Source organism: Pseudomonas sp. PAMC 29040 (assembly GCF_003994535.1).
GTDB classification, from domain to species: domain Bacteria; phylum Pseudomonadota; class Gammaproteobacteria; order Pseudomonadales; family Pseudomonadaceae; genus Aquipseudomonas; species Aquipseudomonas paraversuta.
In genome coordinates this window covers 113,384-171,054 of sequence record NZ_RZAA01000012.1, presented here as the reverse complement: position 1 = coordinate 171,054, position 57,671 = coordinate 113,384, and the positions used below count along the sequence as shown (strand labels likewise).

The 57,671-nt window shown below is 58.6% G+C and carries 55 protein-coding genes and 1 other RNA gene (2 of these 56 running past the window's edge); 17 read left to right on the top strand and 39 right to left on the bottom strand.

All coding sequences use genetic code 11. The features are described from left to right. The 6 genes from cyoD to hmpA all read right to left on the bottom strand — a co-directional run. Positions 1-205 carry the 5' portion of a cytochrome o ubiquinol oxidase subunit IV gene (gene cyoD / locus WG29040_RS20625; RefSeq protein WP_003443534.1) on the bottom strand. Its footprint begins 122 nt before the window's first position, so the window shows 205 of its 327 coding nt (coding positions 1-205); it begins with the start codon at positions 203-205; its stop codon lies beyond the left edge, outside the window. Continuing rightward, entirely contained in the window at positions 205-828 is a 624-nt protein-coding gene (locus WG29040_RS20620; protein ID WP_003443536.1) for a cytochrome o ubiquinol oxidase subunit III, read from the bottom strand. The genes cyoD and WG29040_RS20620 overlap by 1 nt, the downstream gene beginning before the upstream one ends. A gap of 3 nt (positions 829-831) precedes the next feature. After that, positions 832-2,856 carry a cytochrome o ubiquinol oxidase subunit I gene (cyoB, locus tag WG29040_RS20615; protein ID WP_003443538.1) on the bottom strand — a complete coding sequence of 675 codons (2,025 nt, stop codon included), beginning with the start codon at positions 2,854-2,856 and terminating at the stop codon, positions 832-834. A 3-nt stretch (positions 2,857-2,859) separates the two neighbouring features. Continuing rightward, entirely contained in the window at positions 2,860-3,798 is a 939-nt protein-coding gene (gene cyoA / locus WG29040_RS20610; protein ID WP_003443541.1) for a ubiquinol oxidase subunit II, read from the bottom strand. Between the two features lie 799 nt (positions 3,799-4,597). After that, a complete protein-coding gene (locus WG29040_RS20600; protein ID WP_003443547.1) occupies positions 4,598-5,107 on the bottom strand; it encodes a disulfide bond formation protein B in 510 nt (169 codons plus the stop codon). A gap of 197 nt (positions 5,108-5,304) precedes the next feature. After that, the gene (gene hmpA, locus WG29040_RS20595) at positions 5,305-6,477 is read right to left on the bottom strand and encodes an NO-inducible flavohemoprotein (RefSeq protein ID WP_003443551.1); all 1,173 of its coding nucleotides are present in this window, start codon (positions 6,475-6,477) and stop codon (positions 5,305-5,307) included. A gap of 152 nt (positions 6,478-6,629) precedes the next feature. Here hmpA and norR point away from each other — a divergent pair, with 152 nt between their 5' ends. The 3 genes from norR (at position 6,630) to WG29040_RS20580 (ending at position 9,646) form a co-directional block, all read left to right on the top strand. After that, positions 6,630-8,174, top strand: coding sequence for a nitric oxide reductase transcriptional regulator NorR (norR, locus tag WG29040_RS20590; protein WP_010655586.1), 1,545 nt, complete (start codon positions 6,630-6,632; stop codon positions 8,172-8,174). 93 nt (positions 8,175-8,267) lie between these two features. Continuing rightward, the gene (locus WG29040_RS20585; RefSeq protein ID WP_003443555.1) at positions 8,268-9,167 is read left to right on the top strand and encodes a chemotaxis protein CheV; all 900 of its coding nucleotides are present in this window, start codon (positions 8,268-8,270) and stop codon (positions 9,165-9,167) included. Positions 9,168-9,172: 5 nt separating this feature from the next. Then, positions 9,173-9,646 carry a GNAT family N-acetyltransferase gene (locus WG29040_RS20580; protein WP_010655585.1) on the top strand — a complete coding sequence of 158 codons (474 nt, stop codon included), beginning with the start codon at positions 9,173-9,175 and terminating at the stop codon, positions 9,644-9,646. Positions 9,647-9,655: 9 nt separating this feature from the next. On the opposite strand, the gene WG29040_RS20575 is transcribed toward WG29040_RS20580, so the two are convergent. Then, positions 9,656-9,901: a hypothetical protein gene (locus WG29040_RS20575; RefSeq protein ID WP_029612219.1), complete on the bottom strand. Its 246-nt coding sequence runs from the start codon at positions 9,899-9,901 to the stop codon at positions 9,656-9,658. An 85-nt stretch (positions 9,902-9,986) separates the two neighbouring features. Then, positions 9,987-10,328, bottom strand: a complete 342-nt coding sequence (locus WG29040_RS20570) for a hypothetical protein (protein ID WP_127196803.1) — start codon at positions 10,326-10,328, stop codon at positions 9,987-9,989. A gap of 195 nt (positions 10,329-10,523) precedes the next feature. Here WG29040_RS20570 and WG29040_RS20565 point away from each other — a divergent pair, with 195 nt between their 5' ends. From WG29040_RS20565 to WG29040_RS20535, 7 genes are all read left to right on the top strand, one after another. Then, entirely contained in the window at positions 10,524-11,678 is a 1,155-nt protein-coding gene (locus tag WG29040_RS20565; RefSeq protein ID WP_127196802.1) for an efflux RND transporter periplasmic adaptor subunit, read from the top strand. Beyond that, entirely contained in the window at positions 11,675-14,770 is a 3,096-nt protein-coding gene (locus WG29040_RS20560; RefSeq protein ID WP_010655583.1) for a multidrug efflux RND transporter permease subunit, read from the top strand. Before WG29040_RS20565 ends, WG29040_RS20560 begins: the two co-directional genes overlap by 4 nt. Before the next feature lie 8 nt (positions 14,771-14,778). Further along, positions 14,779-15,453 carry a heavy metal response regulator transcription factor gene (locus tag WG29040_RS20555; RefSeq protein WP_127196801.1) on the top strand — a complete coding sequence of 225 codons (675 nt, stop codon included), beginning with the start codon at positions 14,779-14,781 and terminating at the stop codon, positions 15,451-15,453. After that, positions 15,446-16,825, top strand: coding sequence for a heavy metal sensor histidine kinase (locus WG29040_RS20550; RefSeq protein ID WP_127196800.1), 1,380 nt, complete (start codon positions 15,446-15,448; stop codon positions 16,823-16,825). The genes WG29040_RS20555 and WG29040_RS20550 overlap by 8 nt, the downstream gene beginning before the upstream one ends. A 528-nt stretch (positions 16,826-17,353) precedes the next feature. Beyond that, complete coding sequence (locus WG29040_RS20545; RefSeq protein ID WP_083912791.1) at positions 17,354-17,578, top strand: hypothetical protein; 225 nt, start codon at positions 17,354-17,356, stop codon at positions 17,576-17,578. 192 nt (positions 17,579-17,770) lie between these two features. Then, positions 17,771-19,090, top strand: a complete 1,320-nt coding sequence (locus WG29040_RS20540) for an OprD family porin (protein WP_003443567.1) — start codon at positions 17,771-17,773, stop codon at positions 19,088-19,090. A gap of 3 nt (positions 19,091-19,093) precedes the next feature. Then, positions 19,094-20,698: a sensor domain-containing diguanylate cyclase gene (locus tag WG29040_RS20535; protein WP_127196799.1), complete on the top strand. Its 1,605-nt coding sequence runs from the start codon at positions 19,094-19,096 to the stop codon at positions 20,696-20,698. Positions 20,699-20,863: 165 nt separating this feature from the next. Here the strand turns inward: WG29040_RS20535 and lpxC are convergent, their stop codons facing one another. The 18 genes from lpxC to rsmI all read right to left on the bottom strand — a co-directional run bounded on the left by lpxC (position 20,864) and on the right by rsmI (position 40,387). Further along, entirely contained in the window at positions 20,864-21,775 is a 912-nt protein-coding gene (lpxC, locus tag WG29040_RS20530) for a UDP-3-O-acyl-N-acetylglucosamine deacetylase (RefSeq protein ID WP_003443572.1), read from the bottom strand. 112 nt (positions 21,776-21,887) lie between these two features. Further along, the gene (ftsZ, locus tag WG29040_RS20525; RefSeq protein WP_003443576.1) at positions 21,888-23,102 is read right to left on the bottom strand and encodes a cell division protein FtsZ; all 1,215 of its coding nucleotides are present in this window, start codon (positions 23,100-23,102) and stop codon (positions 21,888-21,890) included. A 71-nt stretch (positions 23,103-23,173) separates the two neighbouring features. Further along, complete coding sequence (gene ftsA / locus WG29040_RS20520; protein ID WP_003443600.1) at positions 23,174-24,433, bottom strand: cell division protein FtsA; 1,260 nt, start codon at positions 24,431-24,433, stop codon at positions 23,174-23,176. A gap of 15 nt (positions 24,434-24,448) precedes the next feature. Next, a complete protein-coding gene (locus WG29040_RS20515; protein ID WP_037001571.1) occupies positions 24,449-25,315 on the bottom strand; it encodes a cell division protein FtsQ/DivIB in 867 nt (288 codons plus the stop codon). Positions 25,316-25,319: 4 nt separating this feature from the next. After that, on the bottom strand, positions 25,320-26,276 hold the full coding sequence (locus tag WG29040_RS20510; protein WP_010655578.1) for a D-alanine--D-alanine ligase: 957 nt from the start codon (positions 26,274-26,276) through the stop codon (positions 25,320-25,322). Next, positions 26,273-27,733: a UDP-N-acetylmuramate--L-alanine ligase gene (gene murC, locus WG29040_RS20505; RefSeq protein ID WP_003443610.1), complete on the bottom strand. Its 1,461-nt coding sequence runs from the start codon at positions 27,731-27,733 to the stop codon at positions 26,273-26,275. The genes WG29040_RS20510 and murC overlap by 4 nt, the downstream gene beginning before the upstream one ends. Next, the gene (gene murG / locus WG29040_RS20500) at positions 27,726-28,796 is read right to left on the bottom strand and encodes an undecaprenyldiphospho-muramoylpentapeptide beta-N-acetylglucosaminyltransferase (protein ID WP_127196798.1); all 1,071 of its coding nucleotides are present in this window, start codon (positions 28,794-28,796) and stop codon (positions 27,726-27,728) included. Before murG ends, murC begins: the two co-directional genes overlap by 8 nt. After that, positions 28,786-30,000, bottom strand: a complete 1,215-nt coding sequence (gene ftsW, locus WG29040_RS20495) for a putative lipid II flippase FtsW (RefSeq protein ID WP_003443615.1) — start codon at positions 29,998-30,000, stop codon at positions 28,786-28,788. The genes murG and ftsW overlap by 11 nt, the downstream gene beginning before the upstream one ends. Then, positions 29,997-31,343, bottom strand: coding sequence for a UDP-N-acetylmuramoyl-L-alanine--D-glutamate ligase (gene murD, locus WG29040_RS20490; RefSeq protein ID WP_003443619.1), 1,347 nt, complete (start codon positions 31,341-31,343; stop codon positions 29,997-29,999). Before murD ends, ftsW begins: the two co-directional genes overlap by 4 nt. 5 nt (positions 31,344-31,348) lie before the next feature. After that, positions 31,349-32,431, bottom strand: a complete 1,083-nt coding sequence (gene mraY, locus WG29040_RS20485; RefSeq protein ID WP_003443623.1) for a phospho-N-acetylmuramoyl-pentapeptide-transferase — start codon at positions 32,429-32,431, stop codon at positions 31,349-31,351. Beyond that, a complete protein-coding gene (murF, locus tag WG29040_RS20480) occupies positions 32,431-33,798 on the bottom strand; it encodes a UDP-N-acetylmuramoyl-tripeptide--D-alanyl-D-alanine ligase (protein WP_127196797.1) in 1,368 nt (455 codons plus the stop codon). The genes mraY and murF overlap by 1 nt, the downstream gene beginning before the upstream one ends. Next, positions 33,791-35,254 (bottom strand): UDP-N-acetylmuramoyl-L-alanyl-D-glutamate--2,6-diaminopimelate ligase, encoded by a 1,464-nt coding sequence (locus WG29040_RS20475; protein WP_003443629.1) that lies wholly within the window; start codon positions 35,252-35,254, stop codon positions 33,791-33,793. Before WG29040_RS20475 ends, murF begins: the two co-directional genes overlap by 8 nt. Then, complete coding sequence (locus tag WG29040_RS20470) at positions 35,254-36,996, bottom strand: penicillin-binding protein 2 (protein WP_003443632.1); 1,743 nt, start codon at positions 36,994-36,996, stop codon at positions 35,254-35,256. Before WG29040_RS20470 ends, WG29040_RS20475 begins: the two co-directional genes overlap by 1 nt. Further along, positions 36,993-37,286, bottom strand: a complete 294-nt coding sequence (gene ftsL / locus WG29040_RS20465) for a cell division protein FtsL (protein ID WP_003443637.1) — start codon at positions 37,284-37,286, stop codon at positions 36,993-36,995. The genes WG29040_RS20470 and ftsL overlap by 4 nt, the downstream gene beginning before the upstream one ends. Next, complete coding sequence (rsmH, locus tag WG29040_RS20460) at positions 37,283-38,230, bottom strand: 16S rRNA (cytosine(1402)-N(4))-methyltransferase RsmH (RefSeq protein WP_003443642.1); 948 nt, start codon at positions 38,228-38,230, stop codon at positions 37,283-37,285. Before rsmH ends, ftsL begins: the two co-directional genes overlap by 4 nt. Continuing rightward, positions 38,227-38,682: a division/cell wall cluster transcriptional repressor MraZ gene (mraZ, locus tag WG29040_RS20455; protein WP_003443645.1), complete on the bottom strand. Its 456-nt coding sequence runs from the start codon at positions 38,680-38,682 to the stop codon at positions 38,227-38,229. The genes rsmH and mraZ overlap by 4 nt, the downstream gene beginning before the upstream one ends. A 355-nt stretch (positions 38,683-39,037) precedes the next feature. Next, positions 39,038-39,391, bottom strand: an RNA gene (gene rnpB / locus WG29040_RS20450) — RNase P RNA component class A. Positions 39,392-39,532: 141 nt separating this feature from the next. Then, complete coding sequence (gene rsmI / locus WG29040_RS20445) at positions 39,533-40,387, bottom strand: 16S rRNA (cytidine(1402)-2'-O)-methyltransferase (RefSeq protein ID WP_003443648.1); 855 nt, start codon at positions 40,385-40,387, stop codon at positions 39,533-39,535. A 234-nt stretch (positions 40,388-40,621) separates the two neighbouring features. Here rsmI and WG29040_RS20440 point away from each other — a divergent pair, with 234 nt between their 5' ends. The 4 genes from WG29040_RS20440 (at position 40,622) to WG29040_RS20425 (ending at position 44,045) form a co-directional block, all read left to right on the top strand. After that, the gene (locus WG29040_RS20440) at positions 40,622-42,373 is read left to right on the top strand and encodes a penicillin-binding protein activator (RefSeq protein WP_127196796.1); all 1,752 of its coding nucleotides are present in this window, start codon (positions 40,622-40,624) and stop codon (positions 42,371-42,373) included. Next, entirely contained in the window at positions 42,373-42,735 is a 363-nt protein-coding gene (locus WG29040_RS20435; protein WP_127196795.1) for a YraN family protein, read from the top strand. Before WG29040_RS20440 ends, WG29040_RS20435 begins: the two co-directional genes overlap by 1 nt. A gap of 138 nt (positions 42,736-42,873) precedes the next feature. Continuing rightward, on the top strand, positions 42,874-43,467 hold the full coding sequence (locus WG29040_RS20430; protein ID WP_029612203.1) for a phosphoheptose isomerase: 594 nt from the start codon (positions 42,874-42,876) through the stop codon (positions 43,465-43,467). Beyond that, complete coding sequence (locus tag WG29040_RS20425) at positions 43,464-44,045, top strand: BON domain-containing protein (protein WP_003443659.1); 582 nt, start codon at positions 43,464-43,466, stop codon at positions 44,043-44,045. The genes WG29040_RS20430 and WG29040_RS20425 overlap by 4 nt, the downstream gene beginning before the upstream one ends. A gap of 60 nt (positions 44,046-44,105) precedes the next feature. On the opposite strand, the gene WG29040_RS20420 is transcribed toward WG29040_RS20425, so the two are convergent. The 7 genes from WG29040_RS20420 to rplM form a co-directional block, all read right to left on the bottom strand. Beyond that, complete coding sequence (locus WG29040_RS20420) at positions 44,106-44,519, bottom strand: ClpXP protease specificity-enhancing factor (protein WP_003443662.1); 414 nt, start codon at positions 44,517-44,519, stop codon at positions 44,106-44,108. 18 nt (positions 44,520-44,537) lie between these two features. Next, positions 44,538-45,155, bottom strand: a complete 618-nt coding sequence (locus WG29040_RS20415) for a glutathione S-transferase N-terminal domain-containing protein (RefSeq protein WP_010655575.1) — start codon at positions 45,153-45,155, stop codon at positions 44,538-44,540. 186 nt (positions 45,156-45,341) lie between these two features. Beyond that, complete coding sequence (locus WG29040_RS20410; protein ID WP_003443669.1) at positions 45,342-46,121, bottom strand: cytochrome c1; 780 nt, start codon at positions 46,119-46,121, stop codon at positions 45,342-45,344. Next, positions 46,121-47,332 carry a cytochrome bc complex cytochrome b subunit gene (locus tag WG29040_RS20405; protein ID WP_003443672.1) on the bottom strand — a complete coding sequence of 404 codons (1,212 nt, stop codon included), beginning with the start codon at positions 47,330-47,332 and terminating at the stop codon, positions 46,121-46,123. The genes WG29040_RS20410 and WG29040_RS20405 overlap by 1 nt, the downstream gene beginning before the upstream one ends. Next, on the bottom strand, positions 47,332-47,931 hold the full coding sequence (gene petA / locus WG29040_RS20400; RefSeq protein ID WP_003443673.1) for a ubiquinol-cytochrome c reductase iron-sulfur subunit: 600 nt from the start codon (positions 47,929-47,931) through the stop codon (positions 47,332-47,334). The genes WG29040_RS20405 and petA overlap by 1 nt, the downstream gene beginning before the upstream one ends. 253 nt (positions 47,932-48,184) lie before the next feature. After that, on the bottom strand, positions 48,185-48,577 hold the full coding sequence (rpsI, locus tag WG29040_RS20395) for a 30S ribosomal protein S9 (RefSeq protein WP_003216038.1): 393 nt from the start codon (positions 48,575-48,577) through the stop codon (positions 48,185-48,187). Positions 48,578-48,591: 14 nt separating this feature from the next. Continuing rightward, positions 48,592-49,020, bottom strand: coding sequence for a 50S ribosomal protein L13 (gene rplM / locus WG29040_RS20390; protein ID WP_003443674.1), 429 nt, complete (start codon positions 49,018-49,020; stop codon positions 48,592-48,594). A 246-nt stretch (positions 49,021-49,266) separates the two neighbouring features. Between rplM and WG29040_RS20385 the strand changes: the two genes are divergently transcribed. Both WG29040_RS20385 and WG29040_RS20380 read left to right on the top strand, forming a co-directional pair. Further along, on the top strand, positions 49,267-50,307 hold the full coding sequence (locus WG29040_RS20385) for an NADP(H)-dependent aldo-keto reductase (protein WP_003443685.1): 1,041 nt from the start codon (positions 49,267-49,269) through the stop codon (positions 50,305-50,307). 207 nt (positions 50,308-50,514) lie between these two features. Continuing rightward, positions 50,515-51,435, top strand: a complete 921-nt coding sequence (locus WG29040_RS20380; RefSeq protein WP_177412996.1) for a GlxA family transcriptional regulator — start codon at positions 50,515-50,517, stop codon at positions 51,433-51,435. A gap of 100 nt (positions 51,436-51,535) precedes the next feature. On the opposite strand, the gene zapE is transcribed toward WG29040_RS20380, so the two are convergent. From zapE to WG29040_RS20365, 3 genes are all read right to left on the bottom strand, one after another. Then, complete coding sequence (zapE, locus tag WG29040_RS20375; RefSeq protein WP_003443696.1) at positions 51,536-52,630, bottom strand: cell division protein ZapE; 1,095 nt, start codon at positions 52,628-52,630, stop codon at positions 51,536-51,538. A gap of 90 nt (positions 52,631-52,720) precedes the next feature. After that, positions 52,721-54,076 (bottom strand): tryptophan--tRNA ligase, encoded by a 1,356-nt coding sequence (locus WG29040_RS20370; RefSeq protein ID WP_127196794.1) that lies wholly within the window; start codon positions 54,074-54,076, stop codon positions 52,721-52,723. Positions 54,077-54,100: 24 nt separating this feature from the next. Further along, positions 54,101-54,736 (bottom strand): alpha/beta hydrolase, encoded by a 636-nt coding sequence (locus WG29040_RS20365; RefSeq protein WP_003443703.1) that lies wholly within the window; start codon positions 54,734-54,736, stop codon positions 54,101-54,103. Positions 54,737-54,875: 139 nt separating this feature from the next. Between WG29040_RS20365 and WG29040_RS20360 the strand changes: the two genes are divergently transcribed. Then, entirely contained in the window at positions 54,876-55,310 is a 435-nt protein-coding gene (locus WG29040_RS20360; protein WP_003443705.1) for a YhcB family protein, read from the top strand. A 104-nt stretch (positions 55,311-55,414) separates the two neighbouring features. Here WG29040_RS20360 and WG29040_RS20355 read toward each other — a convergent pair whose 3' ends face one another. The 3 genes from WG29040_RS20355 to WG29040_RS20345 form a co-directional block, all read right to left on the bottom strand. Beyond that, complete coding sequence (locus WG29040_RS20355) at positions 55,415-56,131, bottom strand: OmpA family protein (protein WP_003443708.1); 717 nt, start codon at positions 56,129-56,131, stop codon at positions 55,415-55,417. A gap of 179 nt (positions 56,132-56,310) precedes the next feature. Continuing rightward, positions 56,311-57,219, bottom strand: coding sequence for a MurR/RpiR family transcriptional regulator (locus WG29040_RS20350; protein WP_003443711.1), 909 nt, complete (start codon positions 57,217-57,219; stop codon positions 56,311-56,313). 113 nt (positions 57,220-57,332) lie between these two features. Next, on the bottom strand, positions 57,333-57,671 hold the 3' end of the coding sequence (locus tag WG29040_RS20345; RefSeq protein WP_003443714.1) for an ABC transporter ATP-binding protein. 426 nt of this gene lie beyond the right edge of the window; 339 of the gene's 765 nt are visible here — the last part of the coding sequence; its start codon lies off the right edge, out of view — the gene reads right to left on this strand; it ends in the stop codon at positions 57,333-57,335.

Genomic DNA, 57,671 nt, shown 5'->3' with positions numbered 1-57,671 from the left:
GGTCCAGGTGCAGGAAGTACACCAGGTGAACAACTACTTGCACCACGGCGAACAACAGCACGATCGCCAGGGTGGTCATTTTCGGCAGGCTTGGGTACATCACCAGGCCGAACGGAATGACAGTCAGGATTACAGACAGGATGAAGCCAATTGCGTAGGACTTCACGCTGCCGTGGTTGGCGCCGTCGGAATGTGCGTTAGCCATTACAAAGTCCCCATCAGGTAAACAACGGTGAATACGCAGATCCAGACCACGTCCAGGAAGTGCCAGAACAGGCTCAGGCAGCTCAGACGGGTCTTGTTGGTCGACGTCAGGCCATTTTTCTGCACCTGATACATCATGATCGCCATCCAGATCAGACCGCTGGTCACGTGCAGACCGTGGGTACCGACCAGGGTGAAGAACCCGGACAGGAAGCCTGAACGGCTAGGGCCGTAGCCTTCGGAGATCAACAGATGGAATTCGTTGATTTCCATGGCGATAAAGCCGGCGCCCAGCAGGAACGTCATGGCCAGCCAGAACAATACCTGCTGTTTCTTGCCCTTGAACAACGCCAGCATGGCGAAGCCGTAGGTGATCGAGCTGAACAGCAACAGGGCGGTTTCACCCAGTACGTAAGGCAGCTCGAAGATGTCGTGGCCCGACGGGCCACCCGCTACGTTGTTAACCAGAACTGCATATACCGCGAAGATCGACGCGAACAAAATGCAGTCGGTCATCAGGTAGAGCCAGAAACCGAATACGGTAGTCTCGCCCGCGTCGTGGTGTTCCTCGTGCTCATGGTCGTGACCATGAGCGTGTCCAGCAGTGGTCGCTAAGTTCGACATGGTTTAAGCCTGTTCCAACTTGGTTTCAACACGGGTAGCCGGGATTGCTTTGGCGGCTACCAGACGCTTGTGCTGCTCGGCCTCGATACGCTCGATGGTCTCAACCGGCACCATATAGCCCTGGTCGTCACGGGCAGCGTGGGCAACGAAGACCACGACAGTGCCAACCAGACCAACGATGGCCAGCCACCAGATGTGCCAGATCATTGCGAAACCGAACACGGTCAGCAAAGCACCCATGTACACACCGGTAGCGGTGTTGTTAGGCATGTGGATCGGCGAGTACTTGGCCGGAGCCTGGTAAGCAGTGCCGTTTTCCTTGGCTTCGGTGAACGCATCGATAGTGTCAACGCGTGGCACGACAGCAAAGTTGTAGAAAGGAGGTGGCGACGAAGTCGACCATTCCAGGGTGTGGCCATTCCATGGATCGCCGTGTTCGCAGGCGTTCTGTGGCAGCTTGCGGTCACGCACGCTGACGTACAGCTGGATCAGCTGGCAAGCGATACCGATAGCGATCAGTACAGCGCCGAACAGAGCCACGTACAGGTAAGGCACCCACTCAGGGTTGGTGCTGGCGTTCAGACGACGGGTCATGCCCATGAAGCCCAGTGCATAGAGCGGCATGAACGCGACGAAGAAGCCCGAGATCCAGAACCAGAATGCTGCCTTGCCCCAGGATTCGTTCAACTTGAAGCCGAACGCTTTAGGGAAGTAGAAGCTGAAGCCTGCGATGTAGCCGAATACTGCGCCGCCGATGATCACGTTATGGAAGTGAGCAATTACGAACAGGCTGTTGTGCAGTACGAAGTCAGCACCCGGAATGGCCAGCAGTACGCCGGTCATGCCGCCGATGGCGAAGGTCACCATGAAGCCCAGGGTCCACAGAACCTGGCTGGTGAAACGCAGACGACCTTGATAGATGGTGAACAGCCAGTTGAATAGCTTCACCCCCGTCGGGATCGAAATCAGCATCGTCGCCAGGCCGAAGAAGGCGTTGACGCTGGCCCCCGAACCCATGGTGAAGAAGTGGTGCAGCCAGACCATGAAGCCCAGGATCGAGATCGCGCCGCTGGCGTAGACCATCGAGTGGTGACCGAACAGACGCTTGCCGGTGAAGGTCGAGATGACTTCAGAGAAGATCCCGAATGCCGGCAGAATGAGGATGTATACCTCAGGGTGACCCCACGCCCAGAACAGGTTGACGTACATCATCGGATTGCCACCAAGTTCACTGGTGAAAATGTGGAAATCCATGTAACGGTCAAGTGTCAGCAGTGCCAGGGTAGCGGTCAGGATCGGGAACGAAGCCACGATCAGGACGTTGGCCCAGGTGCAGGTCCAGGTGAAGATCGGCATGTCCATCAGCTTCATGCCAGGAGCACGCATTTTCAGCACGGTCGCCAGGAAGTTAACCCCGGTTAACGTCGTACCTAGCCCCGATAGCTGTAGCGCCCAGATGTAGTAGTCCATCCCCACGCCAGGGCTGTACTGCAGGCCCGACAGTGGCGGATAGGCAACCCAACCGGTTTTGGCGAACTCGCCGACGCCCAGCGACAGGTTGACCAGCACAACGCCGGACACCAGCAGCCAGAAGCTCAGGGAGTTAAGGAACGGATAGGCCACGTCACGCGCGCCGATCTGCAGCGGCACTGCAAGGTTCATCAGGCCGGTGAAGAATGGCATCGCCATGAAGATGATCATGATCACACCGTGAGCGGTGAAGATCTGGTCATAGTGTTCAGGCGGCAGGTAGCCAGGCGAACCCTCGGTGGCCATGGCCAGCTGGGTACGCATCATGATGGCGTCGGCAAAGCCGCGCAGAAGCATGATCATGGCGACGATGATGTACATCACGCCGATTTTCTTGTGGTCGACTGACGTTAGCCATTCGGTCCACAGGTAGGTCCACTTCTTGAAATAGGTGATTGCTGCAAACAGTGCCAGACCACCGAGCGCGATCATGGCAATAGTGACCATGACAATCGGCTCGTGGAACGGGACCGCTTCCCAACTTAATTTACCAAACATCGTTTACTCCTCTGCCCCGGCAGCTGAATTCGAACTCGTGTCCAACCCATCGGTCCCGGCCACTTCTTTCTTCTCGTGTTTCACCGGCTTGCCTGGATTCATACCTTCGTACTTGTCGACGATTTTCTGAAACAGGTTCGGGGTGAACGAGGAGTAGAGCTCAACGGGGTTGTTCTGACTTGGCTTGGACAGAGCTTCGTATTCAGCTTGTTCAAGCTGTTTAGGTGATGCTTTGACTTCACTTACCCAGGCATCAAAGTCAGCCTGAGAAGTCGCGATCGCTTTGAATTTCATGCCCGTGAAACCAGCGCCGCTGTAGTTGGCAGAAATGCCCTCCAGCTCAGCGTTGTGGTTGGCAATCAAGTGCAGCTTGGTGGTCATACCGGCCATGGCGTAGATCTGACCGCCCAGGCCTGGAATGAAGAACGAGTTCATGACCGTGTCGGAAGTGACGCGGAAGTTAACCGGAGTGTTAGCCGGGAACACGATCTTGTTGACAGTGGCGATACCCTGTTCCGGGTAGATGAACAGCCACTTCCAGTCCATTGCCACCACTTCGATGGTAATCGGCTTGACGTCAGATTCGAGCGGACGATATGGATCCAGCGCGTGGGTCGACTTGTAGGTCAGGATGCCCAGGGCGATGATGATCAGGATAGGTACAGTCCAGATCACGACTTCGATCTTGGTGGAGTGAGACCATTTTGGTGCGTAGGTCGCCTTGGTGTTCGACGCACGGTATTTCCAGGCGAAGATAAAAGTCATCGCAATGACCGGAACCACGACCAGAAGCATCAGCAGTGTTGCGGTGATGATCAGATTTTTCTCTTCGATCCCGACCTGCCCCACCGGATTGAGCAATGTCCAATTGCAACCTCCCAGCAGCAACGTGCCGAAAAGTGGCAATAAGCCAAGGAGTCTGGGGTACCTTTTTTTAGTCATCTCACGACCTCTAAAACAGCTTGCACAATGCAGTTGGTTTTTTTCGCCAACACTTCGCCCTGCCAAGGGTTGGCTCTTTTCCGGAATTGCATGTCGCCCTGCTCTATCACCATCAGGCAGATAGGCAAATTCCGGGTTAGCAGTGGTTTCTTATTCGATACGTGGTCAATGGCCTTGTTACAGACCAATTCCATTTGGTGCGGAACTTAGAAGGGTTGCCAGTACCTGGGAGTCGCATGGGACGCCTGTCATGAACTGCCCAGTCGCCCTTCAACTTCCCGCTTGGGCTCAGGGACGAGCAGGCTGGACGTTCAGTGCGGGCGATTGTAGTTAGGTAGCTCCCTATAAACCATGTCTCATCCAGAAATAATTCTTCTCGGCTACGGTAACAATCCCTACTTATTGTTACGCTGCGAGCCGGAAAACCTCCTTTGCGGCGGCATGTAGCACGTCATTGCCACAGTCGATACGCGCCCCTTTTTAGCGCATGCCCCCATGACTGCCAACCCGCCTGAACGCCCAAATAAAAAGGGCTACAGGCGATTTTCATGGAGCCACCAAGGGACCTTTTCAAGCCCCCCCGCGCTCAGAAAATCGACGGTTGCCAGTTGTACCCGGCGCAGGGTTTTTTCAGCGCTGAATCAGTTCCGGCCACAGGCTGCGACCACTTATCCGTGACAATATGTCGCAGTGTCGCACCCCCTGTTTGCGGGGCTTCATCACAGGCTGTTGACATTTGAGCGGCGACAAAAAACGCCCCGCACTTCAAGACCGAAGTACGGGGCGGCGCAGGTTTAATTCAAACGGCCTTGTTGCGATTGCGATAAATCCCCAGGGGTACCAGAACCGCGGTCAGCACAAAGGCCACCAGCGCCCATTGCGCCAGGGACAGGCCCAGCACCGGCGGGTATGGCGTGGAGCAGAACCCGTCGACCTGAAAGCCCAGCGGGAAAATGCTCGCCAGGGGCAGGCCATCGACGATCGGTTGCAGCACATCAAGCCCGCAGCTCACCGCCGGGTTGGCCAGAATAAAGACGTGGCGTGCAGCAGCGACGATTCCGCCAATGGCACTGAGCACCACCAGCACTTCAAACACCGTCATGCTGCGCCGGGTCGGCATCGCCGCGCCAATAAAGGCAAAGATCGCGATCAGCAGCAACGCATAGCGTTGCAAGATGCACAGTGGGCAAGGGGCCTCACCGAGCACGATTTGCATGTACAGCGCGCCGCCGATCAGTGCCAGGCAGATCAGCCCCAACAAGACCAGAAAGCGCTTTTCCGGGCCCAATCGCATCATGTCTTCCGTCATCCCGCTTCCCTTAGCCTGAGTGTGTAAAACCCGCAGTTTACACCCAGACCTGCGGCCTGGAGGTATCTGAACGGAGCGGCGACGGTGGCGCAGGCAGATTAATCCAGTGTTAAGCCCCCGCCCCGCCCTGACACCCTGCAGGAGTGAGCTGTTTCAAGAGCAAATGCTCGCTCCCGCAGATTTTCGCGTTTCCAGGGTTATTGCAGGTCAGCTGCCGGGCCAAAGAACTCGTAGCGGCTTTGGCTCTGGGGCACGCCCAGGGCCTTGAGCTGACGCTTGACCGCGCCCATGAAACCTTTAGGCCCCAGGAAGTAGGCATCCACGTCGCGATCGGCAGGCAACCACTGCGCCAGCACGTCTTCGGTCAACAGGCCGACATGATCCGCCGCTGCATGCTGCTCGGCGTAACAGTAGAAGCGCTGCAGCTGCGGGTGCTGCGCTGCCAGCTCGTCGACCCAGGTACGGAATGCATGCACATCGGCATTGCGCGCGCAGTGGATAAAGTGGATCGGGCGCCGGGTGGCCAGCGCGGCTTCCAGCATCGGCAGGGTCGGGGTAATACCCACGCCGCCACTGATCAATACCAGCGGTTTTTCGCTGTGGGTCAGGGTGAACTCGCCTGCCGGCGGGAACAGTTCCAGGGTGTCGCCGACTTGCAGCCGGTCATGCAGGAAGTTCGAGACCACACCACCGGCCTCGCGTTTGACGCTGATGCGATAGCGTCCGACCCGGGCCAGGGCCGACAGTGAGTAGTTGCGACGCACTTCCTCACCATCGATGATCAGCTTGAGGCCTATGTACTGGCCGGGGGCGCAATCCAGAATCGCCTGTTGATCCACCGGACGGAAGTAGAACGAGGTGATTTCCGAACTCTCTTCAACCCGGGACACCAGCTTGAACTCACGCCCGCCTCTCCAGCCGCCGGGCGCAGCAGCCTTTTCGTCGTAAATTGCAGCCTCGGCACCGATCAGGATATCGGCCAGCTGGTTGTAGGCTGCACCCCAGGCCGCCAGAACCTGGGCAGTAGCAATGTCGCTGCCCAGCACTTCTTCGATGGCCCGCAGCAGGCAGCTGCCGACGATCGGGTAATGCTCGGGGAGGATTTGCAGAGCAACATGCTTGTTGATGATGCGGGCCACCAGATCGCCCAGCTGGTCTAGCTGATCGATGTGCCGTGCATACATCAAAACCCCGGTGGCCAGCGCCCGCGGCTGGTCACCACTGGCCTGGTTGGCCTGATTGAACATCGAGCGGACTTCGGGATGTTCCGCGAGCATCATGCGGTAGAAGTGGGTGATCAAGGCCTCACCGCCGCTTTCGAGCAATGGCACGGTGGATTTGACGATGGCACGGTCCTGGGCAGTAAGCATAGGGTGACTCCTGAGTACATAGACTTGACTATTACCCTTTACTTATCAGTATTCGTGCCAAGTATAAAAACCTTTAAAATCAATAAGATAAAAACATTAGTGTCATTTTGACTCACCCTGATTTAGAGTCATATCGACTAGATGAGGTCAAAATGACTGCAAAACCCTTACTCACTGCCCTGCTGCCGCTGGTGGCCGACCTGTCCCGGGATCTGCCAGACAGCGAACGCTTTCGCCGCCTGCTGCAAGCGCTGCGCGCCGTGTTGCCCTGCGACGCTGCGGCCCTGTTGCGGCTGGACGGCGAATGGCTGGTGCCGCTGGCCGTTGACGGCTTGAGTCTCGACACCCTGGGCCGACGTTTCCGAATCAGTGAGCACCCGCGCTTTGAAGCGCTGCTCAGCAGTCCGGGGCCAACGCGCTTTCCCGGCAACTGCGAGCTGCCCGACCCCTATGACGGCCTGGTCGACGGACTGGCCGAGCACCTCGAAGTGCACGACTGCATGGGCTGCCCGCTGTTTGTCGAAGAGCGGCCGTGGGGGTTGCTGACCCTCGATGCACTTGATCCCAAGCGCTTCGAACCCATCGATCTGGACGACCTGCAAGCCTTTGCCAGCCTGGCCGCCGCCACGGTCAACGTGGCCCGGCGTATCGAGCGTCTGGCGTTACGGGTTGAAGACGAGCAGCAAAAAGCCGAGCTCTATCGACAGGCCCACGGCACCCCGAATAAAGAACTGATAGGGCAAAGCAAAGCCCACAAACACCTGCTCGAAGAAATCGCTCTGGTGGGCGGCAGCGATCTGACCGTGCTGATCACCGGTGAAACCGGGGTCGGCAAGGAGCTGGTGGCCCAGGCGATTCATGCCGCTTCGCCCCGGGCTGAAAAACCGCTGATCAGCCTCAATTGCGCCGCCCTGCCCGACACCCTGGTGGAGAGCGAGCTGTTCGGCCATGTGCGTGGTGCCTTTACCGGCGCAACCCATGATCGACGGGGCAAGTTCGAGCTGGCCAATGGTGGCACCCTGTTTCTGGATGAGGTGGGCGAGCTGTCCCTGACGGTGCAGGCCAAGCTGCTGCGGGTACTGCAAAGCGGACAGTTGCAGCGCCTGGGCTCGGATCAGGAGCATCAGGTTGATGTGCGGCTGATCGCAGCCACCAACCGTGATCTTGCAGAAGAAGTGCGTGCCGGCCGTTACCGCGCCGACTTTTATCATCGCCTGAGCGTTTACCCGCTCAAGGTTCCCGCCCTGCGTGAGCGCGGCCGTGATGTGCTGCTGTTAAGCGGTTTTTTTCTGGAGCAGAACCGTTCACGTATGGGTCTTGGCAGCTTGCGTCTGAGCGCGGACGCCCAGGCCGCCCTGCTGCATTACGACTGGCCGGGCAACGTGCGCGAACTGGAGCACCTGATTGGTCGCAGCGCGCTCAAGGCCCTGGGCCGCTGCCATCCGCGGCCACGGATCCTGACATTGACCGCGGCCGATCTGCAGTTGCCCACAACCACTGTTGCCCCGGCAATGGCCAAGCCTGAGGCCGTACCGGACGCCGTGGGTGACTTGCGCCTGGCCACCGAAAATTATCAGCGCCAGCTCATCAGTGCCTGCCTTGAACGCCATCAACATAACTGGGCCAGTGCGGCCCGGGAGCTGGGGCTGGACCGGGCCAACCTCGGGCGGATGGCCAGGCGGCTGGGGTTGAAATAAACGTAGTCGCTGACGAGGAACGGGGCTGCGGCGATTACAGAATTCCGGTTCCAGGTCGATAACCCTGTATCACTGCCCCTCCAGAAGGTTTTTATGTCATCGAACAACGCTCGCGCAGATTCACTTTCGCTTCTGCTGTTCACTTTGCGCAGCGGCAAGCTGATGGCAATCAATCTGCTGAAGGTCAGTGAAATCATTCCCTGCCCGGCGCTGACCAAAATGCCCGAGTCGCACCCCCACGTGAAAGGGGTGGCGGTATTGCGCGGCGCATCCCTGGCGGTGATCGACCTCAGTCGCGCCATCGGCGAACAACCGCTGCTTGATCCTGACGGCGGCTGCCTGATCGTCACCGACGTCAGTCGCTCCAAACAGGGGCTTCACGTACAGGCGGTAAGCAAGATCGTGCACTGCCTGAGCACCGACATTCGCCCGCCACCCTACGGTTCGGGCAAGCGCTCTTATATCACCGGGGTGACCCAGGTCGACGGGGCGCTGGTGCAGGTGCTGGATATCGAAAAAGTGATTCATGGCATCGCCCCCGCCCGGATCGAAGACCTCCCCGAGGCCCTCAGCCGCGAAGACAGCAAACTGCTGGCCGGGGCCCGGATTCTGGTGGTGGATGACAGTCAGGTCGCGCTGCAACAGTCGGTGATTACTTTGCGCAACCTGGGGCTGCATTGCCACACGGCCCGCAGCGCCAAGGAGGCCATCGAGCGACTTCTGGAGCTGCAGGGAACGCCGGAGCAAATCAATGTGCTGGTGTCAGACATCGAAATGTCCGAGATGGATGGCTATGCCTTCACCCGCACCGTGCGCGAAACCCCGGACTTTGCTCATCTTTATGTGCTGCTGCACACCTCGCTGAACAGTGCCATGAACAGCGAAAAAGCACGCCTGGCCGGAGCCAACGCAGTGCTGACCAAGTTCTCGTCGCCGGAGCTGACCCAGTGCCTGATCAAGGCCGCGCGCACGGTTGCCGAGCAGGGTTACTGAATTCAATGAGCGAGTATTGCCTGCTGTTGCGCAAAGACCTGAACCAGCCGCCGGAGCCTGTACAGTGGCCCCGGGGAGTAACTCTGGTGACGCTCAACGAAGCGCTGCTGCAACCCGTCCATGACTTGCTGGTTCAGGGCTACGGACAGGGCGAGGGCAGTGTCCCGTCGCTGCAAGAGTGGCAAGACTGCCTGCAGCATGACGCCGAATACGATGCGCAACTGTGCTTTGTGGTGCTGCTCGAAGGCGAGGTGGTGGCGGTTGCCCAGGCCTGGACCAGCGCCTACCTCAAGGATTTGGTGGTGCATCCCCGGCAGCAGGGCCGAGGATTGGGCGGCACGCTATTGCGCCATGTGTTTGCAGTGTTCCGGCAACGCAATGAAGCCTGGGTTGACCTTAAAGTCATGGAGCACAATCAGCGGGCCTTGCGCCTGTACCACAAACACGGCATGCGCCAGGTTCAACGGCTGGCACTGTAGAACCTGAAATCAGCGCTTGCCCATGGTGCGACGGGTACCGTGGGGCGGAGCGCCCGGGGTTTTATCGTGACCGCCCAGACCGCTTTTCTGGTAGTAGGCCTGACCTTCGGCCTTGGCCTTGGCAAACTCCGAAGGCTTGAACGGAAAGGTGAAGGCTGGAATGACCGGTTTTTTCGGGGTGTCGAGGCCGGTTTCGCTGTCAACCTGCTCAGTGCCCACGGCATCAGGAGCGGTCGTTGGTGTAGGAGTAGTCATGAAAGCTCCGTAATACGGGGGAAATGATCAGGCCGGGTGGCGCAAGACCGCGCAGTATACCTGCCTGACCTTCCCCGCGGAGCAATCAGCGGTAGGAAATAGTCACCACGCCTTTTTTCCCCGACGACAGGCTTGCGCCGGGGTTTGGCGGATTTTTCAGCTCGGTGAAAGACATGGAATACAGAGGCTCGCTGCCACGGCCTTTGCGCAAGGCCATATTCATGGCGATGACCACACCCGGCGCGACTTCAATCAGTTGGCCGGACTCGCCGTAGTCCACATTACTGGCCAGCCCCAGCTCGTAGGCCGGCTCGACAATAGCGCCATGGAACTGAATCTGGCCACTGCCGATCAGGGTCTGAGCCTGAGTCGGCTGACAAAGGAGGAAAATCGAGCAAGCTGCAAAACCCAACGCCAGGTTTTTCATAATGACCGCCCCTTGAATGGGAACGCGTAAGTGCTCCCTTTAAAGAACTATCGACGCCGGGGCGGTTTACTTGACCACCAGAACACTATTTTTATCTGCCTGTCGGTAATGTCAGTTTGCGGTCACTTTATTGACCCGGTTGACCGGCTATAACCTTAGCGTCCCCTAATTCCACGTACACGGCGTTTACCCGGCATGCGCACTCAAACAAAAAAAATCCTGCTGGGCATGCTTATGGTAGCCCTGATTGGTTGCGGCGCCTGGTGGGCGACTCGCCCGACCCCCGTTAAATCGACCGCCGGTGTGGCGGTTCCGGTCCGGGTGGTTCAGGTGGCCCGGCAAGATGTGCCGCACTATGTCAGCGGCATAGGCGCTGTGCTGTCGCTGCACAGTGTGATGATTCGTCCGCAAATCGACGGCATCCTCACCCAACTGCTGGTCAAGGAAGGCCAGACCGTCAAGGCCGGTGACCTGCTGGCAACCCTGGATGACCGCTCGATCCAGGCCAGCCTCGATCAGGCCAAGGCCCAATTGGGGCAAAACCAGGCCCAGCTGCAAGTCGCCCTGATCGACCTCAAACGCTATCAGTTGCTGAGTGTCGACAACGGCGTGTCCAAACAAACCCTCGACCAGCAACAGGCCCTGGTCAATCAGCTCAAAGCCACCGCACAAGGTAATCAGGCTTCGATTGCAGCGGCGCAGGTGCAATTGTCGTACACCCGGATTCACTCGCCGGTAAGCGGCAGAGTAGGGATTCGCACTGTCGACCCGGGCAATTTCCTGCGGGTCAGTGATACCCAGGGGCTGTTTTCCGTCACCCAGATCGATCCGATTGCCGTGGAGTTCTCACTCCCCCAGCAGCTCCTGCCCACTTTGCATAAGTTGCTCGGCGCCAAAGACCCGGCCCTGGTCAAAGCCTTCCTTGGCGACTCCAGCCACAGCGGCACGGCACTGGGCGAAGGCCGGCTGAGCCTGATCGACAATCAGGTGTCGGCCAGCACCGGTACGATCAAGGTCAAAGCCCGGTTCGACAACCCCGAGCACAACCTGTGGCCCGGCCAGTTGGTGAATGTCGAGATTCAGACCGGTGTTTCGCAAAATGCACTGGTGGTACCGCCCCAGGTGGTGCAGCGCGGCCTGGATAATTATTTTGTGTATCGCATCGTGGGCGACAAGGTCGAAACCGTGCCGGTACAGATGCTGTATCAGGACAGCGGACTCAACATCATCAGCGGCGTCAACCCGGGGGACACCCTGGTCAGCGATGGCCAGTCGCGTCTCAAACCGGGATCACGGGTTGAAGTCTTGAGCGAGCCAGCGCTGACCAGCGCCCAACCGGTGCAACCATGAATAACGGTCGTTCACTGTCAGCCTGGTGTGTCGATCACCCGATCGCCACGGTGTTGCTGACCTTTGCCCTGGTGCTGCTGGGGCTGATCGCCTTCCCGCGGCTGCCCGTCGCCCCCTTGCCCGAAGCGGAGTTCCCGACCATTCAAGTGTCGGCGCAACTGCCCGGCGCCAGCCCCGACACCATGGCATCGTCGGTGGCCACACCGCTGGAGGTGCAATTCAGCGCCATCCCCGGCATGACCCAAATGACCTCCAGCAGCGCGTTGGGCTCCACTACCCTGACCCTGCAGTTCACCCTCGATAAAAGCATCGATACCGCCGCCCAGGAAGTACAGGCGGCAATCAATACCGCGTCCGGCAAATTGCCCAAAGACATGCCCACCCTGCCGACCTGGAGGAAGGTCAACCCGGCGGACAGCCCGGTATTGATTCTGAGCATCAGCTCGATGCAGATGCCCGGCACCGAACTCAGCGATTACGTCGAAACCCTGCTGGCACGCCAGATCAGCCAGATCGACGGTGTAGGCCTGATCAACATCACCGGCCAGCAACGTCCGGCGATCCGGGTCCAGGCCTCAGCCGACAAGCTGGCGGCCATCGGCCTGACCCTGGCCGATATCCGCCTGGCGATTCAGCAAACCAGCCTCAACCTGGCCAAAGGTGCACTGTACGGCCCCTCGAGCATTTCCACCCTGTCGACCAACGACCAGTTGTTCGATGCCGACGAGTACGGCCAGCTGATCGTCTCGTACAAGGACGGCGCCCCGGTGCAGTTGCGCGACGTGGCGCGGGTGATCAACGGCTCCGAGAACGACTACGTGCAGGCATGGTCCGGGCATCAGCCGGGGCTGAACCTGGTGATCTCGCGCCAGCCGGGGGCCAACATTGTTGAAACGGTGGACCGCATCCAGGCCGCCCTCCCCGCCCTGCAGGCCATGCTCCCGGCTTCGGTGCAAGTCACGGTCCTCAGCGACCGGACCAAAACCATTCGGGCCTCGCTGCACGAAGTGGAAATTACCCTGCTGATTGCGGTGCTGCTGGTGATCGCAGTGATGGCGCTGTTTTTGCGCCAGTGGTCGGCAACCCTGATCGTTTCGGCGGTACTGGGGGTGTCGCTGATTGCCAGTTTTGCCCTGATGTATGTGCTCGGCTTCAGCCTCAACAACCTGACGCTGGTGGCGATTGTGGTGGCCGTGGGGTTTGTGGTCGACGATGCGATTGTGGTGGTGGAGAACATCCACCGTCATCTCGAAGCGGGCCAGAGCATGCGCGATGCGGCGATCAAGGGCTCCAGCGAGATTGGCTTCACCGTGGTCTCGATCAGCCTGTCGCTGGTGGCCGCCTTTATTCCGCTGCTGTTCATGGGCGGAGTGGTGGGCCGGCTGTTCAAGGAGTTCGCCCTGACCGCGACCTCGACCATTTTGATTTCGGTGCTGGTATCCCTGACCCTGGCGCCCACCCTGGCGGCGCTGTTCATGCGCTCGCCAGTGCACCACGCCGATGCCCGCCCCGGTTTTGGTGAACGCCTGCTGGCGCTGTATGACAAGGGCCTGAAGCGGGCACTGGCCCACCAACGGCTGATGCTGGGGGTTTTCGCGGTGACGCTGGCGATGGCCATTGCCGGCTACGTACTGATCCCCAAGGGCTTCTTCCCGGTGCAAGACACAGGTTTCGTGCTGGGTACCAGCGAAGCGGCGTCGGATATTTCATTTGCCGACATGCGCAAAAAACATCTGCAACTGGCCAACATCATCAGTGCCGACCCGGCGGTGCAGGCGTTCTCCCATTCGGTGGGGGTGACCGGCAGCAACCAGACTATCGCCAACGGTCGCTTCTGGATTGCCCTCAAGGACCGCAGCGACCGCGATGTGTCGGCCAGTGAATTTATCGACCGGATTCGCCCGCAGCTGGCCAAAGTCCCGGGCATCGTCCTGTACCTGCGCGCCGGCCAGGACATCAACCTCAGCTCGGGCCCCAGCCGCAGCCAGTATCAGTACGTGCTCAAGAGCAATGACGGGCCAACGCTCAATACCTGGACCCAGCGTCTGACCGAAAAACTGCGCACCAATCCGGCATTCCGCGACCTGTCCAACGATCTGCAACTGGGCGGCAGCATCACCCCTATCAGCATCGACCGGAACGCCGCCGCCCGCTTCGGCCTGACTGCCACCGATGTCGACGAAGCCCTGTATGACGCCTTTGGTCAGCGTCAGGTCAATGAGTTCCAGACCGAGACCAACCAGTACAACGTGATTCTGGAGGTCGACGCGCAGCAGCGTGGCAAGGCCGAAAGCCTTAATTATTTCTACCTGCGCTCGCCGCTGACGGGCGAGATGGTGCCGCTGTCGGCCGTGGCCAAAGTCGATGCGCCAGTCAGTGGTCCGCTGTCGATCAGCCATGACGGCATGTTCCCGGCGGCCAACCTGTCATTCAACCTTGCCCCCGGCGTAGCCCTGGGCGATGCCGTACTGATGCTCAATCAGGCGAAAAATGAAATCGGCATGCCAAGCACCATCAGCGGCAACTTCCAGGGCGCGGCGCAAGCCTTCCAGAGCTCGCTGGCCAGCCAGCCGTGGCTGATTCTGGCGGCGCTGGTGGCGGTCTACATCATTCTCGGGGTGCTGTACGAAAGCTTCGTGCATCCGCTGACGATCATTTCCACCCTGCCCTCCGCAGGCCTGGGGGCGCTGGTGATGCTATGGATCTGCGGCCAGGACTTTTCGATCATGGCGCTGATCGGGCTGGTACTGCTGATCGGCATCGTCAAGAAAAACGGCATCCTGATGATCGACTTCGCCCTCGACGCACAACGCACTCGCGGGCTAAGCCCGGAAGAAGCGATCTATGAAGCCTGCCTGACGCGGTTCCGGCCGATCATCATGACCACCCTCGCCGCCTTGCTCGGCGCCCTGCCGCTGATGCTCGGCTATGGCACCGGTGCCGAACTGCGCCAGCCGCTGGGGATCGCCGTGGTCGGCGGGTTGCTGGTGAGCCAGGCGCTGACGCTGTTCACCACGCCGGTCATATACTTGTGGCTGGAACGACTGTTCCAGCGTTCCAAACCCGTCAGCTTGCTGGCGACGAATCACTGAGGCGGGTTATGCGAGTCCTGATAATTGAAGATGAAGAAAAAACCGCCGATTACCTGCATCGCGGCCTGACCGAGCAAGGCTACACGGTGGATGTTGCGCGGGAGGGGATCGAGGGTTTGCACCTGGCGCTGGAGAGCGATTACGCCGTGATCGTGCTCGATGTGATGCTGCCCGGCCTGGATGGCTTCGGCGTGCTGCGGGCACTGCGCGCGCGCAAGCAGACGCCGGTGATCATGCTGACGGCCCGCGAGCGGGTCGAAGACCGGATTCGCGGCTTGCGCGAAGGCGCCGACGATTATCTGGGCAAGCCGTTTTCATTTCTGGAACTGGTAGCCCGTCTGCAGGCCCTGACCCGGCGCAGCGGCGGCCACGAACCGGTGCAGGTAACGGTCGATGACCTGTGGATAGATTTGATCAGCCGCAAGGCTACCCGCGCCGGCACCCGCCTGGACCTGACGGCCAAGGAGTTCTCGCTGCTCAGCGTACTGGCGCGGCGTCAGGGGGAGATTCTGTCCAAAACCTCCATCGCCGAAATGGTCTGGGACATTAACTTCGACAGCGACGCCAACGTGGTCGAAGTCGCGATCAAACGCCTGCGCGCCAAGCTCGACGGCCCCTTTGAGCACAAGCTGCTGCACACCATTCGCGGCATGGGATACGTACTGGAGCGGCGCAGTGTTTAAGCGGCCCGGTCGCCTGAACTCCATCGCCCTGCGCTTGAGCGCGATGTTCACCCTGGTGGCGCTGCTGGTGTTCGTGCTGATCGGCTGGGCGCTGTACCAGCAGGTCGACAAGGGTATCGGCCGTCTGCCCGAGGCCGAGCTGGATGCGCGCTTCAGCGTGCTTGAGTCCTCGATCAATCGCTATGGAACCCCCGAGCACTGGGCCAAGATCAGCGCCAAACTCAAGCTGCTCAGTGAAGAAGACAAGCGCCTGCGGTTTTGGGCCATCAGTGGCGACCCGGAGTATGAGTACGGCAATCCCGAGGCGCCGGTACGCGAGTTTGCCAAGGGCCCGACCGGGATCCGCGACCTGTATCTGCCCGGCCAGACCTACCCGCTCAAGGTGTTGATCAGCCAGATCCCGGCCAAGGAACAACGACCGGCCCTGCGCTTCCTGACCGCCATCGATACCGAAACCTTCCGCCAGACCCAGCACCACTTGCTGGTGGCGTTGATCAGCCTGGCATCTATTGGTGTGGTCCTGGCCTCACTGCTGGGTTACTGGGTGGCCAGAATCGGCCTTAAACCCTTGATCAAGCTCTCTGAAGAAGCGCTGAAACTGGCCCCGCCACGCCTGTCCGGGCGCTTGCACTTGTCGCCACTGCCGCCGGAACTGGATCAACTGGTGAGCGCTTTCAATTCAACCCTGGAGCGGGTCGAGCAGGCTTATACGCGACTGGAGTCGTTCAATGCCGACGTGGCCCATGAACTGCGTTCGCCGCTGACCAATCTGATTGGCCAGACTCAGGTGGCGCTGACCCGGGGGCGCTCTGCCGAACACTACTTTGAGGTGCTGCAGTCCAACCTGGAGGAGCTGGAGCGCTTGCGCAGCATCATCAACGACATGCTGTTCCTGGCCAGCGCCGATCAAGGCAGCAAGGCCAGCAAACTGACCCGTGCCTCACTGGCGGATGAAGTGGCGACGACCCTGGAGTATCTGGAGTTCATTCTTGAAGACGCGCGGGTCGAGGTGCAGGTCAACGGCGATGCCCAGGTCAATATCGAAAAGCCCCACCTGCGCCGGGCGTTGATCAACTTGCTGAGCAATGCCGTACAGCACACCGAAGCCGGGCAACGGATTGAGGTACAGATCGATCAAAGCGCCGGAGGCGTGACCATCGGCATCAGCAACCCGGGCGAGCCAATTGCCGACGAGCACCTGCCGCGGCTGTTCGAGCGTTTTTATCGCGTGGATGCCTCGCGTCACAACAGCGGAGCCAATCATGGTCTGGGGCTGGCCATCGTCAAAGCCATTGCGCAGATGCATGGCGGGGATGTCTTTGTGCGCAGCGCCGAAGGGCGCAATACCTTTGGCCTGTTTTTACCGGCTTGAGGCCCGGGCCTGTTGTGGGAGCCAGTCTGCTGGGGATACAGGCACATGGGTGTCACTGAGGTGATGCTATCGCTAGGCCAGCTCCCACAATAGTGTATGTGTCAGGTCCAGGCCCTATGGGAGCCAGCTTGCTGGCGATACAGGCACATTGGTTTCACTGACTTGATCCCATCGCTGGCAAGCCAGCTCCTACAAGACTCAGGCACATTGGTTTCACTGACTTGATGCCATCGCTGGCAAGCCAGCTCCTACAAGACTCAGGCACATCGGTTTCACTGACTTGATGCCATCGCTGGCAAGCCAGCTCCTACAAGACTCAGCAGCCCCTTAGCTCTCACAAGACTCAGCAGCCCCTTGCTCCCACAAGACTCAGCAGTGCCTGAGTACTCAATGTGCCTACCCGGCACCTCCCCGGGTTTGTTACCCCAAACGCAAAAGTCCTTGTATGAAACAGGGCTTTTTCACTGGTCAGGATCGCTATAAATTGCTGACACCACACAGAACTTGCTCAGCAAGAAGGTCTTTGAAATGTCCAGCAGTATGGGTATGGCCAGCGTTTTCGTTTTGTCGTCTTTGTTGTTGTCGCCTATGGCCATGGCGGAAGAGTCACCCGCGTTTGTCGCACAAAATGCAGCCCGCGCAGCTTCTTTTGATCAGGCTCGAACAGAGTTGGCAACACGTCCCGACAACGACGCCAAGCCCCAGCAAACACAGGCAAAACACAGCATTTCTGATGAGTCTGAAGACAGCTGAACAGACACCTGAAAACTTCCCGACCCAGTTGGTCACTCGTTACAGATGTGACTAACTGTTTCAAAAGCCGCTATCATAGCGGCTTTTTTTTGGTCTTTAATTAAGGCGCCTGCTCCTTTGGCGCCCTATGCCGGGCACCGGATTCATCGAGAATTACAACAATTTTCAGCACTAAAAAGGAGCTCCAAACCGGTGAAGCATTCACTCAAACTCAGTCCTTTATTCATTGCCCTGGCTGCAACGATCCCCGCTTTCGCCCACGCAGACGACGAAGCGTCCAAAGACGGTTTTATTGAAGGCTCGAGCCTCAAGATTCATACCCGCAACTATTACATGAACCACGATATCCGTAGCCCCCATGCCGATGACAGCAAGGAATGGGGCCAGGGCTTTGTGGGGAAATTTGAGTCGGGCTTCACCCAGGGTGTAGTCGGCTTTGGCCTGGATGCCTACGGCATGCTCGGCCTGAAACTGGACGGCGGTGGCGGCACCGATGGCAGCAGCATCCTGCCGGTCAGTGATGGCAATGGCAAAGCGCCTACTGCCTTTTCATCAGCCGGTGCGGCGCTGAAAATGCGCGCCTTTGATACCGAGCTCAAAGCCGGTGATCTGTTCTTGACCAACCCGGTCATCGCCGGCGGCGAAACCCGCATGCTGCCGCAGACCTTCCGTGGCGTCAGCCTGACCAACCACAGTTTCGACGGCTGGATGTTCGAGGGCGGCCAGGCCAGCTTCAACAAACCCTACAACCAGAGCGGTATGCGTCGCCTGACGACCACCTACGGCAACCTTGACGACCAGACCAGCAAACACCTGACCTGGGCCGGCGCGTCGTGGAGCGCCATTCCCGAGATCACCAGCAACCTGTATGCCGCCCAGCTCAAGGATGTGTGGGATCAGTACTACTACGATCTGGATTACACCTACGCCCTGTCTGACAGCATCAGCCTGAACCCGGGGCTGCATTACTATCACACCCGCGACAGCGGTAAAGCACTGCTGGGGGATATCAACAACAACACCTTCAGCCTGCACCTTGCGCTTGCCATGGCCGGCCACAAGTTCACCACCGTGCTGCAAAAGGTCAATGGCAACACGCCGTTTGACTACATCAATCAGGGCGACAGCGTTTACCTCGACAACTCGCAGCAATATTCGGACTTCAACGGGCCCAACGAGCGCTCCTGGAAGCTGCAATATGAATACGACTTTGCCGGTCTGGGTATCGCCGGTCTGACTTCCAGCATCTCGTATTCGCGCGGCGAACTGGACCTGACCAAGGCGAGCACCAACAGTATCGGTTACGGTAACTGGTACAACCCCCAGGGCAAGAATGCCCATCACTGGGAGCGCGACATGGCTCTGAAGTATGTGGTTCAGGATGGCAAGGCCAAGGATCTGGCAGTTAGCCTGCGCTGGGCAACCAACCGCGGCAACGATGCCTACCGGACGGTGGACAACGATGTAGACGAATACCGCGTGATCATCGACTATCCTATCGATGTGTTCTAAACAATGACCATAAGGCCAGCATCCCAGCTGGCCTTATGCCAATATGGCGTAACCTTAGGTCTGGGCACCAAACGCATCAGTGAGGTCAAGGCCATTCCACATTCCCGCCGCACATCCTTCATTACCCGGCGCATGCTGATCAGGGCAACAACGCTGTCAGTGGTTGCCATCCTCGGCATCGTTGGCTATTTGCTGGTCAGGGAGTATCGCAATACCGAGCAGGATGCCACGCGTTCAGCCCTGAACCTGGTGCAACTGATCAATCGCGACATTCGTAACACCTTTTCGATTTATGACTCCGCGCTCACCAGCCTGATCGATTTTCTGCAAAGCCGGGAGCTCTCCACCCTTCCCTCTGCAACCCGACAGTCGCTGCTCTTTGCCAGGGCCAATGAGGCCCCGTCCAATGCCGGATTCTTCGTTCTGGATGCCGCGGGCCAACTGATTGCCAGCTCTGCACCGGGCATGCCCGTGCCGGGTCAGGCCAGCCAGCAGCCGTGGTTCAAGGCCCACCTCGGTGCGGCAGACGACAAAATCTTCATCAGCCGCCCATTTCTCGCCGGCCAGGGCGCCAATGACTGGAATATTATTCTTAGCCGCAGAGTCTCAGGCCCGGAAGGCGATTTCCGGGGGGTTGCGGTGGGCCAGATCAAATTGAGCTACTTCCAGAGCATGTTCCGCGGTCTGGACATAGGGCCTACCGGCAACATCAGTCTGGTCAGCGCTGACGGAATTCTGTTGACCCAATATCCCGGGACAAACCGCGTCAGTATCGGCCAGGACCTTAGCCGGACCCCTAACTTCATTCGCTTCCTGGAAGAACGACATGGCAGCTTTACTGCCATGTCCGGGGTCTATCATCAGGAGCGTCTGTACAACTTCGCTCAGGTGGGCGAGTTGCCGCTGGTGGTGGTGGTCGCCATCTCCACCTCGAGTATTTTCGACAACTGGTGGCATACCGCCCTGTTGATCGGCAGTGCCACCCTCCTGCTCTGCCTGGGCTTGCTGTGGCTCACCTGGCTGCTGACGCGGGAGCTGCGCTTGCGGCACAAGGCCGAGCGGGTGCTGGCCGAGCTCGCTGCAACCGACCCCCTGACCGGACTGGCCAATCGCCGTACCCTGGACACAACCCTGGATCTGGAATGGCGCCGGGCGCAGCGCTCGGGCAATCCTGTATCCCTGGTCATGATTGATATAGATAATTTCAAGGCTTTCAATGACTGCTACGGCCATCAAGCCGGGGATGAAGCCATACGGCGGGTTGCCCAGGTGATCAAGTCCCACACCCGTCGCCCCGCCGATCTGGCCGCCCGCTATGGCGGTGAAGAGTTCGCCGTGATACTGACCGAGACCGAGGCAACAGGTACACGCCTGCTGGCCGAGAAGATTCGCTGCGCAGTGGAGCAGCTGGAGCCTGTTGCCGAGCACAGGAAACTGACCATCAGCCTGGGCGCCTGCAGCCGCTACGCAAAACCCGGGGATGACCAGCAAGCCCTGATCAGCACGGCCGACAAAGCGCTTTACCAGGCCAAAAAAGGCGGGCGCAACCGGGTGGTTTGCATCAATGAAACGGGACTGAACGCGCTGCAGCCGAAGCCGGAGGCCTGAAGACTTCCCCAGCGGCAGCAGATTTTGCAGGAACTGGCTTGATCGCGATCTTTTCAACCAGGCCCAAGAGCTCGCTCCGACAGAACTCGTACAGCCCCCACCAATTTCAGGGCAAAAAAAAGCCACCCGGGGGTGGCCTTCAAAAACTAGAGAAAGAAGTTTTACTTAAACTGCTGCAACCGGACGCATGTACGAGATCGGTGCTGTGCTGGCGTCTTCAAAGGTCACGACTTCCCACGCATCTTTCTGTTCAATCAGCTTGCGAAGCAGCTGGTTGTTCAGTGCATGGCCAGACTTGAAGCCCTTGAACTCACCAATCAGGCTATTGCCCAGCAGGTAGAGGTCACCAATAGCGTCGAGAATCTTGTGCTTCACGAATTCGTCTTCGTAGCGAAGGCCGTCTTCGTTCAGTACACCATTGGCGTCGACCACGATCGCGTTTTCAACGCTACCGCCGAGTGCGAGGTTGTGCTTGCGCAGGTACTCGATGTCACTCATGAAACCGAAAGTACGCGCGCGGCTGACTTCTTTTACAAACGAAGTGCTGGAAAAATCCACGGTTGCGCTTTGGGTACGGTTACGGAAAACCGGGTGATCGAAATCGATCTCAAAGCTCACTTTGAAGCCTTCGAAAGGGACGAAAGTGGCGCGCTTGTCGCCATCTTCCACTGTCACTTCACGCAGGATACGGATGAACTTCTTCGGCGCGTCCTGTTCTTCCAGGCCGGCAGATTGAATCAGAAACACGAAAGGTCCGGCGCTACCGTCCATAATCGGGACTTCAGACGCGGAGAGTTCGACGTAGGCGTTATCGATCCCCAGGCCAGCCATGGCCGAGAGCAAGTGCTCTACCGTGTCTACTTTGGTATCGCCGTTGACCAACGTGGTCGACATCGTTGTCTCGCCGACGTTTTCCGCGCGGGCAGGAATCTGCACAACAGGGTCAAGGTCTGCACGACAAAACACGATGCCGGTATCCACAGGCGCAGGCTTGAGGGTCAGGTAGACCTTCTCACCGGAGTGCAGGCCGACACCTGTGGCACGGATAATATTTTTCAGGGTGCGTTGTTTAATCATGGCATTGGCCGCTTCAGCGCAAATTGCGAACTGGTATCAACAAAGGCTGGCGATAATAGCAGACCGAACCTTTGCTGAATACCAATCACCTTAATCCCCCTGATTGATTTCATTAATCAGCCTGTCGACGCAGGAAAGCCGGGATATCCAGATAATCCAAATCGTCTTGCGGGTTGAGCTTGGCAGCGGTAGTCGCGCCTTGCTGGGCCTGATTACGCATCACGGTCGGGCGGTCCAGATCACGGTAGTTAACCACTGGCTGTTCCTGACGCTCGGTACGTGCTTCCTGACGAGTAGAAGCTGCGTGTGCCGAAGAGGCTGCGTAAGAGGCTTGAACGCTGTTGTCGATAACCTTGACCGGCTTCTCGATTTTCGCGCCCAGACCGGTCGCAACCACGGTCACATGCAGTTCGTCGCGCATGTCCGGATCGATAACGGTACCGACCTTGACCATGGCGTGCTCGGAAGCGAAGGCTTCGATGATGCTACCCACGTCGGAGTACTCACCCAGGGACAGGTCAGGACCGGCGGTGATGTTCACCAGGATGCCGCGTGCACCTTCCAGGTTCACGTCTTCGAGCAACGGGTTGCGGATCGCCGCTTCGGTTGCTTCACGTGCACGGTTCGGACCGCTGGCGCAGCCAGTGCCCATCATCGCCATGCCCATTTCGCTCATCACGGTACGTACGTCGGCAAAGTCGACGTTGATCATGCCCGGACGCTTGATGATGTCGGAGATACCGCGAACGGCACCGGCCAGTACGTCATCGGCCTTGGCGAAAGCCGACAGCAAGCTGGCGTCCTTGCCCAGGATGGTGAGCAGTTTTTCGTTCGGAATCGTAATCAACGAGTCAACGCTTTCGGACAGCAGACGAATACCTTCGTCAGCGATCTGCATGCGCTTGCGGCCTTCAAACGGGAACGGACGGGTCACCACCGCAACGGTGAGGATCCCCATTTCCTTGGCCACTTCGGCAATGATCGGCGCTGCACCGGTACCGGTACCTCCGCCCATGCCCGTGGTGATGAACACCATATTGGTGCCCTGCAGCACTTCAGCGATGCGCTCTCGGTCTTCCAGAGCGGCCTGACGACCGACCTCAGGATTTGCACCCGCACCCAGGCCTTTGGTCACACCGGTGCCCAATTGCAGGATGGTTCGGGCGCCGATGCTTTTCAGCGCTTGCGCGTCAGTGTTGGCGCAGATGAATTCCACGCCTTCGATGTTGCTCTTAACCATATGATTAACAGCATTGCCACCGCCACCACCAACACCGATAACCTTGATTACCGGGCTTTGCGGGATGTTGTCTACGAGTTCGAACATTTTCCCTCTCCTTTCATTTCTCTAGTTTTTTCGCCTACTTCTACTGCTTTGAATCTTTTACTGCTCAAGCTTTAAAAGTTGCCCTGGACCCAGCGCTTCAGGCGCTCAAGCACAGGGGCTTTCTGTTCATCACTGCTGTAGTTGTCGCGGTTGCTGATACCCGACATGGAGATGCCGTCTGACTGCTTTTGCAGCCCGTACAGCAACAAGCCCACAGCGGTGGAGTAAATCGGATTGCGCACAACATCGGACAAGCCCTTGAAGCTGTGCGGCACGCCCAGACGAACCGGCATATGGAAGATTTCTTCGGCCAGTTCGACCGCACCTTCCATTTTCGAAGTACCGCCGGTCAGCACGATGCCGGCCGGGATCAGGTCTTCGTAGCCGCTGCGACGCAACTCGGCCTGAATCAGGGTGAACAGCTCGTCGTAACGCGGCTCGACCACTTCGGCCAGGGCCTGACGGGACAGTTCGCGCGGTGGACGGTCGCCTACGCTCGGGACTTTGATGGTTTCACCGGCGCCGGCCAGTTTGGCCAGGGCGCAGGCGTAACGGATCTTGATTTCTTCGGCGTACTGGGTCGGTGTACGCAACGCCATCGCGATGTCGTTGGTCACCTGGTCACCGGCAATCGGGATCACCGCCGTGTGGCGAATGGCGCCTTCGGTGAAGATCGCGATATCGGTGGTACCGCCGCCGATGTCGACCAGGCACACACCCAGTTCTTTCTCGTCATCGGTCAACACCGAGTAAGCCGACGCCAGTTGCTCGAGGATGATGTCGTCCACCTCAAGGCCACAGCGGCGCACACATTTCTCGATGTTCTGTGCTGCATTCACTGCGCACGTTACTACGTGCACCTTGGCTTCCAGACGTACGCCCGACATCCCCAGTGGCTCACGAACGCCTTCCTGGTTATCGATCACGTAGTCCTGGGGCAAAGTGTGCAGCACGCGCTGGTCTGCCGGAATCGCGACGGCCTGAGCAGCGTCAAGCACGCGCTCAAGGTCGGCGGAGCTGACCTCACGGTCCCGAATTGCCACGATGCCGTGGGAGTTCAGGCTGCGGATGTGGTTGCCGGCAACACCGACAAACGCCGAGTGAATCCGGCAACCGGCCATCAGCTGCGCTTCTTCGATGGCGCGCTGGATCGATTGCACGGTGGACTCGATATTCACCACCACGCCTTTCTTCAGGCCACGGGACGGATGCGTGCCAATACCGACGATTTCGATGGTGCCGTCTTCCCCGACCTCGCCCACCAGCGCCACCACCTTGGAGGTGCCGATATCGAGACCGACGATCATTTTTCCGCTTTGCACGTTTGCCATGGGTCCTGCCTCTTCTTAATTCTTCGCGACAGCGGGTTGGGCTATCGTCGGTGCCACAGGTTCCCGCCAGCCGACGGCCAATCCGTTGGCATAACGCAAATCGATGCGCGCTATGTTTGTAATCTGTTCTTTCAGCGTTTTTTCATAGATGGCTATGAAGCGACGCATTTTTTCTACCAGGTGATCGCGCCCCAACAGCAACTCGATCCCGGGCCCTGCACTGCCGGCTCCGGTGGTCAGGAACCAGCTACCGCGTTCACGCAATTCCAGCCGGGCAATGGAGAAGCCCATCGGACGCAGCATCTGGCTCAACACCTGATACTGCTGCATCACTTGCTGCTGAGCCCGTTGTGGGCCGAACAGCTGCGGCAAGTGTTCGTAATTGGCCAGCTCACGCGGGGTGAATGCCTGGCCCTGGTTGTTCAACAGCGCTTCATCACCCCAGCGGGCTACCGGCAACTGTTCTTCGAGACGGATCACCACCTGGTCAGGCCATACGCGCCGGACTTCGGCGTGGGCAATCCAGGGCATCTGTTCCAGCTCGGTACGCATGCCTTCCAGGTCGACGGTGAAGAAGCTCGCCGCCATGTAAGGGGCAATGCGCTGCTGCACGGCCTGCTGGCTGATGTAGGTCAAATCACCCTGCACGTTGATGTTGGTGATCGGCCGGTCGGCGTACGGCATCAGGCGCTGCGCACCTTCGTACGTGCCGTACCCCAGCACCACCAGCAACACGGGCCAGAACAACACTTTCAGGAAGCCAAAATTGGCTTTCGGCAGACGCACTGACATCGGCTCTTTAGCCACCATCCGGCTTGCGCCCCGAGGCACCGGCTTGCGGCCGGGAACGGGTTGCTGATGACGAAGCGATGCGCCTTGCATGTTTTTAACCTCGAGCCTCGACGCTGGCTGCCAGAATCGACAGCACCAGCTGTTGAAAATCCAGACCGGCAGCACGGGCCGCCATCGGCACCAGGCTGTGATCGGTCATGCCCGGAGCGGTGTTGACTTCGAGCAGCCAGAACTGGCCATCGGTGTCCTGCATCACGTCCAGACGGCCCCAACCGGCGATACCTATCGCCTCACAGGCTTTAGCCGTGAGGTCCATGAGTTCTTGCTCCTTGGTGCTATCGAGCCCGCACGGGATCCGATACTGAGTATCCGAGGACAGGTACTTGGCGTCGTAGTCGTAGAACGAATGCGGGGTGCCCAGTGCAATAGGTGGCAGCACTTGGTCACGCAGGGTGGCGACGGTGAACTCGGGACCGGTGATCCATTGCTCAACCAACACTTGCGAGTCGTACTTACTGGCCTCTGCCCACGCAACGATCAACTCGTCAGCGCTGTTCACTTTGGCCATACCGATACTTGAACCTTCATGTGCCGGTTTGACGATCAAAGGGAAGCTCAGTTCCTTCGCCGCAGAAATACAATCGGCTTCGCTGGTCAGCACGGCATGACGCGGGGTTGGAATACCCAGGCTGTGCCACACCTGCTTGGTGCGCAATTTGTCCATTGCCAGCGCCGAGGCAAGGATGCCGCTGCCGGTGTAAGGGATGCCCATGTATTCGAGCAGGCCCTGGATGCTGCCGTCTTCACCGCCACGACCGTGGAGAATGATGAAGGCTCGGTCGATTTTTTCGTGCGTGATGCGGGCGATGAAATCGTCGCCGACATCGATCCCGAAGGCATTCACGCCGGCACTTTGCAGTGCTTCAAGCACGGCATTGCCCGACTTCAGGGACACTGCGCGCTCAGCGCTTTTGCCGCCGAACAACACGGCAACGCGACCGAAGTCGGCAGGGGCAATGGTGGAGAACAGATTGGCGTAGGCAGCGGTCATTTCAACTTCCCCCCGCTGGCTGCGACAACGGCACCGGCGAATAGTGGACTGTTAATAAGTTGCGGTGCCAGACGGCCGATATCGCCCGCCCCTTGGCACAACAGGATGTCGCCGGCACGCAGCAGCGGCTTGACGATCGGCGCCAGCTCAACGCCACGCTCGATGTAGATCGGGTCCAGCTGGCCACGCTGGCGGATGCTGTGGCACAGCTGACGGCTGTCGGCGCCCGGAATCGGCTCTTCGCCGGCCGGGTAGACTTCCATCAACAGCAGTACGTTGGCGTCGGCCAGCACCTGCACGAAATCGTCGTACAGATCGCGGGTACGGCTGAAGCGATGGGGCTGGTAAACCATGACCAGACGACGGTCCGGCCAGCCACCGCGCACCGCTTTAATCACGGCCGCGACTTCGGTCGGGTGGTGACCGTAATCGTCAACCAGCATCACGTGACCGCCTTCAACCGGCAGCTCGCCGTAGACCTGGAAGCGTCGGCCTACACCCTCGAAGCCGGACAGGCCCTGAACAATGGCCTCATCGCTGATGCCTTCATCAGATGCGATGCAGATGGTCGCCAGAGCGTTCAGCACGTTGTGGTTACCCGGCATGTTCACCGACACATCCAGCGGCTCGCGATCGGGGCGCAGCACCGTGAAGAAGGTCTGCATGCCTTGCTGGCGAACATTGATCGCACGCACATCGGCGGCTTCGCTGAAGCCGTAGGTGACGGTGGGACGCTTGACCAGGGGCAGGATTTCACGCACCACCGGATCATCCAGGCACAGCACGGCCAGGCCGTAGAACGGCAGGTTGTGCAGAAACTCGACGAAGGTTTTCTTCAGCTTGTTGAAGTCACCCTCATAGGTCGCCATGTGGTCGGCGTCGATGTTGGTCACCACCGCAACCATCGGCTGCAGGTGCAGGAAGCTGGCATCGCTTTCGTCAGCTTCGGCAATCAGGTAACGGCTGGTGCCCAGTTGTGCATTGGTGCCCGCTGCATTCAGTCGGCCACCGATCACGAACGTCGGATCGAGGCCACCGGCTGCGAACACCGAGGCCAGCAGGCTGGTGGTGGTGGTCTTGCCGTGGGTACCGGCTACGGCGATGCCGTGGCGATAACGCATCAGCTCGGCCAGCATTTCAGCCCGCGGCACCACCGGAATACGGCGTTCCAGGGCAGTCGCGACTTCAGGGTTGGAGGTGTTGACCGCACTCGACACGACCAATACATCGGCAGTGGCAGCGTTCTCGGCGCGGTGACCGATAAAGATGTGCGCACCGAACGACTCAAGACGCTCGGTAACTGGCGATGCGTTCAGGTCGGAACCCGACACTTCATAACCCAGGTTCAGCAGCACCTCGGCAATACCGCACATGCCCACGCCGCCGATGCCGACGAAGTGGATGCGACGGATACGGCGCATTTCCGGTTGCGGCATGGCTTTCTGATTCTCAACCATTGGCCACCTCCAGGCAGATATCTACAACGTTGCGGGTTGCATCAGGTTTGGCCAGGCGGCGAGCATTGGTCGCCATGCTGTTCAGTCGTTCCGGTTGCATCAAAACCTCTGTCAGGCGTGCGGCCAGTTCGGCTGCGCCAGTTGTCGCTTGCGGCATCAGGAAGGCAGCACCTTCGCGAGCCAGAAAGTCGGCATTACGGCTCTGATGGTCATCAATCGCGTGGGGCAATGGCACCAGCAGCGATGGCAGACCGGCCGCAGCCAGTTCACTGACGGTCAGCGCGCCTGCGCGACAAACCACCAGGTCGGCCCAGCCATATGCTTGGGCCATGTCTTTGATAAAAGGCTGCACTTGAGCCTCGACGCCGACCGCGCCATAGCGCTCGGCGGTAATTTGGTCGTGCTGTTTGCCGGCCTGGTGAAACACTTCAGGACGCACCTCAACCGGTACTCTGGCCAGTGCTTCCGGCAACAACTTGTTCAACGGCTCGGCACCCAGACTGCCACCCAGCACCAGCAGGCGCGCCTTGCGGCCTTCGAGTGCGGCCCGTGGCGCCAGGCTGAACAATTCAGGGCGGACCGGGTTACCGGTACTGCGCAGCTTGTCCGATACCGCGAAGGTTCCGGGGAAGGCTTCGCACACACGGCTCGACATCGGCACCAGCAAGCGGTTGGCAGTACCGGCCACGGCGTTTTGCTCGTGAATGATCACCGGCACACCGCAGGTTTTGGCTGCCAGACCACCAGGCCCGGTCAAATAGCCACCAAACCCGAGCACGCAGACCGGCTTGAGCTGGCGAATGATTTTGCGCGCCTGAAACATGGCCTTGAGCAATACAAACGGCGCCTTGAACAACGACAGCTTGCTCTTGCCACGCAGGCCGGTGACGTTGATCCGGTGCAGGGTAAAACCGGCAGGTTCAACCAGTTCGTTCTCGATCCCGCGCGGGGTTCCAAGCCAGTGCACGCTGTAGCCGCGTGCTTCAAACTCACGGGCGCAGGCCAGCGCAGGGAACACGTGTCCGCCGGTACCGCCCGCCATGATCAGCACATTAGCGCCCATTGTTCGGCTCCTCTGCGAAATCACTTTCTTTGAAATCAGTCTCTTCGCTGCCCAGGTGGGTTCGACTCTCCCACTCGATTCGCAACAGCAGACCCATACATACGCAGCAAATCACCAGGGAACTGCCGCCATAACTGAGGAATGGCAAGGTCAGACCCTTGGTTGGCAACAGGCCGACGTTCACCCCGATATTGATCAGGAACTGGCCGATCCACAGGAACGACAAGCCGTACGCCATGTAGGCGGCGAAATACTGTTTGGCCCGCTCGGCCCACATGCCGATGTACATGCCGCGCACGCAGACGAACACGAACAGGGCCACGGTCAGCAAGGAGCCGACCACACCCAGCTCTTCAGCCAGTACCGAGAATACGAAGTCGGTGTGCGCTTCCGGCAGGTAGAACTGCTTCTGTACGCTGTTGCCCAGACCGACCCCGAACCACTCGCCACGACCGAATGCGATCAGGGCCTGGGTCAGCTGATAACCGGAGCCGAACTGGTCGGACCACGGGTCGGTAAAGGTGATCAAGCGGGCCATACGATAAGGTTGCGCCTGCACCAGCACGAAGACCGCACCGACTGCCAGCGCCACCATCAGGGCGAAACGGAACAGGCCGACACCGCCCAGGAACAACATCGCTGCCGCTGCCCCCATCATTACGACGGTGGCACCGAAGTCAGGCTCCATCAGCAACAGACCGGCCATCGGCAGCAACACGATGAAAGGCTTGAAGAAGCCCATCCAGCTTTCGCGGACTTCCTTCTGCTGACGGACCAGATAACCGGCGAGGTAGATCACCACGAAAACCTTGGCGATTTCCGAGGGCTGTACGTTAAAGAAACTGAAGCCGATCCAGCGCATCGAACCGTTCACTTCACGGCCAATGCCCGGCAGCAGCACCATCACCAGCAAGCCGAACGCACCGATCAGCAATAACCAGCCCAGGCGCTGCCAGGTAGCAATCGGCACCATCATGGTCAGCACGCATGCAACAAGGCCAAGCACGATATAAAACAGGTGGCGGATCATGTGATAAAGGGTGTTGCCCGACTGCAGGGCGGCCACTTCAGACGATGCCGAGGTGATCATCACCAGGCCCAGGCCGAGCAAGGCCATGCAACCGGCCAGAAACGGGAAGTCGAGGTCAATGCCACGGCCCGTGATCAACGGCGAAGGGTAAGGTTTGAGAATGCCGAAAATCATGCCTGGGCCTCCACTGCACGCGCAAACAGATGGCCACGCTCTTCGTAATTTTTGAACATGTCGAAACTGGCGCAGGCCGGCGACAGCAATACCGCGTCACCCGGGCGGGCCAGCGAACGGCTTTGGGCAATGGCTTCGTCCAGGGAGCTGACGCGCACCTGGGGCACGCTATCGCCCAAGGCGTCGGCGATCAGGCCGGCATCGCGGCCCATCAGGACCACTGCGCGGCAGTACCTGGCCACGGAGTCGTGCAGGCCACTGAAGTCTGCACCCTTGCCGTCACCGCCGGCGATCAGTACCAGCTTGCCGTCCATGTCCGCTCCCAGGCCTTCGATGGCGGCCAGTGCGGCCCCCACGTTGGTCGCCTTGGAGTCGTTGTAGTAGCTCACCCCCTCAAACTCGCGTACCCACTGGCAGCGATGTTCAAGACCGGTGAAGCTGCGCAGGCCGCTCAGCATGGCGTCGAACGGCAGGCCCACGGCATGCCCCAGCGCCAGTGCCGCCAGGGCATTGGCCTGATTGTGGGCGCCGCGCACTTTCAGCTCGCGGACCGGCATCAGGTTTTCAAATTCGAAGGCGAGATATTTTTCGCCGTTTTCTTCACGCAGGCCGAAAGCCTTGAAGTCGGGTGCGCTCAAACCGAAGGTCCAGCACGGCAGCCCTTCGCTCATCAGCGGCCGGGTCAAGGCGTCCTGACGGTTGACCACCACCTGCCTGGCACCGCGGAAAATCCGGTGCTTGGCCAGGTGGTAGGCCGGCAGACCGCTGTAACGGTCCATGTGGTCTTCGCTGACATTGAGCACGGTGGCCACTTCTGCGCCCAGCTGGTTGGTGGTTTCCAGCTGGAAGCTCGACAGCTCCATGACGTACAGCTCGATGTCATCACTGAGCAGATCCAGCGCCGGCGTGCCCAGGTTGCCGCCGACGGCAACACGCTTGCCGGCAGCCAGGGCCATTTCACCCACCAGGGTGGTCACGGTGCTCTTGGCGTTGGAACCGCTGATTGCCACGATCGGTGCCTTTGCGTTACGCGCGAACAGATCGATATCACCGGACAACTTCACGCCACGGGCAGCCGCTGCCTGCAGTGCCGGAGTCGCCAATGCCAGGCCGGGGCTCACGTAGAGCTCATCGGCGCGGCACAGGAACTCGACATCCAGTTCGCCACAACGCACCTCCACCTGGGGGTAGTCACGGCGCAGCGTGGCCAGCTCCGGCGGATTTTCCCGCGTATCCGCCACAGCAAAGGACACGCCCTGCTGCGCCAGAAAGCGCACCAGGGACATGCCGCTCTTGCCGAGGCCGACAACGATGCGGAAGTGGTCAGAAGCGATCAGAGACACAGGTTCTACCTCAGCTTCAGCGTGGCAAGGCCGACCAGTACCAGAATCACGGTGATGATCCAGAAACGGACAATCACGCGTGGCTCAGGCCAGCCCTTGAGTTCAAAGTGGTGATGGATCGGCGCCATGCGGAACACCCGCTTGCCGGTCAACTTGAAAGACGCTACCTGGATCACCACAGACAGGGTTTCCATCACGAACACACCGCCCATGATGAACAGCACGATTTCCTGACGCACGATCACGGCAATGGTGCCCAGGGCTGCGCCCAGCGCCAGTGCGCCAACGTCGCCCATGAAGACTTGTGCGGGGTAGGTGTTGAACCACAGGAATCCGAGACCGGCACCGATCAGTGCGCCGCAGAACACAATCAGTTCGCCTGCGCCCGGGACATACGGGATCAACAGATAGTCGGCAAATTTCACGTTACCCGACAGGTAGCAGAAGATACCCAGGGCACCGCCAACCATAACGGTCGGCATGATCGCCAGACCGTCCAGGCCATCAGTAAGGTTGACTGCGTTGCTCGAGCCTACGATCACGAAGTAGGTCAGCACCACAAAGCCGATACCCAGCGGAATGCTGGCGTCTTTGAGTATGGGCAGAATCAGCGTGGTTTCGACTGCGCTGGGTGCCGTCATATATAGAAAGATCGCCGCGCCCAGACCGAACACCGACTGCCAGAAATACTTCCAGCGGCTAGGAAGGCCGCGAGAGTTTTTTTCGATCACCTTGCGGTAGTCATCGACCCAGCCAATTGCACCGAACAGCAAGGTCACAATCATCACGACCCACACATAGCGGTTGCTCAGGTCAGCCCAAAGCAGGGTGCTGATGGTGATCGCCGACAGGATCAGCGCGCCGCCCATGGTTGGCGTACCGGACTTGGACAAATGCGATTGCGGACCATCGTTACGCACCGACTGGCCGATCTGACGGTTTTGCAGGGTGCGGATCATCCACGGCCCCAGGCACAGGGACAAGGTCAACGCGGTGAGCACCCCAAGAATCCCGCGCAGGGACAGGTACTGGAAGACTGCGAAGCCCTTGTAGAACTGTTGTAGATACTCCGCTAGAAGCAGCAGCATTAATGTTTCTCCCCGCTGGAACCGCACAAAGCCGCAACGACGTTTTCCATCGCTGCGCTGCGCGAGCCCTTGATCAAAATAGTGGTGTTTGTTTCGTGCTCAGCACGAAGCGCCTGGATCAGGTCAGCCTGATTGGCGAAGTGACGAGCATGGTGTCCAAATGCAGTGACGGCATGAGCCATCATGGGTCCCACCGCATAGAGCGCTGAAACTTTGTCGGCGGCATAAGCGCCTACTTCACGATGTCCTTGCTCCGCCCACTCACCTAACTCGCCAATATCTCCGAGCACCAGGACGGTGCGGCCGGAAAAGGCGGCGAGTATATCAACGGCAGCGCACATTGAGGTGGGGTTTGCGTTGTAAGTGTCATCAATAATTCGCAGGCCGCCAGCGGTCAGTTGCGCCACCGCGCGACCTTTGACCGCAAGCACGGCTTGCAAGCCGCTGGTTATGCCAAACAGCGAGATGCCCAGGGCATGGGCAGCAGCTGCTGCGGCCAGGGCATTGGCGACGTTATGCGTGCCCAGCAGGTTGAGCTGAACGCGGGCAACACCCAAAGGGCAGTGCAAATCGAACCCGGGGCAACCCCGTGCATCGCGGGCCAGATTGCTGGCGTAAAAGTCTGCTTCTGGGTTTGTCAGGGCAAAGCTGAGTACCTTGCGGCCAGCAGCCCGGGCCTGCCAGATGCCAAAAGCCTTGTCATCCAGGTTCAGAACCGCGACGCCATCAGCGTCCAGCCCTTCGAGAATTTCGCCCTTGGCCTCGACGATTTTTTCCGGCCCGCCGAATTCGCCAACATGGGCGGTTCCGGCATTGTTGAGCACGGCAACATGGGGCTTGGTCATGCCGACGGTATAAGCAATTTCACCCAGGCGCGAAGCACCCAGCTCAATCACTGCCGCCGTGTGTTCCTGGGTCAGTTCGAGCAACGTCAGCGGCACGCCCAGGTCATTGTTCAAGTTGCCTTTGGTCGCCAGCACCGGACCACGGGTGCGCAGGATGCAGGCGAGCATTTCTTTAACTGTGGTTTTGCCACTGGAACCGGTAATCGCGGCAACCGGCTTGTGGTAGCCGGCACGATTGAGCGCACCCAGCTGACCCAATGCCACCCGGGCATTCTTGACCACCAGCTGCGGCAATGCCGACTCGGGCACTTCGCGTTCGACCAGTGCCGCAACCGCACCTTTGGCCGCCACTTCATTCAAATAATCATGGCCATCGAAACGCGGGCCGGTCAGGGCAATAAACAGCTGGCCCTTGGTGATCCCGCGGCTGTCGATGCTGACACCGTTGAAAAGGCTGTCGGCAGCGACCAGCCGACCACCCAGGGCAGAGGCAACTTCGCTCAGCAACAGAGGCTTAAGCATGGGCGGCCTCCCAGGCATTCAGGGCTTTCTCGGCTTGCACCAGATCAGAGAAGTCATGGCGCTCGCCATTGATTTCCTGATAGTCCTCGTGACCTTTACCGGCCAGCACAATGACGTCTTCGGCGTTGGCACCTGCAATCAATCGGGCAATGGCCTCACCGCGACCGGCGACGAAGGTGACGCTCTGGGGCGTAACGAAGCCTGCGCGGATGTCGTCGAAAATTTGTCCAGGTGCTTCCGAACGGGGGTTATCGTCCGTAACCAAAACCCCGTCGGCCAAGCGTTCAACCACTTCGGCCATCAACGGGCGCTTGCCGCGATCGCGATCGCCGCCGCAACCGAACAGGCACAGCAGTTGGCCTTTGGCGTGAGGACGCAGGGCCAGCAAGACTTTTTCCAGGGCATCCGGGGTGTGGGCGTAATCAACGACTACCAGCGGCCTGGTGCCGCCGCCCAGACGCTGCATGCGCCCCACAGGGCCTTCAAGCTTTGGCAACACGGCGAGGATTTCATCCAGCGCGTAGTCCAGGCCGAGCAAGGCGCCGACCGCAGCCAGTACGTTGCTCAGGTTGAAACGACCCAGCAGGCTGCTGCGCAAATGGTGCTCGCCCTGTGGCGTGACCAGTGTGGCGCGCACGCCATCGTCGTCGAAGGTCGCTTCGCGGCAGTAAAGGTAGGCGCTGCTGTCTTCGAGGCTGTAGCTGATCAGACGCGAATCATGTTTTTCTGCCGCCAGCTGGCGACCGAAGTCATCGTCAAGGTTAAGCACGCGGCAACCCAGGTCAGGCCAGGCAAACAGCTTGGCCTTGGCCTCGGCATACGCTTGCATGGTGCCGTGATAATCCAGATGGTCGCGGGACAGGTTGGTCAGGACGGCAACATCAAACGCCAGAGCACTGACCCGGCCTTGATCCAGCCCGTGGGACGACACTTCCATCGCCACGGCCTTGGCACCGGCTTTCTTCAGGTCAGCCAGCATGGCCTGTACGGCAATCGGGTCCGGGGTGGTATGGCGACCGCTTTGCAGTGCGCCATAAAAGCCCGTGCCCAGGGTGCCAACAATGCCGCAATGCTGCCCCAGCAGGTCCAGCGCTTGCGCAACCAGCTGGGTAACGCTGGTTTTGCCGTTGGTACCGGTAACGCCCACCAGGTTCACGTGATGGCTCGGGTCACCATAAAAACGCCCGGCGATAGACGACAGTTGCGCCGCCAGCCCCTTGACCGGGATCAGCGGTACGGCGGTGATCGGCAATACGTCCGCGCCTTCTACTTCATAGGCCACGGCTGCTGCGCCACGTTGCAGGGCGTCAGCGATATGTTCACGACCATCGAGCTTGCCACCCGGTACCGCGAGGAACAGATCCCCGGCTCGCACATTGCGGCTGTCGAGGGTCAGCTCACGGATCAACAGATCGTGACCTGCGTGAGGGAAAATCTTGTTCAGGCTCAGGGACATTAGCCGCGCCCTCCTTTGGCTGCTGCAGCGGTCGCGGCTGCTTGTTGCTCCGCGGCCGTCGGCAAGTTATCCGGCGTCACGTTCATCAGGCGCAGAGTGCCGGACATTACTTTGCTGAATACTGGAGCCGAAACCAGACCACCGAAGTAGCCCGCCTTGCTTGGCTCATCGATGACCACAACGATTGCGTAACGCGGATCGCTCATCGGGCCAAACCCGGCAAACAGGGAGCGGTACGAGTTGACGGCATAACCCTTGACGCCACCCGAGGATGTTTTACGCGCAGTACCGGACTTGCCGCCCACGTGATAGGCCGGCACCTTGGCCCGCCAGACGCCGCGCGGGTTCTCGATAACTTCCTGGAGCATCCCCTGAACAGTCTTGGCGACCTGCTCGGGCATGACTTGCGCGGCCTGCGCCGGCTTGTCGGCCTTGAGCAGGGTCAGCGGGGCGAGCTTGCCGTTGTTGGCCAGCGCCGAAAATGCGTGTACCAGCTGGATCGCCGTCACCGAAACGCCGTAGCCATAAGACAGGGTCGCGGTTTCAGCCTTGCGCCACTCGCGGTAGTTCGGCAGGTTGCCGACGCGCTCACCCGGGAAGCCCAGGCCCGTGTCCTGACCCAGACCCATTTTGGCCATCTGGCGGAAAATCGCTTCACCACCGATATCGAAGGCAACCTTACTCATGCCGACGTTACTGGAGTTGATCAGAATGCCCGTCAGATCAAGGATCGGGCCTTCAGTGCGCGATACGTCGCGAATGGTGTATTTGCCCAGTTGCAGCGTGCCCGGATACACCTCGACCTTATCGGTGGGTTTCCAGCGTCCGGTTTCCAGCGCAGCACTCATCGAAATCGGCTTTACCGTTGAGCCCGGCTCGAACACGTCGATCATGGCGCGGTTACGCATCATCGCCGGCTGCAGGTTGCGACGGTTGTTCGGGTTGTAGGTCGGCTGGTTGACCATGGCCAGAATCTCGCCGGTCTTCACATCCATAATTACCAGGCTGCCGGCCTTGGCACCGTTTTCGACCAGCGCATTGCGCAGTTCGCGGTTGGCCAGATACTGCAGGCGCAGGTCAATCGATAACGCCAAGGTCTTCCCTGCCTTGGCGTTTTTTGTAACCTGAATGTCTTTGATCAGACGACCGCGCCGATCCTTGATCACCTGTCGCTTGCCCGGCACGCCGGCCAGCCACTCGTCATAGGCCAGCTCAACACCTTCGCGGCCTTTATCGTCGATATCGGTAAAGCCGACCATGTGCGCAGTCACTTCACCCGCCGGGTAAAAACGGCGGAACTCTTCGATGCCATACACACCCGGCACTTTAAGGTCGAGCACCAACTGGCCCTGCTCGGGTGTCAAGCCGCGGACCAGATAGATGAATTCTTTATTGGCTTGCTGTTCAAGGCGCGCCGTCAGCACCTTGGGATCTTGCCCAAGCGCGTGGGCCAGGGCCGGCCAGCGATCCTTGGCCACCTGCATTTCCTTGGCGTTGGCCCACAACGTGGTCACCGGGGTACTGACGGCCAGTGGCTCGCCATTACGGTCAGTAATCAGGCCGCGGTGTGCCGGGATCTGGATGTGACGCAGACTGCGGGCATCGCCCTGCCCCTTGAGGAAGTCATGGTCGATCACCTGCAGGTAGACAATTTGACAGGCAATCGCACCTACCAGCAGTGCCAGCAATGCCAGCACTACACGAAAACGCCACGGATAGAGTGCGCCTTCGAGTTTGATCATGGCGCCACCATCCGAACTTCTGCTGCGCCCGGGATGCGCATTTTCAGTTGTTCGCTGGCCAGGGTTTCGATACGGCTATGGGCAGTCCAGGTGCTTTGTTCGAGGATCAGACGCCCCCACTCGGCCTGGGCCTTGTCACGCACACTCAGCTCCCCGTACAGGGTGTTGAGCAGCTGGCGGTTCCAGTGGGCGCTATAGGAAACGCCCACTGCCGAAACCAATACGGCAATAAACAGCAGCAGCATGAAAAAACTTCCGCCGGGAAGTGGTTTGGCGAAGAGCTTGTTCAACGAAGCTTCTCCGCGACGCGCATGACAGCGCTGCGCGAGCGCGGATTGGCTTTGAGCTCCGCTTCAGATGCGAACTGGGCCTTGCCATGGATTTTTATAATGGGATCGAAACTGGTGTGCTGAACCGGCAAGCCGCGGGGCAGGTTGTCGGGTTCACCTTTGACCAGGTCACGCATGAACAATTTGACGATGCGGTCTTCCAGGGAGTGGAAGCTGATCACCACCAGGCGACCGCCGACTTCCAGGGATTCAAGTGCCGCTTCGAGGCCGGCCTTGAGATCACCCAGCTCGTTATTGACGTGGATGCGCAGGCCCTGGAAGGTGCGGGTTGCAGGGTGCTTGCCCTTTTCCCAGGCCGGGTTGGCCACTTTCAGCACTTCAGCCAGATCGCCCGTGCGTTCAAACGGGGTAATTGCCCGGCGCTCAACCACCGCGCGGGCCATACGCCCGGAAAAACGCTCTTCGCCATATTCTTTGAATACGCGGGCAATTTCGTCCTGGGATGCGGTGTTTACAAACTCAGCCGCGCTGATCCCTTCATCCGGGTTCATGCGCATGTCCAGCGGGCCGTCATTCATGAAACTGAAGCCGCGCTCAGGATCGTCGAGCTGTGGCGAAGAAACCCCCAGATCGAGGAGAACACCGCTGACCTTTCCGGCCAGGCCGCGGGCGGCGATCTCGGAGCCCATCTCGGCAAAGCTGCGTTGCACAATGACAAAGCGGCCGTCTTCGGCCGCTAGCGCTTGCCCGGTGGCAATCGCCTGGGGATCTTTATCAAACCCGAGCAAACGGCCCTCAGGGCCAAGCTTCTGGAGTATCAGGCGGCTATGTCCGCCGCGACCGAAGGTGCCATCCAGATAGCATCCATCAGGACGTACGGCGAGAGCCTCTACGGCTTCGTCGAGCAGTACGGTGATGTGGTTGAAGTCGCTATCTATAGTCACAGGATTAAATCACGCAGTTCTTCAGGCATCGCGCCCGGTTGTTGAATGGCTGCAAGGTCAGCGGCAGAAACAGCTTCCCAGGCATCCTCGTCCCACAGTTGAAACTTGTTTAACTGGCCTACCAACATCGCGCGCTTATCCAACCTGGCATATTCACGCAAACGCGGCGGCACCAGAAAACGACCACTGCCATCGAGCTCTAGGTCGACGGCGTTACCAATCAACAGACGTTGCAAACGGCGGTTCTCTTCACGCAACGAAGGCAACGCCCGAAGCTTGGTTTCAATCAGCTCCCACTCGTCGAGGGGGTACACACACAAGCAGGGATCTACCGCATCAATGGTCACGATCAGTTGCCCGGAACTTCTCGAAATCAACTCGTCACGGTACCGGCTCGGCATTGCGAGACGGCCCTTGGCATCGAGACTGATTGCGTTAGCTCCGCGAAACACGAGGCGTCACTCCCAAAATTAGCGTTTTACGTCTAAAAAACCCACTTTATGCCACTTTTCGCCACTTGCGCACACTATAGGAATGCGCCCACCACACCGTCAAGGAGCGGCCCGAAGGAAAATCCTTACATAACTGAGATTTAGGAGGGTAAACAGACGTGCAGCAATAACCGGAGGGATTTTTTGACTCGCGAAGTGCAACAAACTCAAAGCCCTGGACTTCAAACTTAAAGTAGTTTGTTAAGAGTAAGAACTTTTTGGCATTACTCGGCAGATTTTCTTGCGAATACATCGGGGGAGATGGAGCGCTTGTTTCTTGTGGCAATCTGCCTGCAGCGCAAGCAGAAGAAAAAAGGTGGAGAGTCGATCTGTAAGCCGGGTTCTGTCGTGAACAGTCATTCGTCTACGATGGCCATCACTGGACATCTTTAGCAACCTACCCGGTTCCAGCGCGGGCCACGCCTTGGAACCCTATTTGGTCTTGCTCCAAGTGGGGTTTACCTAGCCACGAACTGTTGCCAGTCGTGCGGTGCGCTCTTACCGCACCTTTTCACCCTTACCGGCGCCGAAGCGCTTAGGCGGTTATTTTCTGTGGCACTTTCCGTAGGCTCACGCCTCCCAGGCATTACCTGGCACTTCGCCCTATGGAGCCCGGACTTTCCTCCCCCCCCTAATTTTCATAGAGGGCAGCGACTGTCCAATCGACTCTCCGGCGCGAAGATTAACTGTACAGAGCGTATAGAACAAGCGTTAAAAGCCAGATGGCAGTTTCATTCACCCTGCGCAAAGCCTTTGCCTGCCAGCCCGGACAACAAAAAAATAGCAAAAGGCCATTACTTAAACAGAGGCCTTAATCAACTTTTTGTTTTTCCAGCGCCACTTGATACAACACATTCTTTCGCTCGCCGGTTATTTCAGCTGCAAGTGCGGCCGCGCGTTTTAGCGGCATCTCTTTTAGCAGCAAGTCGAGAATGCGCATCGCTTCACTACTGACTGCTTCGTCTGTTTCAGGCGCAGTCCACCCTGCAACCAGCACCACGCACTCGCCACGCTGCTGGTTACTGTCGCCCTCGACAAAGGCGCGCAACTCGGACAATGGCAAACCCTTGAGGGTTTCGAAGGTCTTGGTCAGTTCCCGCGCCAGCAAGGCCGGGCGGTCCGGACCAAATACCAGCTCAAGATCTTGCAGGCACTCAAGGATACGATGTGGTGCCTCGTAAAAAATCAGAGTTCGCGGCTCTTCCTTCAGCAACTCAAGGCGCGTACGGCGCCCAACAGCTTTAGCCGGAAGAAATCCCTCGAAGATAAATCGGTCGGAAGGCAAGCCCGCAGCTGACAACGCCGCAATCAGGGCGCAGGCACCCGGCACAGGCACCACCTTGACCCCGGCCGCGCGTGCCTGGCGTACCAGGTGATACCCCGGATCGGAGATCAACGGCGTCCCGGCATCGGAGATCAGGGCGACATCTTCGCCAGCCAGCAAGCGCTGAATAAAGCGACTACCCTCATCACGTTCGTTATGTTCGTGACAGGCACCCAGGGGAGTGGTGATGCCAAAATGCTGCATCAAACGCAGGGAGTGACGCGTGTCTTCGGCCGCAATCAGCGACACGTCACGCAGCACTTTGAGCGCACGCGCACTGATGTCGTCCAGGTTCCCGATGGGCGTCGCCACCACATAAAGCGACCCGACAACGGAATTCATAGCACCTGGAGCAGTCAAAACGCACACCTCATGAGAGTTAAAGGCGCCATTGTAGCGCGTAGACCCCTCCTGAACGCACCTTCCAGTCAGACTGCAGAGTGCTTATTCGCAAAAATTTCACCGCCACAACCCGCAGAACTCATCTAAATTCAGGCTTTATCGCCTGTAACATCGCGCCCCGGCCAGTGCTTGGGTACAATTCCCGCTCTTTTGTTCGAGTAACAGGAACACTACATGATCGCTTGCCTGCGGCTGTTCACTGCCCTCTGCCTTGCTGCCCTGTTGGCGGCTTGCGCCAGCTCGCCCTCGTCCAGCCTTGGCGAACTCCCCCGAACCCCGGATGCCAGCCTTGAGCAGTTGCTGCAGCAGGCCTCCGAAACCAAAAATCCGGAAAAGGCCGCCTTGCTGCGCCTGTCCGCGGCTGATCTGGCCATGGGCCAGAACAATGATCAGCGCGCCGCGCAGATTTTGGCCCAGGTCCCGCTGGATCAGCTCAAGCCAGCACAGCAAGTCTTTGCCAGCACGCTGACAGCCGAACTGGCAATGAAGCGCAATGATCCCAAGGCTGCCGTGGCCGCCCTGAATCATCCAAGCGTGTCGCGCATCGGCGAGCTACCGAACGATTTGCAAGTACGCACCCATACCGTGCACGCCCGTGCCCTTGAAGCAGACGGGCAAACACTGGCCGCAGCACGCGAACGTGTAGCGATGAGCCCGATCCTGACCGGCGATGCTGCCAACAGCAACAATGACGCCATCTGGACATTGGTTGCCGCATTGCCGGTGGAGCAACTGCAGGCACAAAGCAACGATGTTCTGGGCGGATGGATGTCCCTGGCCCTGGCCGTGAAGAGCTCCGGCACCGTTCAGGACCAACAAAACGCCATAGACCAGTGGCGTGCGCAAAACCCGAATCACCCCGCTGCCATCCAGCTACCCGCTCCACTGATCAAGCTCAAGGAGCTGGCCAGCCAGCCTTTGACCAAAATCGCCCTGCTACTGCCTCAGGACGGCCAGCTGGCCTCTGTGAGCAAGGCATTGCGCGACGGCTTCATGGCTGCTCACTATCAAGCTCAGCAGGCCGGGCAAAACCCGCCAAGCATCCAGTTTTATGACAGCTCGCGCCTGGTATCCCTGGACGACTTCTACAACAAGGCACAAGCCGATGGCGTGCAACTGGTGATCGGCCCGCTGGAGAAATCACTGGTCAAGCAGCTGAGTGCTCGCCCGCAGCTGCCCATCACTACACTGGCCCTCAATTACAGCGAAAGCGCACATGGCCCGGCCCAACTGTTTCAGTTTGGCCTCGCCGCTGAAGACGAAGCCCGTGAAGTGGCTCGCCGCGCACGCGCCGACGGTCTGACCCACGCCGGCGCCATGGTTCCGAAAGGCGAATGGGGCGAGCGCGTACTCAATGCATTCCGTCAGGAATGGGTCGCCCACGGCGGCTCCATCGTGGGTATCGAGTACATCGACAAACCCGTAGCCCTGGCCCAGCAGGTCGGCGATCTGGTGCAACTGCGTAAAAACGCCGCCGAGCCGCTGCAGTTCCTGTTCCTCGCCGCCACGCCCCAGCAAGCCCAGCAGATCAAGCCGACCCTGAACTACCAATACGCAGGCGATCTGCCGGTTTACGCCACATCCCACGTCTTCAGTGCCAGCGGCAATCAGGACCAGTACAAAGACATGAATGGCGTGCGCTTCTGCGAGACCCCATGGCTGCTGGAGCCCGGCAACCCGCTACGCCAGCAAGTGGCTGCACAATGGCCACAGGCTTCAAGCAGCATGGGCCGCCTGTACGCCATGGGCGTTGACGCTTACACCCTGGCATCGCGCCTGGGCCAGCTCAAGGCTCTGCCAGACAGCCGGATCGACGGCTTGTCGGGCAGCCTCAGCATGAGCCCGACACAACATGTCGAGCGTCAGCTGCCGTGGGCCGAGTTCGTTAATGGCCAGATTCAACGCCTGCCCGATACTCCCAACTGATGCCCGAGCGCTCAAGCCTGCAAACAGGCAAGGATGCCGAGCGCCTGGCGCTGCGGCATCTTGAGCAACAGGGTTTACGCTTGCTGGCACAGAACTGGCTTTGCAAGCGCGGCGAGCTGGATCTGGTCATGCTTGACGGCGATACAGTAGTATTCGTCGAAGTTCGTTACCGGCAACACGCGCAATGGGGTGGCGCACTGGCCAGCATTGACGCACGCAAGCAGCAAAAGCTGATACTTGCAGCTCAGTACTTTTTGCAACGCGAGTCGCGCTGGGCCAATCATCCCTGCCGCTTTGATGTCGTAACAATGGACAGCGCAACACCTCACTTGAACTGGCTACGGAATGCCTTTGACAGCTGACCCGCTGTCAGGCCGATTCCAGCACCCTTTTATTAAACGATTTTGCTTTGCTTTGCGGGCTGCACATTCTTGTGCCGGGAAGTCACCCAGGAACACCTGGATCACGCTCGACCAGCCGCCCTACTTAAGGTCACATAGATGGACATGCAATCCCGGATTCGCCAGCTTTTTCAGGCCAGCATCGACACCAAGCAGCAGGCGATGGACGTTCTTGCACCCCACATCGAGCAAGCCAGCCAAGTGATGGTCAATGCCCTGCTCAATGAAGGAAAAATGCTTTCGTGCGGTAACGGCGGCTCGGCAGGCGATGCCCAGCACTTTTCATCCGAGCTGCTCAATCGCTTTGAGCGCGAGCGCCCCAGCTTGCCCGCCATTGCACTCACCACCGACACCTCGACGATCACCTCGATCGCCAATGACTACAGCTTCAACGAGATTTTCTCCAAGCAGATCCGCGCCCTTGGCCAGCCCGGGGATGTATTGCTGGCCATTTCCACCAGCGGCAACTCGGCCAACATCATCCAGGCAATCCAGGCGGCCCACGACCGCGAAATGATCGTGGTTGCCATGACCGGCCGCGACGGCGGCGGCATGGCCTCGCTGCTGCTGCCCGAGGACGTGGAGATTCGCGTCCCGTCCAATGTCACTGCACGTATTCAAGAAGTCCATCTGCTGGCGATCCACTGCTTGTGCGACCTGATCGACAGCCAACTGTTCGGGAGTGAAGAATGACCTTTAAACGCCTTAGCCTTGTGGCACTGACTCTGTGCCTGGGCCTGACTGCCGGCTGCAGCTCGGTGCTGACAGCTACCCGCGATACGCCTATTGAAGATGATCGCGGCACCCGCACTTTCGGCAGCAAGATCGATGACTCGCTGATTGAAACCAAGGTCGCCGTGAACGTGGCCAAAGCCAGCCCTGACCTGGACACCGGCTCGCATATCGTCGTCACCAGCTACAACGGCATCGTATTGCTGGCCGGCCAGACTCCCCGCGCCGAGCTCAAGGCCCAGGCCGAGCAGGCTGCCGCCGCGGTTCAACGGGTGAAGAAGGTCAACAATGAGTTGCAGGTCATGGCTCCGTCCTCGATCCTCGCCCGCAACAACGACGCCTGGCTGACCACCAAGATCAAGACCCAGATGCTGACCGACAGCCAGATCCCGGGCTCACGGATCAAAATCGTTACCGAGAACGGCATTGTCTACATGCTGGGCCTGGTGACCAAACAGGAAGCCACTCGCGCAACCAATCTGGTGCAAAGTGTTTCCGGCGTACAGAAAATCGTGAAGCTGTTTGAGTACATCGACTGACAAGCTCGCTCCTGCAGCCCGGACACAAAAAAGGCGACCCTTGCAGGTCGCCTTTTTTTGTTACTTGACCACTTTCAGGCTAGGCCGACCCGTAGGTCTTGGCGGCTCAGTACCTGGCGGCGGCCCATCGTCATCCGGCTCAACCTCGTCATCGCCGTCCATAGGCTCTTCCAGGTCAAACACCATACCCTGACCATTCTCACGGGCGTAAACCCCCAGAATGGCCGCAATAGGCACGTACAACGTGTGCGGCACACCACCAAAACGCCCTTCAAAGCTCACTGCTTCGTTGTCCATGTGCAATTGACGCACGGCGGTTGGCGAAACATTCAGGACAATCTGCCCGTCACTGGCAAAACCCTGGGGCACTTGCACCTTCGGGTAGTCAGAGTTAACCAGCATGTGCGGAGTGCAATCGTTATCAACAATCCACTCATAGAGCGCACGCACCAGATAAGGTCGACTTGAATTCATCAAGGGGCTCCTAAAGCCTTAGCGCATGTCGCGTTCGACACCAGACAAACTTGCCCGGAAGGTCTCACGCGCAAACTGGCGCTCCATATAGTCAAGCAGCGGCTTGGCCGGCCGCGGCAATTCAATGCCCAAAATGGGCAAGCGCCAGAGTATCGGCAATAGACAGCAGTCGACCAGACTTAGCTCTGTACTGAGGAAAAAAGGTTTGTCTGCAAACAATGCAGACACGCCTGTCAGACTCTCACGCAGCTCTTTACGCGCCTGGACCCGAGCCGGCTCCTTGGTACGCGAATCGAGAATCAGGTCCACCAGCACACACCAGTCGCGCTGGATGCGATGAATCAGCAGACGGCTATTGGCCCGCGCCACCGGATAAACCGGCAACAGCGGCGGATGCGGATAACGCTCATCCAGATATTCCATCACCACAGTCGACTCCCACAACGCCAGGTCACGATCGACCAGGGTTGGCAGGCTGCCGTAGGGGTTCACTTCGATCAGCTTCGGCGGCTGACGGCCCGCCTCCACACTGATGATCTCGGCGCTGACACCTTTCTCGGCGAGCACGATACGTACTCGATGGGAATAGTGGTCGGCGGGGTCGGAGTAACAGGCCAACCGATTGGTCACGCCCATGGCGGTCCTCCTCGCTTGTTGAAATTATCAGGAGCGGAAAAACGAACGCGCCCAAGGAACGTCTCCGGCAACCGCAGAACCCGGGCGGGCAAGGCCTTGCGACCTTGCCCGCCACTCATCCTGCAGTGTTACCTTTTCAGAGACACCCTCGGGCGCGCACGATTAACAGCGATGCGTGTAACGATATCAGTGCACATCTTTCCAGTATTCGCGCTTGAGCAGATAAGCGAATACGAAGAAGAAGGCCAGATAGAGCAGTACGTAGGTACCGATGCGCTGATGCTCCAGCTTCACCGGGTTGGCCGAATAGGCCAGGAAGGTCACAAGGTTCTTGATCTTCTCATCGAACTGCTCTTCAGTCAGCGTGCCGGTTTTAGGCAAAACTGTCAGCTGGTCGCATGCTTCATGTGTCAAAGGCGTGCCAGTGAGCGGATCATACTGCTTCTTGCCGTCTTCGACGATCTGAACTTGCTTGCAGCCTACCACCTGACGACCTTGCAACGGTGCCAGAACGTTCGGCATTCCCACATTCGGGAAGACTTTGTTGTTTACACCCCATGGCCGTGACGGGTCTTCATAGAAAGACCGCAGGTAGCTATAAAGCCAGTCAGTACCACGCACACGCGCCACCAGGGTCAAGTCTGGCGGTGCAGCACCGAACCAGGCCTTGGCGTCTTCCGGCTGCATGCCGATGTTCATGTGGTCGCCGATTTTGGCCCCGGTGAACACCAGATTCTCGAGCATGAGCTCATGGGGAATCCCCAGGTCATCGGCCACACGCTCGTAACGCTGGAACTTGGCACTGTGACAACCCATGCAGTAGTTGGCGAACGTACGTGCGCCGTCCTGCATGGCTGCCTTGTCAGAAACATCGATGTCGACCTTGTCGAGCTGAACGCCCTGCTCCGCCGCAAAGGACAGCACAGGCATCACCGCAAGCATCAATACAGCAAATAGCTTTTTCATCAGCCAGTCACCCTTTCCGGAACCGGTTTGGTCTTCTCAAGCCTGGTGTAGAACGGCATCAGAATGAAGTAGGCGAAGTACAGGAACGTACAGACCTGCGACAGCAACGTACGACCCGGGGTCGGCGCCAATACACCCAGCACGCCCAGAATCACGAACGAGATGCAAAACACCCAGAGCCAGATTTTGCTCAGCCAGCCCTTGTAGCGCATGGATTTGACCGGGCTACGGTCAAGCCATGGCAATACGAACAGCATGGCAATCGCAGCCCCCATGGCGATGACGCCAAGCAGCTTGTCCGGAATTGCACGCAAGATCGCGTAGAACGGCGTGAAGTACCAGACAGGCGCAATGTGCTCCGGCGTTTTAAAGGCGTTAGCCTGTTCAAAGTTCGGTTTTTCCAGGAAGTAGCCACCCATTTCCGGGAAGAAGAACACAATCGAACAGAAGATAAACAGGAACACCACTACGCCGACGATATCTTTCACGGTGTAGTACGGATGGAAGGGAATGCCATCCAGCGGTACGCCGTTTTCGTCTTTATGCTTTTTGATGTCCACGCCGTCAGGGTTGTTCGAGCCGACTTCATGCAAGGCCAGAACGTGCAGCACCACCAGACCCAGAATCACGATAGGCAAGGCCACAACGTGCAAGGCAAAGAAGCGGTTCAGGGTAATGCCGGAGATCAGGTAGTCACCGCGAATCCACTGTGTCAGGTCGTTACCGATAACCGGAATCGCACCGAACAGCGAGATGATCACCTGGGCACCCCAGTAGGACATCTGCCCCCAAGGCAACAGATAGCCCATGAAGGCCTCTGCCATCAGGGCCAGATAGATCATCATACCGAACAGCCAGACCAGCTCCCGCGGCTTCTGATAGGAGCCGTAGAGCAGGCCACGGAACATGTGCAGGTAGACCACCACAAAGAACGCCGACGCACCCGTTGAGTGCAGATAGCGCAGGATGGAACCGTATTCGACGTCACGCATGATGTATTCGACAGAAGCAAAAGCTTCTTCTGCCGACGGCGTATAGCTCATGGTCAGCCACACACCGGTGACAATCTGATTAACCAGAACGAGCAATGCGAGAGAACCGAAGAAATAGAAGAAGTTGAAGTTCTTCGGGGCGTAGTACTTGCTGAGATGGTCTTCCCACATTTTAGTCGCGGGGAAGCGGGCATCAATCCAGTCCATGAACTTGCTCATTACGCGCTCTCCCCTTCAAGGCCAACGACAATCACATTGTCACTGCCCTCAACATAGTAGTAAGGCGGTACTGGCAGGTTCAATGGAGCAGGTTGCGACTTGTAGACGCGGCCGGCCAGGTCATAGTGGGAACCATGGCAAGGGCAGAAATAACCCCCTACCCAATCCTTGCCCAGGTCAGCAGGAGCGACCTCGGGGCGGAAAGTCGGCGAACAACCCAAGTGAGTGCAAATTCCGATCAACACCAAAACTTCTGGCTTGATGGATCGCCACTCGTTTTTTGAGTTTTCAGGTTGATCGGATTGATTGGATTCGGGATCAGCGAGCTGCCCTTCAATCTTCTTGAGATTTGCCAGGATCTCCTCAGTGCGGCGGACAATGAATACTGGCTGACCACGCCATTCAGCAATCATCTGCTGCCCTGGCTCAATCTTTGCAATATTCACTTTCACCGGTGCGCCTGCGGCTTTCGCCTTGGCACTGGGAAACCACGACCCCACGAACGGGACCGCCGCCCCCACCGCTCCTGCAGCACCCACCACGGATGTGGCTGCTACGAGGAAGCGACGCCGGCCGACATTTACGCCGTCATTGCTCATTCAGTCCTCTCCCATCAGCTTTGTGGCCTGTTAAATCAGGCATCTACTAAGTAAAAATCTGAACTTATAAAAATTTTGCAGAATGGTAATGAAAAGCCCCTACTCTGACAAGGTAATTACCGCTCTGGGTCGGCTACAGGCCTTGTAGTATAGGCATTTGCTGAATGTGGCAAGTTGTCACACCAACAATTCATCACCCATAAAAAAAGCCCAGCTCCTAAGGAGACTGGGCTTTTTTGAACGAAGCTGCGAATTAACGCTTCGAGTACTGCGGACGCTTACGCGCTTTACGCAGACCGACTTTCTTACGTTCAACTTCACGAGCATCGCGAGTTACGAAGCCTGCTTTGCGCAGAGCGCCACGCAGAGTTTCGTCGTACTGCATCAGTGCGCGAGTGATACCGTGGCGGATTGCGCCAGCCTGACCACTTACACCACCACCGATCACGGTGACGTAGATATCGAATTTCTCGACAGTCTCAGTCAGTTCCAACGGCTGACGAACTACCATGCGGGCAGTTTCGCGACCGAAGAAATTCTCCAGAGTGCGGTTGTTGATCGAGATGTTACCGGTACCTGGACGCAGGAAAACGCGTGCAGTTGCGGTTTTACGACGGCCAGTGCCGTAGTTTTGAGTCGCCGACATAATGAACTATTCCGTTAAAACTTCAGTTCTTGGGGCTGCTGAGCAGTATGAGGGTGAGCAGCGCCCGCATATACTTTCAGCTTACGGTACATGTCGCGACCCAGCGGGTTTTTAGGCAGCATGCCTTTAACCGCGGTCTCGATCACGCGTTCAGGAGCTTTGGCGATCAGCTTTTCGAAGTTGATCGACTTAATCCCGCCCGGGAAACCGGAGTGAGAGTAGTACATTTTGTCAGTGGTTTTAGCACCAGTGACACGAATCTGCTCGGCATTGATAACAACGATGTAGTCACCGGTGTCAACGTGCGGAGTGTATTCAGGCTTGTGCTTGCCACGCAGACGGCTCGCGATTTCGGTGGCCAGACGACCCAGTGTCTGGCCAGCAGCGTCGACGACAAACCAGTCGCGCGTAACTGTTTCCGGTTTAGCAGTAAAAGTTTTCATTCTTTATAGCCTCAGGGGCCGCCCTGTAAATTAGACGGCGGATCTTACTGAATAGTGCGTACTTTGACAAGTCAAAGGCAGCCGGATACAGACGCTATCGGGGGCTCGGGTCAGCGCGTCCGTTCAACGGCAAGATTCTTCGGCAGGCGGCGCATCACTTCCACCGCAGAAAGAGGTCGGCAATTATCCAGATTGCGAAAAAAAATACAACCTGCTTTTATGATTCTTTACCCGAAGGAGTCACTGATGGACTATCGCCAGCTAGGCCGCACCAATCTGCAAGTCAGCGCCATTGCCCTCGGAACCATGACCTGGGGCGAGCAAAACACCCAGGATGAAGCCTTCGCACAAATCGATTACGCGAAAAACGCCGGGATCAATTTCATCGACACCGCCGAAATGTATCCGGTGCCACCCAAAGCAGAAACCTACGCCAGCACCGAGCGTTACATCGGCAACTGGTTCAAAAGCCGGGGTGATCGGGCCGACTGGATCCTGGCCAGCAAGATCGCCGGCCCCGGCAATGGCATCGACTACATTCGCGACGGCCAGCTCAAACACAACCGCAATCATATCGTCCAGGCACTGGATGCCAGCCTTGAACGCCTGCAAACCGACTGGATCGACCTCTACCAGCTGCATTGGCCAGAGCGCAGCACCAACTTTTTCGGGCAACTGGGCTACAAGCACAACGCCGATGAAGACTTTACCCCCCTCGAAGAAACCCTCGAAGCCCTGGACGAACAAGTCAGGGCCGGCAAAATTCGCCATATCGGCCTGTCCAACGAAACACCCTGGGCCACCATGAAATTCCTGCAACTGGCTGAAAGCCGTGGCTGGCCGCGCGCCGTTTCGATCCAGAACCCCTACAACCTGCTTAACCGCAGTTTTGAAGTCGGCCTGGCTGAAATTGCCATTCGCGAACAATGCGGGCTGCTCGCCTATTCGCCCCTGGCGTTCGGCATGCTCTCTGGCAAGTACAACGGCGGCGCCCAACCTGCAAAAGGCCGCCTGACCCTCTACAGCCGCTTCTCGCGCTATTCAAACCCGCAGGCGGTGGCTGCCAGCGAACGTTACGTGGCCCTGGCTCGCGAACACGGCCTGGACCCGGCGCAAATGGCGCTGGCCTATGTCACGCAACAGCCCTTCGTCACCAGCAACATCATCGGCGCGACGACGATGGAGCAACTTGCCAGCAACATTGGCAGCTTCGACCTGAAACTGTCGGATGAAGTCCTCGCCGGCATTGAAGCCATCCACAGGGACCAGCCGAACCCGGCACCCTAGCTATCCCGCCTCCGTAGCAGCCTTTGGCTGCTACGGAATTAGCCTCTGCCCCTTCCCCCTAGACATACAGGATAAAAAATAAGACGATCCAGCCGTAAGTTGACCAATTTCACCTATAAGAATAATCAAATCATGTCTAACCATCTCTCCACGCCCCTGCGGCGCGTCAGCATTCTGGCCATCGATCGGGTATTTGCCTCGACCCTGATGCAAGCCAAGGATTTCTTTCACCTCGCCAGCCTGCGCCATGGCAAACAACTGGGCCAGGGCCTCAACGCCAGCTTCGAAACCCGACTGGTCAGTCCCGACGGCAAACCTGTCACCAGCTTCAGCGACGTGGTACTGCCGGTCGATGGCGCACTGGAAGACACTGACATCATCATCCTCCCGGCCTTCTGGGACGACTTTGACACCCTGTGCCAACGCTACCCGCAGATCCTGCCCTGGCTACGCGCACAACATGCCCGCGGTGCCGTTCTCTGCGCAGAAGCCAATGGCGCGTTCTGGCTGGCCGAAGCCGGGCTGCTGGACGGCAAGGAAGCCACCACCTACTGGCGTTTTTTCAGCACCTTCGCCGAACGTTTCCCACGGGTGCACCTGAACCAGGACAAACACCTGACCGATGCCGACAACCTCTACTGCACCGGCGGCCCGACCTCTGCCTGCGACCTCTATATTTATCTGATCGAGCGCTTCTGCGGCGCCAACATCGCCCAGGCCGTGGCCCGCGACATCCTCTACGAAGTGCAGCGCAACTACACCCCCGGGCGTATCGGTTTTGGCGGGCAAAAGCTGCATCAGGACGTGATAATCCTGCAAATCCAGCACTGGCTCGAAGAGCATTTTGCGGACAAGTTCCGCTTTGAAGACGTAGCCCGCGAACACGGCATGAGCATCCGCAACTTTATGCGCCGCTTTCAGATGGCAACAGGCGACAAACCCTTGCACTACCTGCAACGCCTGCGCATAGAGACCGCCAAGGGCCTGCTCTCGGCCTCCCGCAAGAGCATCAAGACCATCAGCTACGACGTGGGCTACGACGACGCCAGCTTCTTTGCACGGCTGTTCAGGCAGCACACCGAACTGTCGCCCAATCAATACCGCCAGCAGTTCCAGCAGGCCGCCTGACCTTCAACCAGGCGCTCTGTGGCTGCAAGTCCGACTCCTGCATGGATCGCGAGATATAAAAAAGGCCTGCAATGCAGGCCTTTTTTGATACAGCGTTCGACTATGGCTTGTGCGCCCGTGTCAGGTATTCATGGGACTGCATCTCAAGCAGGCGGCTCAGGGTGCGCTGGAACTCGAAGTTCAGGCGCCCGCCCTTGTACAGATCTTTAAGCTCGACTTCAGCCGAGATGATCAGCTTTACGCCCCGGTCATAGAACTCATCGACCATGTTGATAAAGCGTCGCGCGATGTCGTCAGTCTTGACGTCCATCTGCTCCACACCGCTGATGATCACCGCATTGAAAATCTTGCCCAGTTCGATGTAATCGTTCTGGCTACGCGGGCCATCGCACAGCTCGCGGAAATCAAACCAGGCCACATCATCACAGGTACGCAGCGCGCGAATGGTCCGGTTCTCGATAACCAGATCGTCATTCTCGATCACCTTGGAAGAGTTATGCGTCAACGCTTTAAAACTCTCGCGCAGGCACTTCTCGGAAGCCTCATCCAGCGGGAAATGGTAAAGCTCGGCCTGCTCCAGGTGGCGCAGACGATAATCGACGCCGCTGTCGACGTTGACGATATCGGTGTTCTGCTTGATCAGCGCAATCGCCGGCAGGAAGCGCGCCCGCTGCAGACCGTCCTTGTACAGACCGTCCGGCACGATGTTCGAGGTCGCGACCAGGGTCACGCCATTTTTGAACAACTCTTCCATCAGGGTGCCGAGGATCATGGCATCGGTAATGTCCGATACAAAAAACTCGTCAAAGCAGATCACCCGCGCTTCATCGGCGAATCGCCTGGCGATGATGGTCAGCGGGTTCTTTTCACCATTGAGGGTGCGCATTTCTTCATGCACACGCTTCATGAAACGGTGAAAGTGGGTACGCACCTTCTGTTTGAACGGCAGCGCATCAAAGAACGTATCGACCAGGTAAGTTTTACCCCGGCCCACACCGCCCCAGAAATACAGCCCCTTGACCGGAGCCTGTTCTTTTTTGCCGAACAGCTTGCCGAACAGGCCCGGCTTGCTCTGCGAAGAGGCAACCAGGTCGTCATACAGACGCTGCAGATGGCGCACAGCGTTTTCCTGCGCGGCATCGTGGAAGAAGTCCGGGCGTTTCAGATCAGCTTGATATCGTTCTAGAGGCGTCATAATTCGTTAGCAAGGCAACAAAAACGGGCCGCCACTGTAGCGACGGCCCTTGGGAATGGCAATCAACCCTGAGTCGAAACGCCGCACTTTTTAATCCTGCGCAGGCACCAGCGCCACACGCAAGGCTTCGATTGCCGCGTCACGGGTCGCACTATCGGCGAATGCCGGGCTGTCGGCGACGCACCCGTCATCCAGCCAGACGCTGAAGCTCAGGTCCTGAGGACGAATATCGAGCACGCCCCCCGCTTGCAGCTGTTTGCTCACCTGACCTGCGGTTTTGCCATCCGCAAAGTTGCGCGACAACAGCAGTTGCTCGCCATCGGCTGCCAGCAGGCGGAAACGGAAGCTGCCGTCTTCATCGCGGAAGCTGACGAAGCGCGGGCCCTTGGTGGCTTTCTTCTTGCTGGTCGTGGCCGTCTGGGCAGCGCCGACAAACGAGCGCAGGCCAACCGCCTCACGCAACTGCGCCAGAAACGGGGTCGCGGTTTTGCGGGCTTTCTGGGCTCCGGCCAGAAGGATGTCTTCCATATCGGACGGGCGCGACATCAGTTCGTGATAACGCTCGCGGGACTCGCCCAGGTCGGCGTCCAGCAGCTTGAACAGACGCTCTTTGGCTTCGCCCCAGCCCAGGCCCTGCAACAACTCGCCACGGAACTCTGCGCACTGCTCAGGCGTAGAGAAGGCTTGATACAGAGTGAACAGGTGCGAATTATCCGGATCCTTGGCTTCGCCCGGCGCACGGGAGTCGGTGACGATCCGCGAAATCGCGCTTTTCATATCTTTGGCGCTACTGAACAACGGAATGGTGTTGTCATAGCTTTTCGACATCTTGCGCCCGTCAAGACCCGGCAAGGTGGCAACGCTTTCTTCAATTATCGCTTCCGGCATGGCGAAAAAATCTTTGCCATGGCCGAACAGGTGATTGAAGCGCTGGCCAATATCACGGGCCATTTCAACGTGCTGGATCTGGTCGCGACCGACCGGCACCTTGCTGGCGTTGAACATCAGGATGTCTGCAGCCATCAGCACCGGGTAGCTGAACAGCCCCATGGTGATGCCCGCATCCGGGTCCTCGCCGTTTTCCAGGTTCTTGTCGACCGAAGCCTTGTAGGCGTGAGCACGGTTGAGCAAGCCCTTGGACGCTACGCAGGTCAGCAACCAGGTCAGCTCCGGGATTTCCGGGATATCTGACTGGCGATAGAAGGTCACACGCTCGACATCCAGCCCTGCCGCCAGCCAGGTCGCAGCGATTTCCTGACGCGAGCGCTGAATGCGCTGCGGGTCATCGCATTTGATCAGGGCATGGTAGTCCGCCAGGAAGTAAAACGAGTCGGCATTACTGTCCAGGCTGGCCACGATTGCAGGGCGAATAGCCCCGGCATAGTTGCCCAGGTGCGGCGTGCCGGTGGTGGTGATACCGGTGAGAATACGGGTACGAGTGGTCATGGGTAATCGCTTATCAGGCTGCAATCAATTCGAAAGGCGTGGCGCTACCAACTCTTTGAGCTCAGGCAGCTTGCCGTGAAAAAAGTGCCCGCATTCTGCCACTTTAAGCAGCTCATGGGGGCGTGACAGCGCGTTTGACCAGTCATAGACCAGTTGCGGGTCGATCACTTCATCGGTTTCGGGCTGAATTACGGTCACCGCACAGGCTTGGGGCAAATCGTCTTCGGCGCGCAAACGCATCACCGCCGGGGCCACCATGAACAGGCGCGAAAGTTTCTCGCCCCGGGCCTCAAGGCGACCGCCCAGGCTGGCTGCCACAAAACCGCCAAACGAAAAACCGAGCAAGGTGATCGGCAGTTCCGGGTGCCGGGCGCGCAACCAGAGGGCAGCCGCCAGCGCATCGTCGACTTCGCCGCTGCCCATGTCATGGCTGCCTTCGCTGGCTCCCGTACCGCGATAATTAAATCGCAATGTAATCAGGCCAGCATCACGGGCGGTACGTTGCAGGGTCGAAACCACTTTATTCATCATCGTCCCACCCTGAACCGGGTTGGGGTGACACAGTAGCGCCAGGCCTTTTGGCTCAGGCAAATCGAGGTACAAGGCTTCCAGTTGGCCCACAGGGCCATCAATTACTACAGGGGTTTCGCGGGTAAGCAAGAAGGAACTCCGTGACCTCAAACTGGGTCGACTCGTCTAGCTGATAGATTCTGTCTGGCATATTTGCGAGTGCATCGCGGTATACAGCGCAGGTCCGAGCCGTTAACGTAAAGCAAAGCCGTTTATAGAGGAAGGACTCGTGGAACACTCGCTCTTGATTTGGTTATTGCCGACTCTAGCCCTGGTTGCAGGTGTCGCCATTGGTTTTCTGATCGCGCGTCTGCTGCCTAATGCCGCGCCTAACAGCACGCAGCGTCAGCTGGACGACATTCAGAAACGTTTTGACAGTTATCAAAGTGAAGTGGTTACCCACTTCAACAGCACCGCCAATCTGGTGAAAAAACTCACTCAGAGCTACCAGGACGTACAAGACCACCTCGCCGAGGGCGCCAACCGTTTGGCCCTGGACGAGCAAACTCGCCAACGTCTGCTGGCCGCTCTGCACTCTGATGTCCCTCAACCGCATCGCGAGCGCATCACCCCGCCGCACAGCACTGAGCCACCATTGGACTACGCGCCAAAAACCCCGAACGCCCCCGGCATGCTCGATGAGCATTACGGCCTGAAGAAGTAATTCATCCGGTAAAGCGCTCAACAAAAAGCCCCGTGATCGGTAAGGATCACGGGGCTTTTTTTATGCTGCCAGCAAATGCCTGCGGCACCTGCAAGACCTGGGTCTTACGGGTACTGCTGAACTTGCCCCTGCTGCTGGTAGTTCACGCCCGGAATCGGTGCCAGGGTGATCTGCACGCGGCGGTTCTGAGCACGGCCATCAGGCGTGGCGTTACTGGCAATCGGGTCGGCCGGGCCTTTACCGCTGACCGACAGGTACTGACCGCTGACACCCTGGGACGTCAGATAGGTCGCCACGCTTTGCGCACGCTGCTGGGACAACTGCATGTTGTAGTTGTAGTTCCCGGTGCTGTCCGTATAGCCGACGATCTGAATCAGGTTCTGGTTGTTGAACTGCTTCAGCGAGTTCGCCAGGTTGTTCAACGGCTGATAGAAGCTGGGAGCAATGTTCGCCGAGCTGGTGGCAAACGTAATGTTGCCCGGCATCACCAGGGTAATGTTGTCGCCCTGACGCTGAACTTCAATCCCGGTGTTGGCCGTACTCGCGCGCAACGCAGCTTCCTGCTTGTCTGCGTAGTAGCCGTAACCTGCGGCCCCCAGACCTGCCACTGCGGCACCGATCAATGCACCCTTGCCACGGTTGTTATGGTCGATGGCAGCACCGGCAACGGCACCGGCCAACGCCCCAAGACCACCATAGGTAGCAGTTTTGCTCATGCCCGAAGAGGCCTGGCCTTGATTGTCATATGGGTTGGGCGAGGCGCAGCCTGCCAGCAAGGCGATAGCACTTGCGGCAATAATCAAACGACGCGAGGTGAACATGGTGAAGCTCCTGTCAGTCTTTCTGGAGGCAAAGGTCGTTGGCATTAGACCTCTGTGGGCGTTGGAACGCGACCAGCGGTAAAAATTCCTCAGGCCGCCAATATTCGTGTTCCATAAACGATAGTCGTCCGATCGCCTGCCCACAAATAGATATGCCCCGCCCGCACCGGCATCGCTGATTACTTTTTAGTCAATTTACTGCCCACAGGAATATGCAGGTAAGACATGACGCTCTCTGTCAGTTCTGTCGCCAGTTTGACCGCCTCCTTGTTCCGCGCCATGACGCCCGCCACCAGTCCTTCGATCAAGGCAAGTACTGCGATGCTGGAGCTGGTCAGCACCGGATGGTCGGCCGGGGCAAACAGCACATGCCGGGCAATGCTGCTCAGAGGCGAGGCAGGTGAGTCGGTAATGGCCAGCACCGTGGCGCCGCGCTCGCTGGCGAAGCGGGAAAGTTGCAGGGTGTCGATGGAATACCGCGGCAGAGAGATCGCCAGTAAAACGTCCTGATCAGTAATCGCAGCCAGTCGATAGGCGGCGTTTTCGTTACCGCCTTCCATGCTGATAGCCGTGGCATCGGCACAAAACGGAATCAGGGTCGAGGCCGCCAGGCCCGCGAAATAGACACTGTTACCGAAGCCCAGGATGTAAATCTTGCGCGCCTTGACCAGGTGATTCACAAAGGCTTCAAAGGTGTCCGGATGATTGCTGGTCGCGGCCGTGGCCAGGTTGCTGCTGGCACTTTGAATTTGTTCATGCAGGCCAAACGCCCCGTCCGGACGATGGGCCAGTTCGTTACGCAGCTTGTCCACCGGAGACACCACTTGTTGCAATGTTGCCACCAGCTCGGCCTTCATGCCGCTGTACCCGCCCAGATTCAGGGCTTTGGCCAGGCGATTGACCGCCGCTGGCGAGGTGCTGGTCTCGTGGGCCATTTCCTCAATCGTCAGGGTCGCGGCACGCAGCGGATGACGCAGGATAAAATCGGCGACCTTGCGCAATGAAGGCTGCAACTCGGGCACGATCTCTGCCAGCTTGCGCATGACCGCGGCGGCATAAATCGTGGTGTCTTTGGATGGGCTTGGCATATCCGGCTCAACATTCCCTGTGGATAAAAAAGGGGCGGCGCCCAAAGCCGGTCCGTGCAGTAGACACTGCGTCGGCTTGTGACGCCCCGAAGTGTATCCGAAGCGGTCGCCGGCTATTTCAAACTGCCGCAAAGAAACTGCTGCAGGCGTTCAGACTGAGGATTGGCCAGCACCTTGCGCGGGTCGCCACGCTCTTCAACCACACCCTGATGAAGGAACACAAGCTGGTTGGAAACCTCACGGGCAAAGCCCATTTCGTGAGTGACCACCACCATGGTCCGCCCCTCCTGCGCCAGATCCTGCATCACTTTGAGCACGTCCCCCACCAACTCAGGATCCAGGGCCGAAGTCGGCTCGTCGAACAGCATCACTTCCGGCTCCATGGCCAGGGCCCGGGCAATCGCCACACGCTGCTGTTCACCGCCGGACATATGGGCCGGCCAGGCGCGCAT

Coding starts and splice junctions, on each gene's coding strand:
- WG29040_RS20620 (WP_003443536.1), bottom strand. CDS start 828: ATGTCGAACTTAGCGACCACTGCTGGACACGCTCATGGTCACGACCAT.
- cyoB (WP_003443538.1), bottom strand. CDS start 2,856: ATGTTTGGTAAATTAAGTTGGGAAGCGGTCCCGTTCCACGAGCCGATT.
- cyoA (WP_003443541.1), bottom strand. CDS start 3,798: ATGACTAAAAAAAGGTACCCCAGACTCCTTGGCTTATTGCCACTTTTC.
- WG29040_RS20600 (WP_003443547.1), bottom strand. CDS start 5,107: ATGACGGAAGACATGATGCGATTGGGCCCGGAAAAGCGCTTTCTGGTC.
- hmpA (WP_003443551.1), bottom strand. CDS start 6,477: ATGCTTACTGCCCAGGACCGTGCCATCGTCAAATCCACCGTGCCATTG.
- norR (WP_010655586.1), top strand. CDS start 6,630: ATGACTGCAAAACCCTTACTCACTGCCCTGCTGCCGCTGGTGGCCGAC.
- WG29040_RS20585 (WP_003443555.1), top strand. CDS start 8,268: ATGTCATCGAACAACGCTCGCGCAGATTCACTTTCGCTTCTGCTGTTC.
- WG29040_RS20580 (WP_010655585.1), top strand. CDS start 9,173: ATGAGCGAGTATTGCCTGCTGTTGCGCAAAGACCTGAACCAGCCGCCG.
- WG29040_RS20575 (WP_029612219.1), bottom strand. CDS start 9,901: ATGACTACTCCTACACCAACGACCGCTCCTGATGCCGTGGGCACTGAG.
- WG29040_RS20570 (WP_127196803.1), bottom strand. CDS start 10,328: ATGAAAAACCTGGCGTTGGGTTTTGCAGCTTGCTCGATTTTCCTCCTT.
- WG29040_RS20565 (WP_127196802.1), top strand. CDS start 10,524: ATGCGCACTCAAACAAAAAAAATCCTGCTGGGCATGCTTATGGTAGCC.
- WG29040_RS20560 (WP_010655583.1), top strand. CDS start 11,675: ATGAATAACGGTCGTTCACTGTCAGCCTGGTGTGTCGATCACCCGATC.
- WG29040_RS20555 (WP_127196801.1), top strand. CDS start 14,779: ATGCGAGTCCTGATAATTGAAGATGAAGAAAAAACCGCCGATTACCTG.
- WG29040_RS20545 (WP_083912791.1), top strand. CDS start 17,354: ATGTCCAGCAGTATGGGTATGGCCAGCGTTTTCGTTTTGTCGTCTTTG.
- WG29040_RS20535 (WP_127196799.1), top strand. CDS start 19,094: ATGACCATAAGGCCAGCATCCCAGCTGGCCTTATGCCAATATGGCGTA.
- lpxC (WP_003443572.1), bottom strand. CDS start 21,775: ATGATTAAACAACGCACCCTGAAAAATATTATCCGTGCCACAGGTGTC.
- ftsZ (WP_003443576.1), bottom strand. CDS start 23,102: ATGTTCGAACTCGTAGACAACATCCCGCAAAGCCCGGTAATCAAGGTT.
- ftsA (WP_003443600.1), bottom strand. CDS start 24,433: ATGGCAAACGTGCAAAGCGGAAAAATGATCGTCGGTCTCGATATCGGC.
- WG29040_RS20515 (WP_037001571.1), bottom strand. CDS start 25,315: ATGCAAGGCGCATCGCTTCGTCATCAGCAACCCGTTCCCGGCCGCAAG.
- WG29040_RS20510 (WP_010655578.1), bottom strand. CDS start 26,276: ATGACCGCTGCCTACGCCAATCTGTTCTCCACCATTGCCCCTGCCGAC.
- murC (WP_003443610.1), bottom strand. CDS start 27,733: ATGGTTGAGAATCAGAAAGCCATGCCGCAACCGGAAATGCGCCGTATC.
- murG (WP_127196798.1), bottom strand. CDS start 28,796: ATGGGCGCTAATGTGCTGATCATGGCGGGCGGTACCGGCGGACACGTG.
- ftsW (WP_003443615.1), bottom strand. CDS start 30,000: ATGATTTTCGGCATTCTCAAACCTTACCCTTCGCCGTTGATCACGGGC.
- mraY (WP_003443623.1), bottom strand. CDS start 32,431: ATGCTGCTGCTTCTAGCGGAGTATCTACAACAGTTCTACAAGGGCTTC.
- murF (WP_127196797.1), bottom strand. CDS start 33,798: ATGCTTAAGCCTCTGTTGCTGAGCGAAGTTGCCTCTGCCCTGGGTGGT.
- WG29040_RS20475 (WP_003443629.1), bottom strand. CDS start 35,254: ATGTCCCTGAGCCTGAACAAGATTTTCCCTCACGCAGGTCACGATCTG.
- WG29040_RS20470 (WP_003443632.1), bottom strand. CDS start 36,996: ATGATCAAACTCGAAGGCGCACTCTATCCGTGGCGTTTTCGTGTAGTG.
- rsmI (WP_003443648.1), bottom strand. CDS start 40,387: ATGAATTCCGTTGTCGGGTCGCTTTATGTGGTGGCGACGCCCATCGGG.
- WG29040_RS20440 (WP_127196796.1), top strand. CDS start 40,622: ATGATCGCTTGCCTGCGGCTGTTCACTGCCCTCTGCCTTGCTGCCCTG.
- WG29040_RS20435 (WP_127196795.1), top strand. CDS start 42,373: ATGCCCGAGCGCTCAAGCCTGCAAACAGGCAAGGATGCCGAGCGCCTG.
- WG29040_RS20430 (WP_029612203.1), top strand. CDS start 42,874: ATGGACATGCAATCCCGGATTCGCCAGCTTTTTCAGGCCAGCATCGAC.
- WG29040_RS20425 (WP_003443659.1), top strand. CDS start 43,464: ATGACCTTTAAACGCCTTAGCCTTGTGGCACTGACTCTGTGCCTGGGC.
- WG29040_RS20420 (WP_003443662.1), bottom strand. CDS start 44,519: ATGAATTCAAGTCGACCTTATCTGGTGCGTGCGCTCTATGAGTGGATT.
- WG29040_RS20415 (WP_010655575.1), bottom strand. CDS start 45,155: ATGGGCGTGACCAATCGGTTGGCCTGTTACTCCGACCCCGCCGACCAC.
- WG29040_RS20410 (WP_003443669.1), bottom strand. CDS start 46,121: ATGAAAAAGCTATTTGCTGTATTGATGCTTGCGGTGATGCCTGTGCTG.
- WG29040_RS20405 (WP_003443672.1), bottom strand. CDS start 47,332: ATGAGCAAGTTCATGGACTGGATTGATGCCCGCTTCCCCGCGACTAAA.
- petA (WP_003443673.1), bottom strand. CDS start 47,931: ATGAGCAATGACGGCGTAAATGTCGGCCGGCGTCGCTTCCTCGTAGCA.
- rpsI (WP_003216038.1), bottom strand. CDS start 48,577: ATGTCGGCGACTCAAAACTACGGCACTGGCCGTCGTAAAACCGCAACT.
- rplM (WP_003443674.1), bottom strand. CDS start 49,020: ATGAAAACTTTTACTGCTAAACCGGAAACAGTTACGCGCGACTGGTTT.
- WG29040_RS20385 (WP_003443685.1), top strand. CDS start 49,267: ATGGACTATCGCCAGCTAGGCCGCACCAATCTGCAAGTCAGCGCCATT.
- WG29040_RS20380 (WP_177412996.1), top strand. CDS start 50,515: ATGCAAGCCAAGGATTTCTTTCACCTCGCCAGCCTGCGCCATGGCAAA.
- zapE (WP_003443696.1), bottom strand. CDS start 52,630: ATGACGCCTCTAGAACGATATCAAGCTGATCTGAAACGCCCGGACTTC.
- WG29040_RS20370 (WP_127196794.1), bottom strand. CDS start 54,076: ATGACCACTCGTACCCGTATTCTCACCGGTATCACCACCACCGGCACG.
- WG29040_RS20355 (WP_003443708.1), bottom strand. CDS start 56,131: ATGTTCACCTCGCGTCGTTTGATTATTGCCGCAAGTGCTATCGCCTTG.
- WG29040_RS20350 (WP_003443711.1), bottom strand. CDS start 57,219: ATGCCAAGCCCATCCAAAGACACCACGATTTATGCCGCCGCGGTCATG.